The organism is Mycobacterium innocens (genome assembly GCF_900566055.1).
GTDB lineage: Bacteria > Actinomycetota > Actinomycetes > Mycobacteriales > Mycobacteriaceae > Mycobacterium > Mycobacterium innocens.
Map to the genome: position 1 here is coordinate 1 of NZ_UPHQ01000221.1, position 42,201 is coordinate 42,201.

The 42,201-nt window shown below is 66.9% G+C and carries 42 protein-coding genes and 4 pseudogenes; 17 read left to right on the plus strand and 29 right to left on the minus strand.

The annotated features are described in order from the left end of the window. Nucleotides 1–107 (plus strand): annotated as a pseudogene (locus tag EET03_RS20880) (IS982 family transposase); the annotation flags it as partial. A 362-nt stretch (nucleotides 108–469) separates the two neighbouring features. Here the strand turns inward: EET03_RS20880 and EET03_RS20890 are convergent. From EET03_RS20890 to ychF, 3 genes are all read right to left on the minus strand, one after another. Then, nucleotides 470–799, minus strand: a complete 330-nt coding sequence (locus tag EET03_RS20890; protein ID WP_425271546.1) for a type II toxin-antitoxin system Phd/YefM family antitoxin — start codon at nucleotides 797–799, stop codon at nucleotides 470–472. Nucleotides 800–863: 64 nt separating this feature from the next. Then, nucleotides 864–1,808 (minus strand): HNH endonuclease, encoded by a 945-nt coding sequence (locus EET03_RS20895; RefSeq protein ID WP_075545042.1) that lies wholly within the window; start codon nucleotides 1,806–1,808, stop codon nucleotides 864–866. A gap of 149 nt (nucleotides 1,809–1,957) precedes the next feature. Beyond that, on the minus strand, nucleotides 1,958–3,055 hold the full coding sequence (gene ychF, locus EET03_RS20900) for a redox-regulated ATPase YchF (RefSeq protein WP_075545041.1): 1,098 nt from the start codon (nucleotides 3,053–3,055) through the stop codon (nucleotides 1,958–1,960). Nucleotides 3,056–3,338: 283 nt separating this feature from the next. Between ychF and EET03_RS20905 the strand changes: the two genes are divergently transcribed. Beyond that, on the plus strand, nucleotides 3,339–4,541 hold the full coding sequence (locus tag EET03_RS20905) for a DUF6542 domain-containing protein (RefSeq protein WP_208649107.1): 1,203 nt from the start codon (nucleotides 3,339–3,341) through the stop codon (nucleotides 4,539–4,541). A 22-nt stretch (nucleotides 4,542–4,563) separates the two neighbouring features. Here EET03_RS20905 and EET03_RS20910 read toward each other — a convergent pair whose 3' ends face one another. Next, complete coding sequence (locus tag EET03_RS20910; protein WP_075545039.1) at nucleotides 4,564–5,571, minus strand: 4-hydroxy-3-methylbut-2-enyl diphosphate reductase; 1,008 nt, start codon at nucleotides 5,569–5,571, stop codon at nucleotides 4,564–4,566. Nucleotides 5,572–5,667: 96 nt separating this feature from the next. Here EET03_RS20910 and EET03_RS20915 point away from each other — a divergent pair, with 96 nt between their 5' ends. From EET03_RS20915 to EET03_RS20930, 4 genes are all read left to right on the plus strand, one after another. Then, on the plus strand, nucleotides 5,668–6,291 hold the full coding sequence (locus tag EET03_RS20915; protein ID WP_075545038.1) for a lipid droplet-associated protein: 624 nt from the start codon (nucleotides 5,668–5,670) through the stop codon (nucleotides 6,289–6,291). Then, nucleotides 6,288–7,535 carry an exodeoxyribonuclease VII large subunit gene (xseA, locus tag EET03_RS20920; protein WP_075545037.1) on the plus strand — a complete coding sequence of 416 codons (1,248 nt, stop codon included), beginning with the start codon at nucleotides 6,288–6,290 and terminating at the stop codon, nucleotides 7,533–7,535. Before EET03_RS20915 ends, xseA begins: the two co-directional genes overlap by 4 nt. Beyond that, nucleotides 7,525–7,791 (plus strand): exodeoxyribonuclease VII small subunit, encoded by a 267-nt coding sequence (locus tag EET03_RS20925; RefSeq protein ID WP_063472625.1) that lies wholly within the window; start codon nucleotides 7,525–7,527, stop codon nucleotides 7,789–7,791. Before xseA ends, EET03_RS20925 begins: the two co-directional genes overlap by 11 nt. Before the next feature lie 64 nt (nucleotides 7,792–7,855). Next, nucleotides 7,856–8,977, plus strand: a complete 1,122-nt coding sequence (locus EET03_RS20930; RefSeq protein ID WP_075545036.1) for a 3-beta-hydroxysteroid dehydrogenase — start codon at nucleotides 7,856–7,858, stop codon at nucleotides 8,975–8,977. An 84-nt stretch (nucleotides 8,978–9,061) separates the two neighbouring features. Here EET03_RS20930 and EET03_RS20935 read toward each other — a convergent pair whose 3' ends face one another. The 5 genes from EET03_RS20935 to EET03_RS32770 form a co-directional block, all read right to left on the minus strand. Further along, nucleotides 9,062–10,561, minus strand: coding sequence for a flavin-containing monooxygenase (locus EET03_RS20935; RefSeq protein WP_075545035.1), 1,500 nt, complete (start codon nucleotides 10,559–10,561; stop codon nucleotides 9,062–9,064). Next, a complete protein-coding gene (locus tag EET03_RS20940) occupies nucleotides 10,558–11,664 on the minus strand; it encodes a zinc-dependent alcohol dehydrogenase (protein ID WP_075545034.1) in 1,107 nt (368 codons plus the stop codon). Before EET03_RS20940 ends, EET03_RS20935 begins: the two co-directional genes overlap by 4 nt. 27 nt (nucleotides 11,665–11,691) lie before the next feature. Next, nucleotides 11,692–13,233 carry a carboxylesterase/lipase family protein gene (locus tag EET03_RS20945; RefSeq protein ID WP_075545033.1) on the minus strand — a complete coding sequence of 514 codons (1,542 nt, stop codon included), beginning with the start codon at nucleotides 13,231–13,233 and terminating at the stop codon, nucleotides 11,692–11,694. Nucleotides 13,234–13,268: 35 nt separating this feature from the next. Next, nucleotides 13,269–13,466 (minus strand): dihydrofolate reductase family protein, encoded by a 198-nt coding sequence (locus tag EET03_RS32765; protein ID WP_321182668.1) that lies wholly within the window; start codon nucleotides 13,464–13,466, stop codon nucleotides 13,269–13,271. Between the two features lie 180 nt (nucleotides 13,467–13,646). After that, nucleotides 13,647–13,862 carry a dihydrofolate reductase family protein gene (locus EET03_RS32770; RefSeq protein ID WP_321182667.1) on the minus strand — a complete coding sequence of 72 codons (216 nt, stop codon included), beginning with the start codon at nucleotides 13,860–13,862 and terminating at the stop codon, nucleotides 13,647–13,649. Between the two features lie 155 nt (nucleotides 13,863–14,017). Between EET03_RS32770 and EET03_RS20955 the strand changes: the two genes are divergently transcribed. The 3 genes and pseudogenes from EET03_RS20955 (at nucleotide 14,018) to EET03_RS20965 (ending at nucleotide 16,122) form a co-directional block, all read left to right on the plus strand. Then, the gene (locus EET03_RS20955; protein ID WP_075545032.1) at nucleotides 14,018–14,203 is read left to right on the plus strand and encodes a hypothetical protein; all 186 of its coding nucleotides are present in this window, start codon (nucleotides 14,018–14,020) and stop codon (nucleotides 14,201–14,203) included. 199 nt (nucleotides 14,204–14,402) lie between these two features. Continuing rightward, nucleotides 14,403–14,932, plus strand: a pseudogene (locus EET03_RS20960) (PE family protein); the annotation flags it as partial. A gap of 32 nt (nucleotides 14,933–14,964) precedes the next feature. Continuing rightward, a complete protein-coding gene (locus EET03_RS20965) occupies nucleotides 14,965–16,122 on the plus strand; it encodes an AI-2E family transporter (protein WP_075545029.1) in 1,158 nt (385 codons plus the stop codon). On the opposite strand, the gene EET03_RS20970 is transcribed toward EET03_RS20965, so the two are convergent. Together EET03_RS20970 and EET03_RS20975 are read right to left on the minus strand one after the other, a co-directional pair. Then, nucleotides 16,100–16,900, minus strand: a complete 801-nt coding sequence (locus tag EET03_RS20970; RefSeq protein WP_075545028.1) for a dienelactone hydrolase family protein — start codon at nucleotides 16,898–16,900, stop codon at nucleotides 16,100–16,102. The two genes, EET03_RS20965 and EET03_RS20970, sit on opposite strands and share 23 nt — an antisense overlap. Before the next feature lie 11 nt (nucleotides 16,901–16,911). Continuing rightward, nucleotides 16,912–17,559 (minus strand): DUF4245 domain-containing protein, encoded by a 648-nt coding sequence (locus EET03_RS20975; RefSeq protein WP_244232467.1) that lies wholly within the window; start codon nucleotides 17,557–17,559, stop codon nucleotides 16,912–16,914. A 55-nt stretch (nucleotides 17,560–17,614) separates the two neighbouring features. Here EET03_RS20975 and glpX point away from each other — a divergent pair, with 55 nt between their 5' ends. The 4 genes from glpX to EET03_RS20995 all read left to right on the plus strand — a co-directional run bounded on the left by glpX (nucleotide 17,615) and on the right by EET03_RS20995 (nucleotide 21,939). Then, a complete protein-coding gene (glpX, locus tag EET03_RS20980; RefSeq protein ID WP_122508819.1) occupies nucleotides 17,615–18,703 on the plus strand; it encodes a class II fructose-bisphosphatase in 1,089 nt (362 codons plus the stop codon). Between the two features lie 29 nt (nucleotides 18,704–18,732). Next, nucleotides 18,733–20,154, plus strand: a complete 1,422-nt coding sequence (locus EET03_RS20985) for a class II fumarate hydratase (protein ID WP_075545027.1) — start codon at nucleotides 18,733–18,735, stop codon at nucleotides 20,152–20,154. A 95-nt stretch (nucleotides 20,155–20,249) separates the two neighbouring features. After that, nucleotides 20,250–21,212, plus strand: coding sequence for a hypothetical protein (locus tag EET03_RS20990; protein WP_099193711.1), 963 nt, complete (start codon nucleotides 20,250–20,252; stop codon nucleotides 21,210–21,212). Between the two features lie 31 nt (nucleotides 21,213–21,243). Next, the gene (locus EET03_RS20995) at nucleotides 21,244–21,939 is read left to right on the plus strand and encodes a hypothetical protein (RefSeq protein ID WP_136625737.1); all 696 of its coding nucleotides are present in this window, start codon (nucleotides 21,244–21,246) and stop codon (nucleotides 21,937–21,939) included. Between the two features lie 172 nt (nucleotides 21,940–22,111). On the opposite strand, the gene EET03_RS21005 is transcribed toward EET03_RS20995, so the two are convergent. The 5 genes from EET03_RS21005 to glyA form a co-directional block, all read right to left on the minus strand. Next, nucleotides 22,112–23,563: an adenylate/guanylate cyclase domain-containing protein gene (locus EET03_RS21005; RefSeq protein WP_075545054.1), complete on the minus strand. Its 1,452-nt coding sequence runs from the start codon at nucleotides 23,561–23,563 to the stop codon at nucleotides 22,112–22,114. Nucleotides 23,564–23,612: 49 nt separating this feature from the next. After that, on the minus strand, nucleotides 23,613–24,488 hold the full coding sequence (locus tag EET03_RS21010; protein WP_075545024.1) for a polysaccharide deacetylase family protein: 876 nt from the start codon (nucleotides 24,486–24,488) through the stop codon (nucleotides 23,613–23,615). Between the two features lie 136 nt (nucleotides 24,489–24,624). Continuing rightward, entirely contained in the window at nucleotides 24,625–25,926 is a 1,302-nt protein-coding gene (gene phoH2 / locus EET03_RS21015) for an RNA 5'-3' helicase PhoH2 (protein ID WP_063470905.1), read from the minus strand. A 223-nt stretch (nucleotides 25,927–26,149) separates the two neighbouring features. After that, nucleotides 26,150–26,977: an acyl-ACP desaturase gene (locus EET03_RS21020; protein ID WP_075545023.1), complete on the minus strand. Its 828-nt coding sequence runs from the start codon at nucleotides 26,975–26,977 to the stop codon at nucleotides 26,150–26,152. A gap of 97 nt (nucleotides 26,978–27,074) precedes the next feature. Continuing rightward, nucleotides 27,075–28,355, minus strand: a complete 1,281-nt coding sequence (gene glyA / locus EET03_RS21025) for a serine hydroxymethyltransferase (RefSeq protein WP_075545022.1) — start codon at nucleotides 28,353–28,355, stop codon at nucleotides 27,075–27,077. 311 nt (nucleotides 28,356–28,666) lie between these two features. Here glyA and coaA point away from each other — a divergent pair, with 311 nt between their 5' ends. Beyond that, on the plus strand, nucleotides 28,667–29,605 hold the full coding sequence (coaA, locus tag EET03_RS21030) for a type I pantothenate kinase (protein ID WP_075545021.1): 939 nt from the start codon (nucleotides 28,667–28,669) through the stop codon (nucleotides 29,603–29,605). Nucleotides 29,606–29,645: 40 nt separating this feature from the next. On the opposite strand, the pseudogene EET03_RS32495 reads toward coaA, so the two are convergent. From EET03_RS32495 to EET03_RS21065, 7 genes and pseudogenes are all read right to left on the minus strand, one after another. After that, nucleotides 29,646–30,218: pseudogene (locus EET03_RS32495) on the minus strand (PE family protein); the annotation flags it as partial. A 172-nt stretch (nucleotides 30,219–30,390) separates the two neighbouring features. Next, nucleotides 30,391–30,804 carry a hypothetical protein gene (locus tag EET03_RS21045; protein WP_075545019.1) on the minus strand — a complete coding sequence of 138 codons (414 nt, stop codon included), beginning with the start codon at nucleotides 30,802–30,804 and terminating at the stop codon, nucleotides 30,391–30,393. Nucleotides 30,805–30,975: 171 nt separating this feature from the next. After that, a complete protein-coding gene (locus tag EET03_RS32500; RefSeq protein ID WP_279637728.1) occupies nucleotides 30,976–31,287 on the minus strand; it encodes a methyltransferase in 312 nt (103 codons plus the stop codon). A 28-nt stretch (nucleotides 31,288–31,315) separates the two neighbouring features. Next, a pseudogene (locus EET03_RS32505) lies at nucleotides 31,316–31,546 on the minus strand (methyltransferase); the annotation flags it as partial. 21 nt (nucleotides 31,547–31,567) lie between these two features. Continuing rightward, on the minus strand, nucleotides 31,568–31,864 hold the full coding sequence (locus EET03_RS31845; RefSeq protein ID WP_244232468.1) for a methyltransferase family protein: 297 nt from the start codon (nucleotides 31,862–31,864) through the stop codon (nucleotides 31,568–31,570). A 180-nt stretch (nucleotides 31,865–32,044) separates the two neighbouring features. Next, nucleotides 32,045–33,415: a hypothetical protein gene (locus EET03_RS21055; RefSeq protein WP_075545053.1), complete on the minus strand. Its 1,371-nt coding sequence runs from the start codon at nucleotides 33,413–33,415 to the stop codon at nucleotides 32,045–32,047. Nucleotides 33,416–33,662: 247 nt separating this feature from the next. Then, on the minus strand, nucleotides 33,663–34,451 hold the full coding sequence (locus EET03_RS21065) for a (2Z,6E)-farnesyl diphosphate synthase (RefSeq protein WP_063470907.1): 789 nt from the start codon (nucleotides 34,449–34,451) through the stop codon (nucleotides 33,663–33,665). Nucleotides 34,452–34,606: 155 nt separating this feature from the next. On the opposite strand from EET03_RS21065, the gene trhA reads away from it, so the two are divergent. Then, a complete protein-coding gene (gene trhA / locus EET03_RS21070) occupies nucleotides 34,607–35,347 on the plus strand; it encodes a PAQR family membrane homeostasis protein TrhA (protein WP_075545018.1) in 741 nt (246 codons plus the stop codon). An 11-nt stretch (nucleotides 35,348–35,358) separates the two neighbouring features. On the opposite strand, the gene EET03_RS21075 is transcribed toward trhA, so the two are convergent. The 4 genes from EET03_RS21075 to mca are packed head-to-tail and all read right to left on the minus strand — an operon-like array spanning nucleotide 35,359 to nucleotide 38,923. Further along, complete coding sequence (locus tag EET03_RS21075; protein WP_075545017.1) at nucleotides 35,359–35,742, minus strand: nuclear transport factor 2 family protein; 384 nt, start codon at nucleotides 35,740–35,742, stop codon at nucleotides 35,359–35,361. Nucleotides 35,743–35,755: 13 nt separating this feature from the next. Next, nucleotides 35,756–37,768, minus strand: a complete 2,013-nt coding sequence (locus EET03_RS21080; protein WP_075545016.1) for a thioredoxin domain-containing protein — start codon at nucleotides 37,766–37,768, stop codon at nucleotides 35,756–35,758. After that, nucleotides 37,755–38,054, minus strand: coding sequence for a hypothetical protein (locus EET03_RS21085; RefSeq protein WP_075545015.1), 300 nt, complete (start codon nucleotides 38,052–38,054; stop codon nucleotides 37,755–37,757). The genes EET03_RS21080 and EET03_RS21085 overlap by 14 nt, the downstream gene beginning before the upstream one ends. After that, nucleotides 38,051–38,923 (minus strand): mycothiol conjugate amidase Mca, encoded by an 873-nt coding sequence (gene mca / locus EET03_RS21090; protein WP_075545014.1) that lies wholly within the window; start codon nucleotides 38,921–38,923, stop codon nucleotides 38,051–38,053. Before mca ends, EET03_RS21085 begins: the two co-directional genes overlap by 4 nt. 117 nt (nucleotides 38,924–39,040) lie before the next feature. Between mca and EET03_RS21095 the strand changes: the two genes are divergently transcribed. Together EET03_RS21095 and greA are read left to right on the plus strand one after the other, a co-directional pair. Next, the gene (locus tag EET03_RS21095; RefSeq protein WP_075545013.1) at nucleotides 39,041–39,475 is read left to right on the plus strand and encodes a DUF4307 domain-containing protein; all 435 of its coding nucleotides are present in this window, start codon (nucleotides 39,041–39,043) and stop codon (nucleotides 39,473–39,475) included. A 227-nt stretch (nucleotides 39,476–39,702) separates the two neighbouring features. Further along, nucleotides 39,703–40,197: a transcription elongation factor GreA gene (gene greA / locus EET03_RS21100; protein ID WP_036392673.1), complete on the plus strand. Its 495-nt coding sequence runs from the start codon at nucleotides 39,703–39,705 to the stop codon at nucleotides 40,195–40,197. Between the two features lie 37 nt (nucleotides 40,198–40,234). Here greA and EET03_RS21105 read toward each other — a convergent pair whose 3' ends face one another. Further along, nucleotides 40,235–41,401: a cystathionine gamma-synthase gene (locus EET03_RS21105; RefSeq protein WP_075545012.1), complete on the minus strand. Its 1,167-nt coding sequence runs from the start codon at nucleotides 41,399–41,401 to the stop codon at nucleotides 40,235–40,237. An 82-nt stretch (nucleotides 41,402–41,483) separates the two neighbouring features. Continuing rightward, nucleotides 41,484–42,201 (minus strand): RDD family protein (locus tag EET03_RS21110; protein ID WP_136625738.1); only part of this gene is annotated, 718 nt, incomplete at its 5' end.

A 42,201-nucleotide genomic window follows, 5' to 3' on the forward strand; every position in this document is an offset into this window, starting at 1 on the left:
TCTACGCCCGCGTCGCCCAGCGCCTCCTCGCCCTTGCCGCTGTGATCTGGCACAACTGGAAGATCAACAGCCCAGTCAAGAGGTCACTGATCGCCTACGACCACTGACCAAGGTTGGGAATTACTCATCTAGGGTCGGTGGACTTTGACGTTGGCGCCGTTGACGAGCCGGCGGATGCTTCGGTATCGCTTCGTCAGCGACCACGTCGCCCCTACCGGTAAACGTCTCGCCGATGCGCGATATGCGCGATATGAATTGACTCGGACGACGACCCCGACCCGCACGTCGAAAATCTGATAGATCACCCGAAACTCTCCTCGGCGGGCCGAGTACCGGCCTTCCAACTGATCACGAAGTGGCTTTCCGACTCGGTGAGGGTTCTCGGCGAGCGGCCCTCGGATGAACTCCCAGCAAGCGATCGCTACCGCCTCCGATAGGAGATCGGTCAACGCATTCCTCGCCGCTCTGGTTAATTCGACCTGATAGGGCATCGCGGAAGCCGACCGGCGGCGCGCATCTCCTCGGTAACCTCGTCGAGTGAGTAAATCTCGCCGCTCTCAGCCTCGGCCTCGGCTGCCCGGACCTCACGCATCAACTCCTGATCGCTGAGGATCGCCAAGGTTTCCATGATCGAGTCATAGTCGTCGGCGCTGAGAATCACGGCCTCTCGGCGGCCTTGCCGAGTGATCTCGATCCGTTCGTGGGTGCGAACCGCCTCGTCAACCAACTTAGAGAGGTTGGCGCGGACCTCGGCCAACGGAAGCGTTGTCATGTACAGAACTAGCGCGATTTCAGACATTAAATCTGAACCCACCACGCCTTTGCACGCCCCTCTGCACTGATCTCGCGTAAGCGCGACGCCATCATGCGGACGCAAGCTTGTTCGCCTTCCTCCGGTTGCAACGCCAGCAAAGGGTCTGCAGATTTTCCGGCGTGGACAAGCCGCCCTTGGAGACTGGGACAATGTGGTCCACCTCGAGAAGGAGATGGGGTTCCGCTGCGAGCGACACCGTGCAGGACCGGCAGGTGTGATTGTCACGCGCCTTTATGGAGTTGCGCAGCTTTGAAGTCATCAGCGCGCGTTGACCGGCAGCACTTTTTATCCAGCGGATCTTCTGTGAAAGGGTCTCGATCAGCGCGTCGATCGTTGGGGTGTCTAACGTGACGGTTGTTCGCTGCGAGCTGTTCCCACCGGCATTGACGTACTCAAAGACGTACACGGGATACGGAGCGCTGATCGGCGACAGTTCGACTCCCACATGCTTCATGAACTCGTCTGCGTAGTGCTTCAGGATGAATGCAGGGGGATTGACCGACTGGGCGATGCTCGCCTCACGCTGTTTGAGGTTGTTGACTGTCTCTTCGAGTTGGGTGATGTTCTCGCCCAGGTTCTCCACGTCGGCAAGGTGCGCCTCGTCAGCCTTGATGCTGAAGTACTTCATCACGTACTTGAGGGGGTCGGCGCTGGCGTTACGGACGACCTGTAGCGAGCAGTCGTGCACGTTCGGAGCGTGGTAATTCGCTACGTTCCGATCCCGACGGTAGTTGTAACGGCTGGTGTTCTGGAACCACGCCAGATGCGCCTGCGTGCCGGTGAGCGACTCGCCCAGCCTGAACGATCCCCGGCTGCGAATCTCCGAGACGTACTCGGCGACCTCGTTGTGCTCGGCAACCACCGCTGCGACCTCGTCCTTGTGAGCCAAGAACTCTTCGCTGGCGAAGTACCGCTCCTTGAGGACATACCGAATCACCTGCGGCAGGATTACGGCCGCAAGGGCGATAACGACGATCGCTAGCAACACTTCCACGTCGTGGAATCCCCAGCCGATTCTCCATGTAGCGAATCGGACTGTAGCAAAGCAGCTACGTGCCGGGCGCCGGAATCGAACGAGCCCGCCGCCCGACTGATAGAGGACCTGCGGGATTCCAAGCCCTGAACGGGGATGACGCAGCCGACTTATGCCCTCTTCTGCTGACCGGACGCCGCTTGGAACCGGAATTCCACCACGTCGCCGTCGGCCATCACGTAATCCTTGCCTTCGAGCCGGACCTTGCCGGCCGCCTTGGCCGCCGCCATGGACCCGGCGGCAACCAGGTCGTCATAGGACACGATCTCGGCCTTGATAAAGCCCTTTTCGAAGTCGGAATGGATCACCCCCGCCGCCTTGGGCGCGGTGTCGCCCTGATGGATCACCCACGCCCGCGATTCCTTGGGGCCGGCGGTCAGAAAGGTCTGCAGCTTCAGGGTGTGGAACCCGGCCCGAGCCAGCGCGTCGAGACCGCGCTCGGTCTGCCCGATCGACTCCCGCAGCTCGGCGGCCGATTCGTCGTCGAGTTCGGCCAGCTCCGATTCGATGGCGGCGTCCAAGAAGACGGCGTCGGCGGGCGCGACCAGCGCACGAAGCTCGGCGACCCGGGTGGCATCGGTGAGGACCGCCTCGTCGGCATTGAACACGTACAGGAACGGTTTGGTGGTCAGCAGGTTCAGCTCGCGCAGCACCGAGGCGTCCACACCGGCGCCGAACAGCGTCTTGCCGCCGTTGAGCAGTTGCCGGGCGGCCAGTGCCGCGTCATACACCGGCTTGCGCTCTTTGGTGGTGCGAGCTTCCTTCTCCAGTCTCGGCAGGGCACGGTCGAGAGTCTGCAGGTCGGCCAGGATCAGCTCGGTTTCGACGACCTCGATATCGGATTGCGGGTCGACCCTGCCGGCCACGTGGGTCACGTCGTCATCGGTGAACACCCGCACCACCTGACAGATGGCGTCGCATTCGCGGATGTGCGCGAGGAACTTGTTGCCCAGGCCGGCCCCCTCCGATGCCCCTTTGACCAGGCCGGCGATATCGACGAAGGTCACCGGTGCGGGGACGATGCGCTCTGATCCGAAAAGCTCCGCCAGCTTGTCCAGTCGCGGATCCGGCAGCGAAACGACACCCTCGTTGGGCTCGATGGTCGCGAACGGATAATTGGCCGCGACCACGTTGTTGCGCGTCAGTGCGTTGAAAAGGGTCGACTTTCCGACGTTGGGCAAACCCACGATTCCCAGGCTCAGGCTCACAGGGACCCAAGTCTAGGACGGCGGGTGTCCCCGCACCCTGCTGGCCGTCCCGGCATCACCGCTTATGACGTCGGTCACAGCGGCATCCCCCGTTCGTTGTGCCCCCGGGTAAGCGGCGCGTCACGCAGCCACGGGCAAACTGTGGACCGACTCTGCCAAAGAGGCTCCTGTGGCAGATGTGACTGTTGCCCCGCGCGCGGCGCCATCGGCTGCGGATGGCACGCCGCCGGCCGCTGGCGAGGTGTTGACGAGCCTTCGGGCTCACAGCCGGTACGGTCTACATGTGTCAGCGCAGCGGGCGAGTTCAGCGGTGGAGCCAAGTCACCGCTCCATCGTCCCCAACATCCCCGGGGTGCCCTGGTGGGCGGCCGTGCTGATAGCCGTCACAGCCACCGCCGTGGGGTACGCGTTCGACGCCGGCCACAAGGAGTTGACGCACGTCTTCACCGGGTTCTACGTCGCCGGTTGCGTGGCGGCGGTGCTGGCCGTGCGCCAGTCGGGCTTGTTCACCGCGGTCATCCAGCCGCCGCTGATCCTTTTCTTCGCGGTGCCCGGCGCCTACTGGCTGTTCCACGGGGGCAAGATCGGCAAATTCAAAGATCTGCTGATCAATTGCGGTTATCCGCTTATCGAGCGCTTCCCGCACATGCTTGGTACCGCCGGTGGCGTGCTGCTGATCGGCCTGATCCGGTGGTACTTCGGCATGACCCAGCGCACCACCACAGCCGGGAAAGCCGACGACGCCACGACGACAACCACCCGGCGAAAGTCTGCGATCAGCGGTCTCGCCGCCAAACTCAGCGGATGGCTCTCCCCCGGCGACACCACCGAGGAAGATCCCGACCCGGGCTCACCGCCGGCCCACGCGATCGGCCGTACGTCCCGGAGCGGCCGGACCGCCCGGAGCAGTCGGACTACCGCCCGGCGCACCGATCGGACCCGTTCCCGGCATGCCCGATCCGCGGCGGGGGATGATCAGCCCGATCCGGCCGCCGAACGTCCGCGCCGCCGGCGTCCGGCGCCGGCACGCGATTACCGCGATTACGACGCCGCCGACCCGCCGCCTCGATCACGCCGCCGGCCCCGGCCGCAGCAGGACGACCCCGACCTGCGAGCCCAGCCGCCGCGGGAGACGCGGCGAGATCCGCACACCCGCCGCAATCCTTACGAACGGCCCGCCCCACGCAGCAGCCGCTTCGATCCCTACGGCGCCTACGAGCCGCCCGAGCCGGCCGAGCCGTCCAACCGGTACGAACGGCGGGGGACCCGGTACGAGCCCTACGAGCCGCCGCGCCGGCGCCCCGCCCCGGGCGGGCCAACCGGCGCCAACCCGACCCACCACCCGATCTCGCAGGTCCGTTACCGCGGCTCGGTCCCCTATGACGAGCTGCGCGACATGCCGCGCGACGAGCCGCCACCCGAGCGCCGGAATCGTTCCCGCACACCGCGCAGACCCCGGCCCGACTCCTGGGAATATGACGCCTGAGCCGGTTCTGAGCCGGTGGGCCTCACCGCGGCTGACGGATCTCCCGGGGCAGGGCAAACACCAGCGTCTCGTTGGCCGTGGTCACCGGCTGCACCATGTCGTAGCCCAACTCGGCCAGCCGTTCCAGCACGCCGCGCACCAGCACCTCGGGAACCGACGCGCCGGACGTGACACCGACCGTGGTGACGCCCTCCAGCCATGCCGGGTCGATATCGTCGGCCCAATCGACCAAGTGGGCGGTCTTGGCCCCTGCGCCCAGCGCCACCTCGACCAGCCGCACCGAGTTCGACGAATTGCGGGATCCGACGACGATCACCAGTTGGCACTCGGGCGCCATCGCCTTGACCGCCACCTGCCGGTTCTGGGTGGCGTAGCAGATGTCGTCGCTCGGCGGATCCTGCAGTTTGGGGAAGCGCTGCCGCAGTTTCTCGACGATCTCCATGGTCTCGTCGACCGACAGCGTGGTCTGCGACAGCCAGACCACCTTGTTCTCGTCACGCACCGTCACCTGGTCGACGGCTTGCACGCCGTCGACCAGCTGCACGTGGTCGGGCGCTTCGCCGGCGGTGCCGACAACCTCTTCATGACCCTCGTGACCGATCAGCAGGATGTCGTAATCGTCGCGGGCAAAGCGTCTGGCCTCGTTGTGCACCTTGGTGACCAGCGGGCAGGTGGCGTCGATGGTCTGCAGGTTGCGTTCGGCCGCGGCCGCGTAGACCGTGGGCGCCACCCCGTGCGCGGAGAACACCACAATGGCTCCCTCGGGAACCTGGTCGGTCTCCTCGACGAACACCGCACCGGCGTTGGCCAGGGTGTCGACCACGTGCCGGTTGTGCACGATCTCATGCCGCACGTAGACGGGCGCGCCGTGCTTTTCCAGTGCGCGTTCGACCGTCTCGACGGCTCGGTCCACACCTGCGCAGTAACCCCTGGGCTCGGCCAGCAGCACCCGCTTGCGGGTTGGGGCGTGGGTTACCGAACTCGCCGACCTCGACGCACCGGGAATCCCCATATCGACAGTCGGCACCATGCATCCAGGGTACTTTCCGCCCGCCGGCGGCGACACAACCCCGCCTCATCGCGGCCCCGCTTGGAGTTAGCCGCCGCTTGAGGCAGTCTTGGACCCATGGCTACTGCACCGTACGGGGTTCGGCTACTGGTCGGCGCGGCAACAGTCGCCGTCGAGGAGACGATCAAACTGCCGCGCACCATTCTCATGTACCCGATGACGCTGATCAGTCAGGCCGCGCACCTGGTCATGCGGTTCCAACAAAACCTTGCCGAGCTAGTCATCAAGGGCGACAGCACGTTGGAAACGCTGTTCCCGCCGAAGGACGAGCAGCCGGAATGGGCGACCTTCGACGAGGACCAGCTCGACGCCGCCGATGGCTGGGATGGCTCTTTCACGGCATTGCCGGGTCCCGACGCCGCCGGCGTCGACCGCCGGTCCGCGGGACGGTTCGCGCTGTATTCGGTATCCGACCGGGATGAGTCCAGGGCCGCCGATTCCCCGACTCAGCCGATGCCGGCCAGGCAACCGAACGCGTCGTCGAATTCGGCGGTCCCGGCACCTGCGATCGCGAGTGAACTCGACTATCCGTCGCTGACCCTGGCCCAGCTGCGGGCCCGGCTGCAAACGCTGGATGTCAACGATCTCGAAGCCCTGCTGGCCTACGAGCAGGCCACCAAGGCCCGCGCTCCGTTCCAGACGCTGCTGGCCAACAGGATCACCCGCGCGACCGCCAAGTGACCCGAGCCTCCGACGCGAACTCGGCCGAGAATCCGTTTCCGGTCCGCGCGGTAGCCATCCGGGTCGCGAGCTGGATCGATCGGCTAGGCACGGTCTGGGTTGAGGGGCAGCTGGCCCAGATCACGATGCGGCCCAATTCCAAGACGGTGTTCATGGTGCTGCGTGACCCCGCAGCCGACATGTCGCTGAACGTCACCTGCCCACGTGACCTGGTACTGGGCGCGCCGGTGAAATTGACCGAGGGCACCCAGGTGGTGGTCTGCGGCAAGCCGTCGTTCTACACCGGACGCGGCACGTTCTCGTTGCGGCTCAGTGAGATTCGTGCCGTCGGCGTCGGCGAGCTGCTGGCGCGCATCGAACGGCTACGCCGGCTGCTGGACGCCGAGGGCCTCTTCGATCCGCGGCTCAAGCGCCCAATCCCGTTCTTGCCCAACATGATTGGTCTTATCACCGGCCGGGCGAGCGCGGCCGAGCGGGACGTGACGACGGTGGCAGCCGCGCGCTGGCCCGCAGTGCGGTTCGCGGTGCGCAACACCGCCGTGCAGGGGCCCAATGCCGTGGTGCAGATCGTCGAGGCGCTGCGGGAGCTCGATCGCCACCGCGAGGTCGACGTGATCGTGCTGGCCCGCGGCGGCGGCAGCGTCGAGGACCTGCTGCCGTTTTCCGACGAGACGCTGTGCCGCGCCATCTCGGTCTGCCGCACGCCGGTGATCAGCGCGGTCGGTCACGAACCCGACAATCCGCTCTGCGACCTGGTCGCCGATCTGCGGGCCGCCACCCCCACCGACGCGGCCAAGAAAGTCGTTCCCGATACCGCCGCCGAGCAGCGGTTGATCGTCGACCTGCGCCGGCGCAGCGCCCAGGCGCTGCGCAACTGGGTGTCTCGTGAGGAGCGGGCACTGGCCCACCTGCGCAACCGCCCGGTGCTGGCCGACCCGCTGAAGGCGCTCACCGCGCGCCACGACGAAGTTCAGCGGGCCCGCTCCGCAGTTCGCCGCGACATCAACCGGTTGATCGCCGCCGAGACCGAACGGGTCGGCCACCTGTCGGCGCGATTGACCACGCTGGGGCCGGCGGCCACGCTCGCCCGCGGCTATGCGGTTGTGCAAAGCCTTTCGGCCGCCGGACAACCGACAGGGGTGCTGCGGTCGGTCCACGACGCGCCGGCGGGCACCAGGCTGCGGGTGCGGGTTGCCGACGGCGCCATCGCGGCGCTCAGTGAAGGACATACCGATGGCTGCTGACGAAAACGACGAAAACGACGAAAAGCACGATGGGAACGGCTCCATTACACCTATTAGTCAGCTCGGCTATGAAGCGTGCCGGGACGAACTGATCGAGGTCGTGCGGCTGCTGGAACAAGGCGGCCTGGACCTCGATACGTCGCTGAAGCTCTGGGAAAGAGGCGAGCAACTTGCGAAAAGATGTGAGGAGCACTTAGCTGGCGCCCGGCAACGGGTGACCGATGCACTGGCCGCCGGCGGCGCTTCCGAGAACTGACGCACCCCGACCCGCGCCGGTTTCACTGGGCAATCCTTATTCCAAACTGGAACACGTTTTAGTTATGCTTCGCCGCATGAGTGATGCATCGTTGACAACTGAACTCGGCCGCGTCCTGGTAACCGGCGGCTCAGGCTTCGTCGGAGCCAACCTGGTTACCACGCTGCTGGAGCGGGGATACCAGGTGCGTTCCTTCGACCGCGCGCCGTCGCCGCTGGCGCCGCACCCGAACCTCGAGGTGCTGCAGGGTGACATCACCGACGCGGCCACCTGCGCCACCGCAGTTGACGGTATCGACACGATTTTCCACACCGCGGCAATCATCGAACTAATGGGCGGCGCATCGGTGACCGACGAATACCGCAAGCGCAGCTTTGCGGTCAACGTCGGCGGCACCGAGAACCTGGTGTACGGCGGGCAGCGGGCGGGGGTGAAGCGGTTCGTCTACACCTCGTCCAACAGCGTGGTGATGGGCGGCCAGAACATCGCCGGCGGTGACGAGACGATGCCCTATACCAGCCGGTTCAACGACCTCTACACCGAGACGAAGGTAGCCGCCGAGCGATTCGTGTTGTCGCAGAACGGCGTTGACGGCATGCTCAGCTGCGCTATCCGGCCCAGCGGCATCTGGGGTCGCGGCGACCAGACGATGTTCCGCAAGCTGTTCGAAAGCGTGGTGAAGGGCCAGGTCAAGGTGTTGGTCGGTCGCAAATCGGCCCGGCTGGACAACTCCTACGTGGACAACCTGATTCACGGTTTCATTCTGGCCGCGCAGCACTTGGTGCCCGGTGGCACCGCTCCCGGGCAGGCGTACTTCATCAACGACGCCGAGCCGATCAACATGTTCGAGTTCGCCCGGCCGGTCGTCACCGCGTGTGGCGAAAGTTGGCCGCGGATAAGGGTATCCGGCCGCCTGGTGCGCGACCTGATGTCAGCGTGGCAGTGGCTGCACTTCCGGTTCGGGCTGCCGAAGCCGCCACTGGAACCCCTTGCGGTGGAGCGGCTTTACCTCGACAACTACTTTTCGATCGCCAAGGCCGAGCGTGATCTGGGCTACCGGCCGCTGTTCACCACCGAGCAGGCCGTAGCCGAATGCCTGCCGTACTACAAAGACCTTTTCGAGCAGGTCAAGGCGGCAGCCAAACCCCATCTGGTGTCCGTCGTCGACGCAGCACCGCCGGAATAGCGCGTGCCCCTGAGCTAGAACGGCGGAGATCAGCCGCTATCCGGGCTTGGTTGATGCCGCGCTCCCAGCCGATCCCGGCACGCGCTATCGGAGTTCGTAGTCGTCGAGGACCGGACGCGTCATGACATCGCGGAACCGGGTGAAAGTCCACGGCCACGCCACCGGAACGCCGCGGTCGTCGAGATACCAGCTGCGGCAGCCGGTCACCCACACCGTCTTTTTCGCCGCTTCGATGCGGTCGGCTTCGAATCGCGCCGTCGCCTCGCGACCGGCGCTGATCTGGCGGCACCGGCCGTCGGCCAGTAGCTCGAAAAGCTGTATCAGATAATCCATCTGGGCCTCGGCGACGTCGATCAGCGAGAAGTTGCCCACCGGCCCGTTGGGCCCGTTGAGCATGAACAGGTTGGGGAAATCGGGCACCGACACCGACAGGTAGGCGAATGGCCGCTGTGCCCACACATCGTCGAGACGCACACCGCTGCGGCCGACCACCTCCATGGGGCGCAGGAAACGATCCACTCGAAAACCGGTGGCCAGCACCAGCATGTCGAGGCGATGCAGCGTTCCGTCGACGGTGCGTACCCCGTCGGCCTCGACGCGGTCGATGCCCTCGGTGACCAGATGGGAGTTGGGCCGCTGGATCGCCCGGTAGAAGTTGCCGGAGATGATCAGCCGCTTGCATCCGGCCCGGTAGTCGGGCCGCAACTGGTCCCGCAGTCCGGGGTCGGCGACGCTGTCCTCGAGGTTGGCGTGGGCCACCCGCTGCAGCGTCTTCAGTGCCTGCGAGTCGGCGTCGACGACCGCGTTGGCGAAGCTTTGGATGAACTCCCGGTTCAGCTGGGCGCGCAGCCGGGTCAGCGCCGCCGGGTCGGACCGGTAGCGTGCGCGGTCGGCCTCGTCGACGGGCGGGTTGTCCACCGGCAGGATCCACTGCGGGGTGCGCTGGAACAGGTGCAGCTCGCGCACGACTTCGGTGATGGCGCCGGTGATCTGCACCGCCGACGAGCCGGTGCCGACCACCCCGACCCGTGTGCCTTCCAGCGGCACGCCGTGGTCCCAGCGCGCGCTGTGGAAGATGCCGCCACCAAACTCGTTGAGCCCGTCGATATCTGGGTAGCGCGGGTGATGCAACACGCCGGTGGCGGCGATGACGACGTCGGCTTCGTCGCGTTCGCCGGTGGATGTCATTATGCGCCAACGACTTCCGTCGTGTTCGAGGCGGCGCACCTCGCGGCCGTAGCGGATCAGTTCCTCGACGCCGTAGCGGCGGGCGACGCCTTCGAAATACGCCAGAATCTCCGGCCCGGGCGCGAACGCATGACTCCACTCCGGGTTCGGGGCGAAGCTGTAGGTGTACAGGTGTGCCGGCACATCGCAGGCGATGCCGGGGTAGGTGTTCTCCCGCCAGGTTCCGCCCAGCCGTTCGGCTTTCTCGTACACGCTGACGTCGGTGAAGCCGGCCGCGCGCAGCTTGATGGCGGCCAGCACCCCGGCCATTCCGGCGCCGATGATGACGAAACGCAGGTCAGCCCGCTGCAGGCCGATACGGCCGGGGATGGGTTGGGCCGACCCGCTCACGGTCATGGCGTGAGTACTCCGTGCACGGGCGGGACGCCATCGCGTTCGCCGGCCATGGTGGCGAGCAGATCCTCGGCATCGTCGAGGCGTACGCAGCGTCGCGGCAGGCGCTCGAACGGGTAGCGACCCGATGCCAGCAGCGCCAGCGCCGCCCGGTAGGCGGTGGCGTCCACCCCGAGCACGCCGAGGATACGCAGCTCCTTGAACACCACCAGGTCCGGCGAGAACCCGGGCGCGCCGGCGCCCAAGCCTCTGGTGCCGGCGACCACGACCGTCCCGGCCGGCCGCGCGAGCGCTATCGCCTGCGCGAACGCCACCGGCGCCTTGGCGGTGACGTCGACGACGACATCGGCCAACCCGCCGGTCTCCCTACTCAGCGCCACGACCGGGTCGTCCGTCGCGACATCGACAGCCAAGTCCACGCCAAACTGAGGGGCCAGCGCCAGCCGGTCGGCGTCACGGGGACCCAGCCCCGTCAGCATGACGAATCCCGCGCCGGCTTCCTTGGCCGCCGCGGCGGCGCACAGTCCACGCACACCCGGTCCGAGCACCGCGACCACGTCACCCGCACCGGTGCCCGGAAGCGTTGCACCCCAGCGTATTCCGGCTCCCAGCGGATTGAACAGGGTGGCCACCGCGGGATCCAAGCCGGGCGGGACCGGCAACACCATCGAGTCGGGTGCCAGGTATTGGTATTCGGCGTAACCGCCCCACAGGCGGGGTACGCGGTCGACCGGGATGAAGCCGTACATGTCGGCCAGACCGTGGCGTTCGCAGCGCCGGTACTCACCGGCGAGGCAGTTCGCGCACTGCCGGCACGACTGGAACACCTCGACCGCCACCCGGTCGCCGGCGGCCACGCCCCAGCGCCGGGCTGCGTGCGGCCCGATGGCCTCGATGATCCCGACGGTTTCGTGACCGGGAACGAACGCGAAGCCGCCGCTCAGCGCCCCGGTGTACTGCTCGTGGTCGGTGCCGCACAATCCGCAGGCTTCCACCCGCACCAGCGCGTCGTCAGCGCCGACCTCCGGCACCGCAAGCTCCCGGACGACGAGGCGGCGCGGCGCCTCCAGCACCAACGCCCGCGACGTCGTGGCCTCCGCGTTCATCGCACCCACCTCTCGATCCAGCCATGGCTAACGGAAGCCCACCACCTCGCCGCCCCAGGCAGCTCGGAGGTGGCCGTCGAGATCGCGCGCGACCGTGTCGGTTCGGTTGATGATCAGACAGGCCCGGTCAGCGTCGTCGTACGCCGGCCAGTCCGGCTCGCCCGCCGGGCCCGCGGGGTTGCCGTGCCTGGCGAAGTTGACCCACCGGGTACGCACTCTGCCGGAGACCGCCCTGGCGGTCTTGACCCCACCGAGCCTCAGCGTCGGGTCGTGGGGTCCTCCGAGATTGCCCCAGACATAAGGCAATTCGGTGGCGTGCGCGGCGTTGACCAGCAGCAGCTTGAGCAACGGCGTCGAGTAGTCGAACCGGTACAGATACACCGGCGCCACCCCGCGGTGTCCGTCGGCCAGCCACACCGAGGGCATCCGGAAGCCGACATCGGTGGCAATGCTCAGCGGCCGGGCCTTGCGCCGGATGCGCGAATAGGCCAGCCCGATCTGCTCCTCGGTGGGCAATTGCAGGTCGGGCTGTTCGGCGGCGATCTGGGTGAACATCGACGTGATCGCGTGCGGAGTGATCGGCATCAGCGGCGAACGCATCAACCGAAACAGCGCCGCCTCGTGCTTGTTGGTGCCGATGATCAACGGGACGGGATGGGAGCGGCCCTCCTGCGCCACTTTGACCGGGTAGTCGTCCAACAGGTCGCCGTCGACGATCGGGACGAACGCCAGGGTGCCGGGGTTGCGGACGGGCACTTCGTCGAACACTTCTTTCGACGCGGTGATGATCGCGGCGATGGGGACATCGACCAGCCGGTCCACCTCGGAGGTGCCGATTCCGAGCTTGCCGAGAACGCACATCGCCGCCCGCTGGGCCCGGTCGCGGTCGTATACCGAGGTGGCCGGGGAGCTTTGGGCGATCGCGCGGTCGAACAACCCCGCCGCTGCCGGGACGGCCAGCAGCGTCGTGACGATCCCGGCTCCCGCGGATTCGCCGAACAGCGTGACGTTGCCGGGATCGCCGCCGAAGCCCGCGACGTTGTCACGTACCCAGCGCAGGGCGGCCAGCACGTCCCGCAGCCCGACGTTGGAGTCGAATCGTCTTGACGTGCGCAACGTTGACAGGTCGAGAAAGCCCAGCGCGCCGAGCCGGTAGTTGACCGTCACCACGACCACGTCGCCGCTGGCGGCCAGCCGCCGGCCGTCGTAGAGGGGCTGGCTACCCGACCCGAGCAGGTAGGCGCCGCCGTGCAGCCACACCATCACCGGCTTGCCGGCGCCGGGCCCGGCGCCCGCTGGGGCCCAGATGTTCAGCTGCAGACAGTCCTCGCTCTGGGGCGCCCCCAAATCGAGTGGCATGTTCGGAATGACCGGTTGCGGGCAGGCTGGCCCGAAGCTGACGGTGTCGGCCACCTCGGTCCATCGCTTCGGCGGCTCCGGCGCCCGAAAGCGCAGGTCGCGCAGCGGCGGCGCGGCATACCGCACGCCTTTCCAGGTCGTCGTGGTGCCGTCGTCGGTGCCCCGGACCGGGCCATAGCTGGTTTCGACCACGCAGTCGTCGATCGCCATACCCTGAAACTCCCATTCCCATGCCTGACGTCAGGTTAACCACTGTCGGGCGCAGGCCCTCTCGAGGACCGCCGAGCCAGGCCGTAATGCAGACGAACCACGCCGCTGCGAAACCGGTGCTCGGACAGCAGCTCGAGCCCGACACGCACGTCGCCGGGAAGACCCCGCTTGCCGCCACCGACGAGGATCGGGCAGCAGAACAGGTGCCACTCGTCGACCAGACCCGCGGCCATCGCCTGGCCGGCCAGCCCGGCACCACCAATGCCGATGTCGGTCCGAGGATTCCTTGAGCCGTTTGATCGCCGCGGGATCGAAATCGTGCTCGATGTGGGTTCGCCCGCTCGATGGCGCGCGCAGCGTCATGGAGTACACGATCTTGTCGGCGGCTCACCAGATGTCGGCGAAATCCCGGGTCACCGCGGGTTGATCGGTGCCGGTAGGCGCGGTCTCCCAGAACACCATCGTCTCGTACATCCGCCGCGCCCGTAGAGGTAGGTGCCGATCGGCCACTCGAGGTCGTTGACGAACGCATGAAGCTCGTCGTCGGGTGCGGCCCAATCGAAATTGCCCTGCGCGTCCTCGATGTATCCGTCGAGCGATCCGATTGCCGAGTAGATCAGTTTGGCCACATCAGCCTCCAGTCGTGGTCTACAGGTAAGACCGCCAGTACGCGCCGTTCTCATCGGCCCGCGCCCCGGCGTGGAGGTGACCACGCCCGACGGTGACCCGGTAGCCGTCGTCGGACCACTGAAAGCTGTTGCGGGGACCGCGATTCCGACGGCGTGTGGTCAATTCGCTGTCGGTCTACGCGTTCGATGGCGCGGGCAAGCCCACCCACATCGACTTCTCCCTGCAGATGGCGCCGCCCAACACCGCCGTGCTGAAAAGCTTTGAGCAGTGGTGTGGCGGCCCGTGGTCCAGCATGCCCGCACAGCCTGGAAGACCACCCAACACGGGGTCGGGTTTGTGACGACCCGCAACCAACAGGGTCGTGCTGACCGGCCAGGTCTGGGGACCAGAATACGAACGGAATCAAGCGGTTTCGGTCGGTGGGCGCCCGACGGCCAAGCCTCCTTTTTTGCAAAGCGTCTATGCCGCGTCCCAGGTCGCGATACCGTCAAGTGGCGATTGGCCGGTCAACGGCCAGGTGACGGCACGGAGAGACGGCAATGTCATTTGTGGTGGCGGCGCCGCAGGCGCTGATGGTTGCGGCGACGGATTTGGCCGGTATCGGTTCGGCATTGACAGCGGCCAATGCGGCGGCGGTGGCGCCGACCACGGGGGTGCTGGCCGCGGGTGCCGACGAGGTATCGGCGGCGATCGCGGCGTTGTTTTCCAGTCACGCCCGGCCTATCAGATGCTGAGCACGCAGACGGCGAGTTTGCATGAGCAGTTCGTGCAGGCCCTCAATGCCGCCGGGGCAGCGTACGCCGCCGCCGAGGCCGCCAACGCCTCGCCGCTGCAAACCGTGGAGCAGGACCTGCTGAATCTGGTCAACGCGCTGCTGGGACGCCCACTGATTGGCGACGGCGCCGACGCGCCCGCGGGAAGCGGCCTGCCCGGCGGGCCCGGCGGGATATTGCTCGGCAACGGTGGCAACGGCGGGTCCGGCGGCACCGGCCAGCCCGGCGGCAGCACGGGCCTGATCGGCAACGGCGGCCGAGGCGGCGACGGCGGGACCGGTGAGTCCGGCGGCTCAACACCGACGCGGAGGGCTGACCCGGTCCGAAGATGAACACCGAATTCACGCTCTCCCAGAAGCGCGCGCTGGCGGTCCTCACGCTGGTCGCCCTGCTGTTCGGCGCCTACTTCCTGCGTGACTATTTCGTGCTCATCGTGGTGGCGGCGGTGGGCGCCTATCTGTTCACACCACTGTTCAATTGGTTCAACAAGCGGCTGAGCACGGGCTTGTCCGCCACGTGCACGGTGTTGACGGCATTGGCCAGCGTTTTCATTCCGATCGCGCTGTTGGTGGTGCTGGCCGTCGTCCAGGTCGCCCGGATGGTCGACAACGTCGCCGAGTGGTTCAAGACCACCGATCCCAGCGAGCTCGGCGACAAGGTGTTGCACCTGGTCAACGACTTGCTGGCCCGGGTGCCGTTCCTGCATGTGACCGTGACTCCCGAGATGTTGCGCAACACGATGATTTCGGCGGCTCGCACCGTTGGCACCTGGCTGCTGCATGTCTTGCAGGGCGCGGCCGGAAGCCTCGCCGGAGCGGTCGCGTCGGCCATCATCTTTCTGTATGTCTTCGTGGCGCTGCTGCTGAACCGGGACGGGTTACGGACGCTGATCGGCCAGCTCAACCCGCTGGGCGAGGAAGTCACCGATTTGTACCTGCGCAAGATGGGCTCGATGGTGCGCGGCACCGTCAACGGCCAGTTCGTCATCGCCCTGTGTCAAGGCGTGGCCGGCGCCGCGTCCATCTACCTCGCCGGATTTCACCACGGGTTCTTCATCGTCGCGATCGTGTTGACCGCGCTGTCGATCATTCCGCTGGGCGGCGGGATCGTGACGATCCCGTTCGGCATCGGGATGATCTTCTACGGCAACATCGCCGGCGGCGCGTTCGTGGTGCTGTGGCACCTGCTGGTGGTCACCAACATCGACAACTTCTTGCGACCGATCCTGGTTCCGCGCGACGCCCGGCTGAACTCCGCGCTCATGTTGCTCTCGGTATTTGCCGGCATCGGCATGTTCGGCCCGTGGGGCATCATCATCGGTCCGGTGCTGATGATCCTCATCGTCACCACCATCGACGTCTACCTGGCGGTGTACAAGGGTGTCGAACTCAAGCAGCACCATGACCCACCAACGCGTCGCAAGCGGCTTTCGCGCCGAACCGGGAACACCCCGGCCGGCGCGGCTACCGACTCAGCCGCTCAGTGAGGAACTCGACCACGCGCTTGCGGGCTTCGTAAGCCGCCTGACCGTCCACCTCGCGGACCTCGTCGGTGAGCACCGAATGCGCCATCCGGCTGAAGCCGTCCGCGTTGCCCGGGCCGGAGTCGATCTCGATCACCTCGAACGCGTCGCCGAGTCGCTGCTTGAGCGTGGCGAACCGTTCCCGTGGCGCCATCTTGTCCTCGCTGAACCGCAACCCCATGGCGCACAAGCCGTCGTTGGCGCAGCGGTCGGCGACGACTCGAAGCTCGGATTCGCTCAGCCCGGGGTCGCGACGCTGCGCGGGCGTCAGCGGCAGTGGCACCGAGGGCTGGCTGAGCACCGGGGCGAGCACGCTGTCGTCGACGGCGGCGGCCAGCGCGAAGCCGCCGGTGAAACACTGGCCGATCACACCGACACCCTTGCCGGGAGTCGACGCGTTGAGGTCGCGCGCCAGCGCGACCAGAAACTGCGACACCGGGCGCAGCTTGTTGGTGGCCATCGCCGCGAATTCCCGGGCCACACACGCCCGGCTGATCGTGGCCGCCATGTAGCCGGCCGACACCGCCTTGCCCGGCTCACCGAACAGCGACGGTATGGCCACGGTGAACCCGTTGTCCACCAGGTGAACACCCAGGCCCAGCACCCCGGGATGAATGCCCGGGATCTCGGGGATCAGCACCACTCCGGGGCCGGAGCCCTTGCGATAGACCTGGTGCGTGTAGCCGCCGCCGGTGAACGGCGACGCCGACCACCCGGACAGATCTGCTTCGGGTCCGCTCACCTATGTCCCTTCTATCGGCTCGCCGGCAGGGGCGGCTGCGATTGCGTCGCCGTCGCCAGCGTACGGAACTCCTCGGCGCTGCCGGCGCCGGTGATCGCGACCTGGGTGGGACCGGCCGGGCTGGCCAGCCTGGTGGTCCACACCGGCTCGAGGGCGCCGTTCTTGTCGGCACCTTGATACACGACCCAGTTGGTTCCGCCCACGTCAACCGTTCCGGTGGGGTGCATGCCCGGATGGATGGAACCGACCAGCTTGTCCTCGTCGGCGTTACTCTGGGTCAGGCTCAGGTACATCCCCGTCGGGCTGATGTATCCCACGGTCGAGGTGGCCGCGTTGAGCCGCTGACCGGCCGACGTATCGGTGCGCCCGTTCTCGATGCCGCCACGACCACCGGAGTTTGGTTGCCATCCCGGTGGCAATACCGGCAGCCTGATCGGGAACCCCAGCGTCGCAGCGTCCGCCCGTAGTGCCGTCGCCGCGTCGTAGGACGGGATCCGTCCCCGGGTCGTTCCGCCCGGCTGCAACGAACACATCCCGACCATGCCGGCCAGCAGGATGCAGCCGATCACCAGCGGCATCAGCGACCAGAACATGTCGCGACCGTCCTGCAGCAACCGTGGTTTGGCCGGCTTCGGGGCCGGCTGCGGCTCAACAGTCACCTGGCCAGTATCCCAGCTCGTGTCGCGTGATTCGCTTCTGGGACAATCAGCAACCATGACTGCACAGGGATCCGGTTCGTCGCCGGCGACCGTTGCCAAAATCGACCCGTCGGCCAGCCGGCCGGCGCGCGGGGAAGCTCCGGACCGCAACCTGGCCCTGGAGTTGGTGCGGGTCACCGAGGCCGGCGCCATGGCCGCCGGGCGCTGGGTGGGCCGCGGCGACAAGGAGGGCGGCGACGGCGCGGCGGTCGACGCGATCCGCGAGCTGGTGAACTCGGTCTCGATGCGCGGCGTCGTGGTGATCGGCGAAGGCGAAAAGGACCATGCGCCGATGTTGTACAACGGCGAAGAAGTCGGCAACGGCGACGGCCCGGAATGCGACTTCGCCGTCGACCCGATCGACGGCACCACGCTGATGAGCAAAGGCATGCCCAACGCCATCTCGGTGCTGGCGGTGGCCGATCGTGGTGCGATGTTCGACCCGTCGGCGGTGTTCTACATGAACAAGATCGCCGTCGGCCCCGACGCCGCACACGTGCTGGACATCACCGCCCCGATTTCGGAAAACATCCGGGCCGTGGCCAAGGTCAAGGAATTGTCGGTACGGGACATGACGGTGTGCATCCTGGACCGGCCACGGCACGCGCAGCTGATCCACGACGTGCGGGCCACCGGGGCGCGGATCCGGCTGATCACCGACGGCGACGTCGCCGGCGCGATTTCAGCGTGCCGGCCCGAGTCGGGCACCGACATGCTGGCCGGTATCGGCGGCACTCCCGAGGGCATCATCGCCGCCGCGGCGATCCGGTGCATGGGCGGGGCGATCCAGGCCCAGCTGGCGCCCAAGGACACGGCCGAGCGGCGTAAGGCGCTCGACGCCGGCTACGACCTCGACCAGGTACTGACCACAGAGGATCTGGTGTCGGGCGAGAACGTCTTCTTCTGCGCCACCGGGGTCACCGACGGCGACCTGCTCAAGGGTGTGCGCTACTACCCCGGCGGCTGCACCACCCAGTCGATCGTGATGCGGTCGAAGTCGGGCACCGTGCGGATGATCGAGGCCTACCACCGGCTTTCGAAGCTCAACGAATACTCGGCCATCGACTTCACCGGCGACACCAACGCCGCCTACCCTCTGCCGTAAACCGTTCCCCACAACCAAGGATCCGATCAATGGCCGACAGTGCCTCTGATAACGACACCGACTACCGCATCGAGCACGACACCATGGGCGAGGTCCGGGTGCCGGCGAAAGCGTTGTGGCGCGCGCAAACCCAGCGTGCGGTGGAGAACTTTCCGATCTCCGGGAGGGGCCTGGAGCGCGCCCAGATCCGTGCCCTGGGGCTGTTGAAAGGCGCGTGCGCGCAAGTGAACAAGGACCTCGGGCTGCTGGCGCCGGAAAAGGCCGACGCCATCATCGCCGCGGCAGCCGAGATCGCCGACGGTCAACACGACGACCAGTTCCCCATCGACGTCTTCCAAACGGGTTCGGGCACCAGCTCCAACATGAACACCAACGAGGTGATCGCGAGCATCGCCGCCGCCAACGGGGTCACGGTGCACCCCAACGACGACGTCAACATGTCGCAGTCGTCCAACGACACCTTCCCAACCGCAACCCATATCGCGGCGACCGAGGCCGCGGTCTCTCATCTCATCCCGGCCCTGCAGGTGTTGCACGATGCGCTGGCGGCCAAAGCTCTGGAGTGGCAGACGGTGGTGAAGTCGGGCCGGACCCACCTGATGGATGCCGTCCCGATCACCCTCGGCCAGGAGTTCAGCGGATATGCCCGCCAGATCGAGGCCGGCATCGAAAGAGTGCGCGCTACCCTGCCGCGGCTGGGCGAACTGGCGATCGGCGGCACCGCCGTCGGCACCGGCCTCAACGCGCCCGAGGGCTTTGGCGTCAAGGTGGTCTCAGTACTGGTGGCTGAGACCGGCTTGTCCGAATTGCGTACGGCGGCAAACTCGTTCGAAGCCCAGGCCGCCCGGGACGGATTGGTCGAGGCATCCGGCGCGCTGCGCACCATCGCGGTGTCGCTGACCAAAATCGCCAACGACATTCGCTGGATGGGATCCGGCCCGTTGACCGGGCTGGCCGAAATCCGGCTGCCGGATCTGCAGCCGGGCAGCTCCATCATGCCGGGCAAGGTGAATCCGGTTATCCCCGAGGCGGTTACCCAGGTCGCCGCGCAGGTGATCGGCAACGACGCCGCGGTGGTCTGGGGTGGCGCGAACGGCGCCTTCGAACTCAACGTCTACATCCCGATGATGGCCCGCAACATCCTCGAGTCGTTCAAGCTGCTGACCAACGTGTCAAAGCTGTTCGCGCAGCGGTGCATCACCGGGCTGACCGCCAACGTCGAGCACCTGCGTGAGCTGGCCGAGTCGTCACCGTCGATCGTGACACCGCTGAACTCGGCCATCGGCTACGAGGAGGCGGCCGCCGTCGCCAAGCAGGCGCTCAAGGAGCGAAAGACGATCCGTCAGACCGTCATCGATCGTGGCCTGGTGGATGACAAACTCTCGATCGAGGAGCTCGACCGCCGCCTCGACGTGTTGGCGATGGCCAAGGTCGAAGCGGCCGACGACTAGCCCGGTCGATTCCGGCGTCACGCGGATCTGCGGTGACGCGAATGCACGGCTACCTTGGTTGGGGTAGTCCCTGAAAGCGAGGGTGGTTCAGCAAGATGACGGCTCCTCCGGGCGGCCCATACGGACAAGATCCGAATCAGTATGGGCAGCAGCCCTATTGGGGTGGCCAGCCGCAGGGCGGCCCGTACCCGTACTCACCGGGTGGCCCGTACCCCAACCCTCAGGGGACGGATCCCTACGGCGCGGCCCCCTACCCGCCCCAGCAATATCCGCAACCCGGCCAGCAATATCCGCCCGGCTGGCCCCCGGGCCAGTACCCGCCCGGACCACCGCCGAAGCCGCCCGGCTCGAAGGTGCCGTGGCTGATCCTCGCCGGCGTCGCGCTGGTGGGCGTGATCGCTCTGGTAGTCGTCCTGGTAGTGGTGCTCAACCACCGCGACAGCTCGACCACGGCCGGCTCCCCGGGCCCCTCGGCGACGACGAGCGCCCCGACCTCCCAGCCCAACGGTTCTCAGCAGACCGCGACCGACTGCACGCCCAACGTGTCCGGCGGCGACAAACCCGACGACGGCACGATCAGCGCCGGCAAACTGTCGTTCCCGGCCAGCGTGGCACCGGGCTGGGCGCCGTTCTCCGACGACCAGAGCCCTAACCTGATCGAGGCGGTGGGCGTCGGCCAAGAGGTGCCCGGCGCCAACCAGTGGATGATGCAGGCCGAAGTCGCGATAACCAACTTCGTCTCCAGCATGGACGTCGGCAAGCAAGCATCGAAGCTGATGCAATGTGTGGCCAGCGGCCCGGGCTATTCGCAGTCCCAGCCCAGCCTGGGGCCGACGAAGACGTCGTCGGTCACGGTCGACGGAGTCAAGGCCGCCCGGGTGGACGCCGACATCACGATCGCCGACACCTCACGCCACGTGAAGGGTGACACCGTCACCATCGTCGCGGTGGACACCAAACCGGTCACCATCTTCATGGGCGCCACACCCATCGGCGACGCGGGCTCGGCGGCAACGATCAGCAAGGTCATCGCCGCGCTGAAGGTGTCGAAATCGTGACGAATCGGGCCCGCGCGTCCATACTTCCGATATGGCTCGACCAAGAAGCAAGTGCTGCCTCGCGTTGGCGGCGGTCTTGACGGTATTGACCTCGGCGTGGGCGGTCATCTCGGTGCCCGCGGCCGCGGTGCCGGCGACACCCAGCGGCGAGATATGGCAATGGGCACTGGGAAAAAACATGCTCACCGACCCGACGTTGCGGGACTACCTCAACTCGGCGCCGGGCGGACCCGGACGGGTTTGCTACGGCGACCCAAAACTCTGTCAACAGTCAACCCCCGACCCGCAGGATATCCGCGCCCTGACCGATATCGTCCGAGTCCCCAACGAAGGGTTCGGGCTGGTTCCTGACGAACACGCAACCGTGGTGGGCGTCGTGTTGTACAACGACATCCGCGAACAGAAATACCTTTACCGGGGCAAACTCCCCGAAGGATGGACCTGGGACAGTACCGCCACCGACGTCGGAGCCGTCTTCGGCGCACCCAACATGGTGGCCGGCTTCGAGCAGCAACCCTACATTCCGATCGCTTTCAAATACCAGACAGCCGATCGTCTCTACGATCTGCGGGTCGAATTCGCCGCCACCACAGCCGATGAGCTGCCCGGCGCACACATGCGCACCATCGCGGTCAGCCAGGCTCCGGGCGCCCCCGCCAGCCAGGCCCCGGTATCGACGAGTTCGCCCGCACCGGCGTCGACGACGACTCGTCCCCCGAACGCCTAGCTACCGGTCGCACTCGCACATTCGTTGGCGGTCGGTCTGTCATGAGCCCAGCGTTCACCCGACAAGCGTCGAGATCTACGTCCGCGCGGAAAATCACGAGAACGTGGGACGCTAACGTCGATCTCGGCGCAAGGACCGCGATCCCCACCCCCGACGAACTTAGGGGTGACCACTAAGCATCGCCGACGGGCGCCGAGATGTGCGTGGCTTCGGAGCGGCCACGCAGCACCGCGGAATAGCACTCGGCCCAGCGTCCACGCTCGTCCTCGTCCGCGCGCTCGACGGCCGCCGCCGAGCACAGGATCCGCCGGTCCGATGTTTTGGCGAGATCGGCCAGCCGCGCGGCTTCATTGACGGCGTCGCCGATAACGGTGTACTCGTGCCGGTTTTCGGCGCCGACATTGCCGGCAAACACCCGTCCTGCCGACACGCCGATCCCGAAGTCGACCACGGGCAGCTCATGTAATCGGCTCGCCAGCGCACGTGCCGTCGCCAGCGCCGCCGACGCCGGTTTGCTCGTGCGCAGCGGCGCTCCGAAGATCGCCAGCGCCGCATCACCCTCGAATTTGTTGACCAGGCCCTGATATTCGTCCACGGCGTCCACGACTATCCGGAAGAAGTCGTTGAGCACGTGAGCCACCTCTTGCGGCGGACGATTTTCGGCCAGCTGCGTCGAACCCACCAGGTCGATGTAGAGGACTGCGGCCTCCACCACGTCGCCCGACAGCGACGAGCCCTCTTCGATGGCCCGGCGGGCGACGTCCGTTCCGACGTACCGGCCGAAGAGGTCACGCAGCCGCTCCCGTTCCTCAAGCCCGGCGACCATCCGGTTGAATCCGGTTTGCAGTCGCCCTATTTGGGAACGTTCGTAGGCGCCGACGTAGGTCGCGATGTTGCCGTGCTCGACCTGCGCCATCGCATCGACGATCTCGTCGAGCGGATCGGAAATGGATCGCGACGTCAGGATCATCGTCGGCAGCCCAAGCAGCAGCGCCGCCAGCGACACCACCAAGATGGGCACATCCATCGATGCCGACTCCTGAATCAGCCAGCCATAGGACCGCAGCACGACAAAGGCGGCGATCACCCCGATCGGGATCGCGCTGCACAAAAACCACAACAGGACCAGTCGCGCCAACACGCCGGGGACCGCCAGGCGCGGCTGACATCCTCGGGTGGCCACTCCCATGATCGGCCGCAGGGTGCGTTGTGCGAGCAGCAAGCCGGTGCCCGCGGCGGCGGGTCCACCTAGCAGCACACCGAGCAGAATGGGCAGCAATATCTTGGCGCCGTCAGCATGATTGATCAGCATCAGCACCGAGCCAGACGCTGACCAGGCACCTACCAAGATGGCCGACTGGCGGCCGCCGAGCTTTATCGCGGCCTCTCGCTGCCGCGGGGTGGGCTCGTCGCCGGGGACGAACCACCGCAGCGTGGGAGCCAGGAGGAGAACACCACCCACCGCGACGCCGACCGTCCCCAATACGACCAACGCTGATACCAACGCCATGTTTTTCTCGGCGAAGTCGACGTAGGTGTGGCCTCTCAGCGGAATCAAGACGGCCGAGGCGTCGAGAACTGCGAGGACGTAGGCGATGGCGAGGCCGAGCGCATAGTGAGCCAACAACCTGCGGGCGCTTGGTGGATGCGCTTCGGCTGCGGAGGCGCGAGCCCTACGCACCGTTGTTCGGCCCGCCCGAGTTTTGGCCGGGAATGTCGGTGATCGGGAAGTTGGGCATCGGCTTGGGCGAGGGGGTATTGGGCAACGACGGGATGTCGGCGGCCGGGATGTCGTGCAGTTCGTTGACGGGTGGCCCGTTCTCCCTGCTGCCGTAGCTGCTTCCGGGCGCGCGCGGCCCGAGCAGCTCACTGACCGTCACCAGCCGGTAGCCGTTGGCCTTGAGCACCGGGATGAACTGGTACACCAGGTCGACGGTGCTGGAGTAAGTGTCGTGGAACAGCACCACCGAGCCCGGCTTGATCTGGGTCATCAGCAGGAGCCGCGTTGCCGCCGTGTTGGAGTCGTTGGCCCAGTCGAAAGGAATGACGTCCCAAAGGATTTCGGCTTGGCCGAAGGTGGCGGCGGTGCGCCGCACCGCGTCATTGGACAGGCCGCCGGCCGGACGGTACAGCGTGGGCGTGCGGCCGGTGGCCGCGGTGATCGCGTCGTTGGCCCTGGCGAACTGGCCGGCGATGTCCTCGGGTGGGATCGTCGTCATGTTCGGGTGTTCCCAGGTGTGGCTGCCTATCTCCATGCCGGCGTCGGCGATGCGCTTGGCGCCCGCCGGGTTGGCCGCCACCTTGTTGCCGATCAGGAAGAACGTCGCCTTGGCGTCGTTGTCCTTCAGGATTTGCAGCAGCCGGTCGGTGTAGGGTCCCGGCCCGTCGTCGAAGGTCAGCGCCACACACTTGGCCACCGAACAATTGAGGTTGTCCGCGCGGGTGACGTGACCGGTCAGCCCGCCGATCACCAGCACCGCGACGGCCGCCACGACACCTATGACCGTGCGCCAGTAGCGCCAGGCCTGGTTGTCGGGTCGTTTGGGCACCTAGGAAGTTTACCGGGCGTCGAGTGTGCGCTCGCGGCGTCGAGCGGGTACTCAGGGCGAAATCCGCCGGATTTCGCCACCCTGGGCGCACAACCGAAGCCCAGGCCGCACACTCACTACCCGGACATGAGACCCGTCAGCGCGGCCCGGTGATTTCTTCCAGCATCTCGGTGACCAGCGCGGCGATCGGGGACCGTTCACTGCGCAGCAGCGTGATGTGGGCGAACAGCGGATGACCCTTGAGCTTCTCGATCACCGCGACGATCCCGTCGTGGCGCCCGACCCGCAGGTTGTCGCGCTGGGCGATGTCGTGGGTCAGCACCACCCGCGACCCGGTGCCCAGCCGGGACAGCACGGTCAGCAGCACGTTGCGTTCCAGCGATTGGGCTTCGTCGACGATCACGAACGAGTCGTGCAATGAGCGGCCCCGAATGTGAGTCAGCGGCAGCACCTCGAGCATGCCCCGGGACAGGACCTCGTCCAGCACGGCCGGGCTGGCCAGCCCCTCGAGCGTGTCGAAGACGGCCTGAGCCCAGGGGCCCATCTTGTCGCTCTCGCTGCCGGGCAGGTAGCCCAGCTCCTGGCCGCCGACGGCATACAGCGGGCGGAAGACGACCACCTTGCGGTGCGTCCGGCGCTCCAACACGGCCTCCAGACCCGCACACAACGCCAGCGCCGACTTTCCAGTGCCGGCCTTACCGCCCAACGAGACGATGCCCACCGACTCGTCGAGCAACAGGTCGAGCGCTACCCGCTGCTCGGCGGACCGGCCGCGCAGCCCGAACACTTCACGGTCACCGCGAACCAGCTGGACGCGTTTGGCCGGGTTCACCCGGCCCAGCGCATGCGAACTCCCGCCCAGCAGCCGAATCCCGGTGTGGCAGGGCAGGTCCCGGGCTTCGGCCAGGTCGATTTCGCCGTCGGCGAACAGAGTGGCGATCTCCTCGGCAGCAGTTTCGATCTCGCGCATCCCCGACCATCCGGAGGCGACGACGTCCTGCGCGTGGTACTCGTCGGCGGGCAGGCCCACCGCGGCAGCCTTGACCCGCAAGGGGATGTCCTTGCTGACCAACGTGACTCGCCTGCCCTCGGCGGCGAGATTGGCGGCACAGCTCAAGATCCGGGAGTCGTTGCTGTCGGTCCGGAAGCCGGCGGGCAGCACCGCCGGGTCGCTGTGGTTGAGTTCGACATGCAGCGTACCGCCTTGGGTACCAACCGGAATGGGTTGATCCAGGCGTCCGTGCTCCAGCCGGAGATCGTCGAACAGCCGCAGCGCCTGGCGAGCGAACCAGCCCAACTCGTGGTGGTGACGCTTGGCCTCCAGTTCGCTGATCACCACCAGCGGAACCACCACCTCGTGTTCGGCGAACCGACTGCACGCCCAGGGATCGGACAGCAGCACAGAAGTGTCGAGCACATACGTCCGGATATCGGTCACGAAACGCTCCTCGAGCGAATGACGCTCGCGCGAACCCACACGAGCGTGTCGGCGCGGGCCGCGGCACCAGGACCGGGGCCGGTCCTGCCGTTGTAGTGACGGAAGGTGCCGCCCTGGCAGCAGAGCATGTCGCTGACCATCGACTGCGACGCTACTCCGGTGACGACACTCCCGCAGGACAGGCGCGCCGACGCACTCCGTAGAGGTCGGGGCTAGCCGTGGGCTAGCCGGTGACGAACTGTTTGAGCGCGGGCTCGTCGGCCAGACCCCAGGCGGTGATGCGATCGGAAATCACCTGCCGCCGCTGCTGCGGACCGAAGATCCCGGCGTCGGCCACCTTCTGCACCTTGTCCTGGTAGGCGTCAATGTCGCCGCCGACGACCTCGAGGTCGGCAGCGCGGGCCGCGATCGCGGCGATCGTCTCGTCCCGGGAGTAGTCGAGGCAGTGTGTGACCAGGTTGGCGAAGAACAGCTCGTGGCGCGCCTCGTCCCGGGCGATCCGGTCGATCAACCCGGCCAGGATCGGCTCTTCGATCTGTGCGGCCAGATTTTGGCAGAACACGGCAAGGGAGCGCTCGTAGAACGCCATGTAGACCAGGGTCTCCACTTGCGTGTACTTGTCGGCGCGGTAGCCCTTCATGACGTGCTGGACGCGGACTTCTTCATTGGCGACCGGGTCCACCTCGCGGGTCACCACGAGGTATTCGCGCAGCGCGATGGCGTGCAAATGCTCTTCCGCGGTCCACCTGCCAAGCCAGCGGCCCCACCACTCCTCGAGGATGAAGTGCTCGACCAGCTCGCGGTGATGGCCGGCCAGGTTGTCCTTGAGGGTCAGCAGGATCTCGCAGGCGTCGGTGATAACCCGCGGCAACGTCGCCTGGGACGGATCCCAATCCCGTCCGCCGAGAAAGGCGAAGTTCTCGCCCCGGTCGAACGGAACGTAGTCGTGGGCGAACCAGATGTCCTCGGTCTCAAGATGTCGAGCCATGTTCTCTTCCACCACAGGCTCGAGTTCCAGGGTCAGCGCATTAGCGACAGGTTTCTGTGCCATGCAGTAACTGTAACCCGACGACACAGGTTTCGTGAAATTGGGCTGCGCGTGTCGTGGCTTACCCGCGCGATCACGCTGACAACTGTTTCGCCGCAGGCTAGCGACCTGCCAGGCTCCAGTCCTCAAGGCCCTCGTAGAGCGGAAATTCCCTGGCCAGACGGGTCACCCGGGCGCGCAGCGCCGGGACATCGGCAGCGCTGCCGTCGGCCAGGGCGGTAGCGATCACGTCGGCGACTTCGTTGAATTCGGCATCGCCGAACCCGCGGGTCGCCAGCGCGGGCGTTCCGATCCGCAGGCCCGAGGTCACCATGGGCGGGCGGGGGTCGTTGGGCACGGCGTTGCGGTTGACCGTAATTCCCACCTCGTGCAACAGATCCTCGGCGGCCTGGCCGTCCAGTGGAGAGTTGCGCAGGTCGACCAGCACCAGGTGGACGTCGGTTCCACCGCTGACGACCGAGACACCGGCCTTGGCGACATCGTCACCGAGCAGTCGTTCGGCGAGGATCCGGGCACCGGACAGGGTGCGCCGCTGGCGGTCGGCGAACTCGGGGGTGGCAGCGATCTTGAGGGCGACCGCCTTGCCCGCAATCACATGCATCAACGGTCCGCCCTGCTGGCCGGGGAACACCGCCGAGTTGATCGCCTTGGCGTACTCCTGCTTGCCCAGGATCATGCCGGAACGGCCTCCGCCGAGCGTCTTGTGCACCGTGGTGGAAACCACGTCGGCGTGCGGCACCGGCGACGGATGCAATCCGGCGGCAACCAAACCGGCGAAATGCGCCATGTCCACCCACAACTTCGCGTCGACCTCGTCGGCGATGGCGCGAAACGCCGCGAAGTCGAGAATCCGGGGATAGGCCGACCAGCCGGCGATGATCACCTTCGGGCGGAATTCCAGCGCCTTGGCGCGCACCACGTCCATGTCGATCAGGTGCGTCGTGGGATCCACACCGTAGAACCCGTTCTCGTACAACTTGCCGGAGAAGTTCAACCGCATGCCATGGGTCAGGTGGCCGCCGTTGGCGAGGTCCAGACCCAGCAGCCGCTCCCCCGGCGACATCAGCGCGGCCAGGACCGCGGCGTTGGCCTGGGCGCCCGAATGCGGCTGCACGTTGGCGAAATCGGCGCCGAACAGCGCCTTGGCCCGGTCCCGGGCGATGTTTTCCACCACGTCGACGTGCTCACAACCGCCGTAGTACCGCCGGCCCGGCAGCCCCTCCGCATACTTGTTGGTCAACACGCTGCCCTGGGCCTGCAACACCGATCGCGGCACGAAATTCTCCGAGGCGATCATCTCTAAGGTGTCTCGTTGCCGGCCGAGTTCCTTGCCCAGCAGCTCTGCGATATCGGGGTCGACGTCGGCCAGCGGGGCGGACATGACCGAGCTGGTCTCAGGGGCCCTTACGTGGGCAGAAATACGGGCGTCAGGTGCGGCAGTCACGGGCGCCAGTCTATCGAGGGCGCCGCTTCGCGGCTGATCGTGTTCGGCGCACCCGATCCCCTGATCTCCGTGGCTACCGGAGGTCTCACCTGTCAGGCGGGTAACCGGGTAACGACCTGCCCACCCGTCGGCGACCTTGTCCGCCGGGTCCGGTCGTCGCTGATAGCCGGGCACTTCGCCTCAGCCTTGCCGCACGCGTTACCCGGCCCAGCCGTCAGACCCGCGTCGATCCCTGCAAGACTGACACCATGCCACGGCTTAGCGAGCCGAGCCCGTATGTCGAGTTCGACCGAAAGCAATGGCGCGCGCTCCGTATGTCGACCCCACTGGCCCTCACCGAAGAGGAATTGGTCGGCCTGCGTGGTCTGGGTGAGCAGATCGACCTGTTGGAAGTCGAAGAGGTGTATCTGCCTCTGGCCCGGCTCATTCACCTTCAGGTCGCCGCCCGTCAGCGGTTGTTCGCCGCCACCGCCGAATTCCTCGGCGAGCCGCAACAGAACCCGGACCGGCCGGTGCCGTTCATCATCGGTGTGGCCGGCAGCGTGGCGGTCGGCAAGTCCACCACCGCACGTGTGCTACAGGCGCTGCTTGCCCGCTGGGACCACCATCCGCGGGTGGACCTGGTGACCACCGACGGCTTTCTCTACCCCAACGCCGAGCTGGAGCGGCGAAGCCTCATGCACCGCAAGGGCTTTCCGGAGAGCTATAACCGCCGGGCGCTGATGCGGTTCGTGACCTCGGTGAAATCGGGCTCGGAATATGCGTGTGCGCCCGTGTATTCACATCTGCACTACGACATCATTCCCGGGGCCAAACACGTGGTCCGCCATCCGGACATCCTGATCTTGGAGGGGCTCAACGTCTTGCAGACCGGACCCACCCTGATGGTCTCGGACCTGTTCGACTTCTCCCTCTACGTCGACGCGCGCATCGAGGACATCGAGCAGTGGTACGTGTCGCGGTTCTTGGCCATGCGCAGCACGGCGTTCGCCAACCCGGAGTCACACTTTCACCACTATTCGGCGTTGTCCGACCCGCAGGCCGTGGTCGCGGCCCGCGAGATCTGGCGGTCGATCAACCGGCCCAATCTCGTCGAGAACATCCTGCCGACCCGGCCGCGTGCCACCCTGGTGCTGCGCAAAGACGCCGACCACTCGATCAACCGGCTGCGGCTGCGCAAGCTGTAGCACGGCCCCGTGTCGAGCCGGTGCCGAATCAGACCGGCGATGCGCCGCGGATTCCGTGCTTGCCGAACAGCAGCCCGCCCGTGCCGCCCTCGCCCCCGATGCCACCATTGGAGCCGTTGCCGCCGTTACCGCCGTCGCCGATCAGGATGGCGTCGACGCCGGCGCCACCAGGCTGGTCGGGCCCGCGGTTTCCGCCGTTACCGCCGTTGCCGAACAGCGGCCCACCAGGGCCCCCGGGCTGCCCGGGTCCACCGTTGCCGATCAGCGGCCGCCCCAGCAACGCCTGGGTGGACGCGTTGATCGCATTGAGGAGGTTCGCTCGACATTGGCGGCCTCGGTGCTGGCGTACGCGCCCACGCCGGCCGTCAAGGCCTGCACGAGCTGTGCATGAAAACCGGCCACTTGCGTACCGAGGTTCTGATAGGCCTGCGCATAGCGCATAGGCGGAAAACAGTGCGGCGACGCCGGCCGGCACCTCGTCGGCGGCAGCCGCCACCAGGCCGGCCGTGGGGGCCGCCGCAGCCGCGTTGGCCGCGCTGATGCTCGAACCGATACCGGCCAAATAGGTGGCCGCCGCGGCGATCATTTCCGGACTCGCGATCGCGAAAGACATGGCTGCCTCCAAGCTCCGCACCTGAATCGCGTCGGCTACCGGCAAATGACCGGAAATTGGAGCGTATCGCCGCCGGAAACGGGGTCTTCCGCTGTTGCCGAAGGCGCCGCCAGAATGGCTGACGCGGGGCGTCCACGGCATACAGCGGCGCCCCGCGGCAGCAACACGGCGATTAGGCCGCCAGCCGGCGCACCCCCAGGTACTGCAGACCGGCGAACAACGCCGTGTACCCGCCGCTGGCCAGGGTCGCGGCCACGCCAACGGCGGTCATGGGCACCAGCTCGGCGGCCACAACGGCGGCCAGGGTGTAGACGATGTTGCCCACGACGACGCCGATACCTGCCCGGCGCAGGTTCGGCAGCGCGGCAAGGCCGAACACCACCAGCCCGTAGAGCACGAAGAAAGCGCCCATGCTGTATTCCTGGCCGGACGTCAGGCCGGTCATCTTCGAAATCGGGTCGGCGGCGACGGCGACGGCCAAACCCAGCAGTCCCGTCAACGTGGCGTCGGCACGCATCGCGAACCGCAGCAGTGAGTCCGTCGAGTCGTACAGGGGCCGGATTGTCGGATCGGAAAGAGCGGTCATGCCATTACTCCTTGGCTGTGTGGAAGGCGGTTTGTCGAACAGGTTTCACGGTGTCGCCCAAGCACTGCCAGATCGACGCATGGCACTGCCAGCCACTGCCATCGACGGGCCAAGTTCACACGGCGATGCCCTCGATCAGGCTGTATGGCGAGGCGGTTGCCACCACCCGGGTCATGCGAAAGCTCGCGCGCCCCAGGAGTCGGCCGTACTCGTCGGGCGTTCGCGCGCGTCCGCGAGCAGCAACATCTCCAGGTCGATCCATTTACCCTGCTCGATGAGCAAGACCTTTGTGCCCGGACCCGCCGCCGAACGGACGTTGCGAAGGACTCGCACCGCGTCGTCGTAGGGCCAGTCGTGGATGATGTCCTTGAGGACGTAGGCGTCGCCGCCGGTCGGTATCTCGTCGAAGAACGAACCAGCTTCGATCCGAACCCGGTCCGCTACCCGGTGTTCGGAAAGCAGGTCGGGCTCCGGCAACCACATGGCCAAGGTCGAACAGGATGCCACGTGCCTGCGGCGCCGACGTCAGGATCGCGGTCAACAGCCGACCATGTCCGCCACCGACGTCGACGACGGTGCCGCAGTCGCTGAAGTCGTAGGCGGCGACCACCGGCGCGATCGACGGTTCCGACGGACTTGTCATGGCCTGGTTGAACATTTCGGTGAGCGCCGGTTCGCTGGCGAGATAGTCGAAGCACGGTTTGCCACGCAATGCCGCGACGATGGTGTGGCCGCTGCGCACCGCATCTGTGAGCCGGCTCCACTACTCTCGATGAGCAGGAGCGCCGACAAATCGAGCCATCCCGGCCAACGACACGTCAGCATCGCTGCGAAGAACATCCGCCAGCGGAGTCAAGGCATAGCGGCCGTCACGGCAGCGGCGCAAGATGCCGCGTCCGATCAAGGCCCGCAGTAGCCGGCTGACGGCGTCGGCGTCGGTGCCGACGGCTGCCGCGAGTTCCTCGGCGGTCAGCGGCCCCTTGGCGAGCGTGTCGGCGATACCGAGGTCCGCGGCGACGGTGATCCCCTGAGCCGCCCACGCCTGCAGGATCATTTTCATCAGCGCGACGGTCCGGAACCAGGCCGCGATGCAGTCGACCGAGGTGATGCCGCACCGTCTCGACGATCCGCACGACCCTGGCCGGCGGAAGCTTTGCTACCGTGACTAACCCTTTTCGGCCCTACCCAACCGCGTTCGAAGCTCAGGACGCTGAGGATGGTACGCCGGCCAGCGCCCGGGCTAATCGCTGGGAACGGTGACCCGCCCGCGCAGATCGGCGGCGATAAGCCGAGCCGCAGCGTTCTGCCAGTTGTGCAATGAGCGCTGCGGCACCTCGGTGACCAGCCACTGCCAGGCTTGGCGGGCGGTCGCATCCAAACCGGCAGCGGTGGCGTTTTGCGCGTAGGCGCGCACGCCCACGACGTAGGGGAAATACAGCGAGTTGTAGTAACGCCAGTGTTCGGTGGTTCCGAAATCGCCGGCGTCGCGCGGCTTGAGCCGGGCAATGCCGTCGGCCAGCACGGCCTTGAGTTCGTTGGCCCGCTCCAAAGGATGGTCGGGTGCCCCGCGTGCGGCCAACCGCTCATCGATCACCGGCAACGCGGTCAGCGGGCTGGCGACGAGCTTGGTCAGATCGCCGTAGTGGCCCAGCGCCCGGCGGGTGAGCCGGACGAAGGTGTCGTCGTCCATGTCGGCGAGGGGGTTCACCGACCGCAGCGGCAAACCCGCCCCGGTATGCCGCAGCGCGGCCCGGTCGGCGCGCAGCGTGGGCGACTGGGAAAACGCCAGCCGATCCAGCAGCCCGGCCAGCGGATCGGCGAGCACCTGCACGATGATCGCGATCGCCAGGCTGGTGAAAAGCAGCACCGTCAGCGCGGTCTGCGCCGTCGGCTCTGTGCGGGTCACCGCCAAACCGATCAGCGCCTGGCCGCCGAACAACACCGCCACCGCCAGCGTGCCGAAAAACGAGCGCAGCATGTCTGCCCGCAACGCCTGGCCCTCGTCGAAGGCGTCCCACAGGGCAACCGCCACCCCGAGCGCCAAGACGTCGAAACCCGTCGACGCCAGAGCCAGCCAGCTGGGCACCAGGCCCAGCGGTATGACCAGGATGGCGTTGGCCAGTGCGAAGAACAGGGTTGCCACGATCACCACGCCAATGACGGGGGTCGGCTGCGCGGGCCGCAGCACCGCGACGACCATCGCCCCGAGAGTGGACGCGGATATCACCGCCAACATCAACAGGTGACCGGCCCGCAACGGGCCGGTGACGCCGCCCGCCATCGTCGCGCCGAACAGGGTCAGCGCCGCGACACCGCCGATTAGCACGAGCTCCCGCGTGCAGGCCCGCCAGCTGTCGCACGGCCGGGCCAGCTCAAGGAGCACCGCCAACCACGCGACGCCGGGGACGGCGACGAGGTAGATCTCCAGTCGGCTCAGCAGCTGGGCGTGCACGACGCTGGTCGCGCGCACCGCATCCAAGGCCACCACCAGCGCGAAACCGCACAGTCCGGTCGCCGCCAACACCAGCACCGGCTTGCGCGGATCACGGGCGAGCAGGTATAGCCCCAGCCACAGGCTCAGCGTGAACACCGCCGCCGACAGCGCAGCCATGCATCCAGTTTGGCACGGGTCCGATTCGTGCCGACCCGCTGCGCCCGCCTCCGCCGCGCTTGCGATCGGCACGGGTCCGATTCGTGCCGACCCGCTGCGCCCGCCTCCGCCGCGCTTGCGATCGGCACGGGTCCGATTCGTGCCGACCCGCTGCGCCCGGTCCTCCGCCGCGCTTGCGATCGGCACGGGTCCGATTCGTGCCGACCCGCTGCGCCCGGTCCTCCGCCGCGCTTGCGATCGGCACGGGTTACTTGCCGTACCGCCGATGGCGCTGGCTGTAATCGCGCAGGGCGCGGAGAAAATCGACCCGGCGGAACGCGGGCCAGTGCGCTTCGGTGAACCACATCTCCGAATAGGCGCTTTGCCACAGCAGGAAACCGGACAGGCGTTGCTCGCCCGAGGTGCGAATCACCAAATCCGGGTCGGGTTGGCCAGAGGTGTAGAGATTTTCGGAAATGCCGTCTTCGGTCACCGCGTCGACCAGCTCCTCGGCGCTGGCGCCGTTGGCCAATTCTTTGCTCAACAACGCCCGAACCGCGTCGACGATCTCCCGGCGCCCGCCGTAGCCCACCGCGACGTTGACATGGAACGACGCCGTCGCAGGGGTCGACTCCACCGCGTCGCGCACCCGGCGGGCCGGCTCCTCGCCGATCAGTCCCAGATCGCCGACGGTACGCACACTCCAGCGGTTGGCCGGGGCGCAGATCTCCTCGACGACGTCGGTGATGATCTCGATCAGTCCGGCGAGCTCGTCGGGATCACGCTGCAGGTTCTCGGTGGAAAGCAGGTAGACGGTGGTCATCTCGATGCCGGCGTCCTGACACCACCGCAGCATCTCGGCAATCTTGGCGGCACCCATCCGGTAGCCATAGCTGACGTCCTCGTAACCCGCGCTGCGCGCCCACCGGCGGTTGCCGTCGCACAGCACCGCGATGTGTCTCGGCAATTCGGACCGGGTGGCGGCCAGACCCTGCCGCAGCCGAAGCTCGTAGATCCGATACAACGGCTCTTTGAGCCGCGGCGGGATGATCTCCACGAGAATCCAGACTACTGTGACGGACATAAGATTCCGGCTTTGATCCGGGCCAAAATCACCGCTTGCCCGCCCACGTCGTAACCGTCTTCGAAGACCAACCCGACTAGGGTGATTGTGACGGTTACCGGCAATAACACAACGGGGAGATGGGAGACATGAGCAGCCAGGCCAGCACGGCTACCGCCGCAGCACCTGAATCACACGGGTTTACGCCGTCCAATGCTGCCCACCACATCGTTGAGGGCGTTACTCGGGCCCTGACCAAACCCCGCTTCCGGGGCTGGATCCACGTCTACTCGGCCGGTACCGCGGTTTTGGCCGGGGCGTCGCTGGTCGCGGTCTCGTGGGCCGTCAGTTCCACCAAGGCCGGGCTGGCTACGTTGGCCTACATCATGGCCACCGTGGTGATGTTCACCGTCAGCGCCACCTATCACCGAGTCAACTGGGAATCCGCGTCAGCTCGCGCCTGGATGAAGCGGGCCGATCATTCGATGATCTTCGTGTTCATCGCGGGCAGCTATACGCCGTTTGCGCTGTTGGCCCTGCCGGGCCATGCCGGGCGGGTGGTGTTGTCGATTGTGTGGGGTGGCGCGATCGCCGGGGTGCTCCTGAAGATGTGCTGGCCGACGGCGCCGCGCTGGGTGGGCGTGCCCCTCTATCTCCTGCTGGGCTGGGTGGCCGTCTGGTACACCGCGACGATCCTGCACAACGCGGGGGTGACGGCGCTAGTCTTGCTGTTCGTCGGCGGCGTGTTGTACAGCATCGGCGGCATTCTCTACGCGGTACGGTGGCCAGACCCGTGGCCGTCGACGTTCGGCTATCACGAGTTCTTCCACGCCTGCACCGCGGTCGCGGCGATCTGCCACTATATCGCGATGTGGTTTGTGGTGTTCTAGTCAGCAGCGCGCTAGAGCCGGGTGACGTCGTCGGCCGACCAGTACGCCTTCATCGTGGTGACCTTGCCGCGGTCGTCGAAAACCATCACCTCGATGGGCTCCACCCGCATTGCGTTGTCGTGCGCCGTCACGGTCAGCCGAAACTGGAACGCCGCCTCGTTGCCGGAGACCCTCAGAGACACCAACTCACATACCCGCTCGAGCCCGGCGATCGCCGAGTAGAAGCCGCGGATTGCCTTCGTGCCGATGTGCACCACCCCACCGACGGGATCCTCGAGAGTGGCGTCGGCGGCGTAGAAGCTGACCAAGTCCTCGACGCCGCCGTTGTTGAGCACCGCGATGTAACGGTGGACGGTGTCAGCGATCGCCTGGGCTCTGTCGGTGCGGTCCGGCATGGGGGGCACGCTACTATCCCGGCGGTCGCAGCGCGGCGCCGAGTTCGTCTGAGCTGGTCACCGGCAGGTCACAGACTCGTCCCCGGCACACGTAGGCCGCGTCGGCGCCACCCACCCGGTCCCGGTCGATCAGCAGCGCCGACGAGCCCACCCGGCCACCGATGACGATCGCCCCTCCGGGCGCGAGTCGGCGAGCGGCGGCCAACAATGGTGACTGCGGATCGGCACACGCGACCGCGATCTGCAGCGGCCCGCGCACCGCCGCCTCGGCGACCGACAGCCAGTGACCCGCCGACCGGGGCGCCCGGGCCAGCAATACCGAATGTTCGCGCAGCGTGTCCGTGGCCGCCTGCAAATACCGCTGGGCGCGGCCCGGCTCGACCAAGTGCGCGGCGGTCAGCAACGCCTCGGCGATCGACGACGCGCCGGACGGTGTCGCCCCGTCCAACGGGTCGGCGGGCCGCAGCATCAGTTGCTCGGCATCGTCGGCGGTGTCGAACCAGCGGCCCGGATGCTGCAGGTCGGCAAAGTGCTGCAACGCGGTGTCGAGCAGGCCGCTAGCCGCCGTTAGCCAGGCCGCATCGGAGGTCAGTTGGTACAGCGCCAGCAGACCGGTGGCCAGCATTGCGTGGTCCTCCAAGATGGCGGCGCTGTCGCCGACCACCCCGCCCAGGCTGGCACGCCGCAACCGGCCATCAACCACGTGCAAGTCCAGCAGCGCGGCCGCGCAGCGCTGCGCGGCTTGCACCAGTTGTGGCTCCGGCAATGCCGCGCCGGCCTCGGCCAGCGCGGTGACGGCCAGCCCGTTCCAGGAGGTGACGACCTTGTCGTCGCGCCCCGGCTGGGCACGGCTGAGCCGGGCCGCCAACAACGCGCCCTTGATCCGCTCGAAACGCTGCCGGTCGTCGGGGTCCCTGGGTAGCTGCAGCACCGAGGCCCCATGTTCGAAGGTGCCGGATCGGGTGACCGCGAAAACCTCTGCCGCCCAACGCCCGTCATCGGCGCCGAGCACCTCGGTCAGCTCCGGGGGGGTCCACACGTAGGTGGAGCCCTCGCGGCCGTTGGCGTCGGCATCCAGCGACGACGTGAACATGTCACCGTCGGCCAGCTCGTCGAGCAGGAACCGCGCGGTCTCGGCGGTGATTCGGCGGGCCAGCGGATCCCCGGCGCGGCGGGCCCAGTGTGCGTAGGCGCGCAGCAGCAGCGCGTTGTCGTACAGCATCTTCTCGAAATGCGGTACCACCCAAGCGTTGTCGACGCTGTATCGGGCGAAGCCGCCGGCGAGTTGGTCGTAGATGCCGCCCCGGGCCATCGCGGTGCCGGTGCGCGACACCGCCTGAAGCGCCGCCAAGGAACCGGTGCGCTCGTAGTGTCGTAGCAGCCCCTCGAGCAACGCCGACGGCGGGAATTTTGGTGCCCTGCCCCAGCCGCCGTAAGCCGTGTCCTGGTCACCTAGCACCACCGCGACGGCGTGATCGCACAACTGCGGCGCAACGTCCGGCCCGCCGCCGGGCAGGCCGGAGGCCATCGAGCGCAGCTCGCCGGCGATATGGTCCGAGGCCTGCTCGACCTCGTCGCGGCGCTGCTCCCAGGTCTCGGATATGGCCGAAAGCAGTTGCAAAAAAGCATCTTTCGGGTAGTAGGTGCCGCAGAAGAAGGGCCGGCCGTCGGGGGTGAGGAAACAGGTCATCGGCCAGCCGCCCTGCCCGGTCAGCGCGACGGTGGCGTTCATGTAGACCGCGTCGATGTCCGGCCGTTCCTCGCGATCGACCTTGATGCAGACGAATCCGGCGTTCATCGCGGCGGCCACCTCGTCGTCCGCGAAGGATTCGTGGGCCATCACGTGACACCAGTGGCAGGCGGCGTAGCCCACCGACAGCAGGATCGGCACGTCGCGCGCGGCCGCCTCGGCCAGTGCCTGCGGCGTCCACTGCTGCCAGTGCACCGGGTTGTCGGCGTGCTGACGCAAGTAAGGGCTGGTGGCTGCCGCCAGGGTATTGGTTCCGGACGGATCAGCCGGGGTCATCGGCGGGTCCCGGTGGTCGCGCGGATCCCTTACCGTCGGTACCGGGCGGCTCGTCGGGAGTGACCGGGTCGGTGCCCTCGTCGGCAGCCTGGTCGGGCTCGGGGTGCTGGCGGTCGAACGATTCGGGAACCTTTTTCAGTTGCCGGTTCATCGATCGCACCAGGAACAGCGTGGCGACCACCAGTAGCACGATGACCAGCAGCCCCACCGGACTGGCCTTGCCGAAATCGGGGCCGTGGTTGCGGGGCGCATCGTCTGCAATCACGCTGAGCAAAAGCCGGTTCACTGCTCCGGCTCGATCCCGGCGAACAACTCCGTCTCCGGCAGGCGGACGGGAACACGCGAGCGCGCCAATTCGAATTCCTCGGTCGGCCATAGCTCCTGCTGCCAGGACAGCGGAGCGGCGAAGAACTCGGCGTTCGGGTCGATCTGGGTGGCGTGTGCGCGCAGCGCGTCGTCACGCTGAGCGAAGTACTTCGAGCATTCCACCCGCGTCGTTACCCGGCAGGCAAAGGGATCGTGGTCGGGATGCCAGTGCTCGAGCCACTTCGCAAACGGACCCTCCTGGCCGCGCTTGATGAACTCCTCCTGCAAAATCCGCACCCGCTCCCGCAGAAAGCCGTGGATGTAGTACAGCTTGGACACCGTCCACGGCTCACCGGCATCCGGGAATCGACGATAGTCGCCGGCCGCCTCGTACGCGCCGATCGAGATCTGGTGGCAACGGATGTGATCGGGATGCGGGTACCCGCCGTTCTCGTCGTAGGTGGTGATGACGTGCGGCCGGAATTCACGGACCACCCGGACCAGCGCCTCGATCGACTCCTCCAGCGGGACCAGCGCAAAGCAGCCTTCGGGCAGTGGTGGTGGGGGGTCACCCTTGGGCAGTCCGGAGTCGACGAAGCCTAACCAGGTGTGCTCCACGCCGAGGATCTCGGCAGCCTTGGCCATCTCGTCGCGGCGGATCTCCGAGATGTGGCCATGCACGTCGGGCAGGTCCATCGCCGGGTTGAGAATTTCGCCGCGCTCGCCGCCGGTCAAGGTCACCACCAACACCCGATGGCCCTCGTCGGCGTAGCGGGCAAGGGTGGCCGCACCCTTACTGGACTCGTCGTCAGGGTGGGCGTGCACCGCCATCAACCGCAGTTCGCTCACGTGCTCCCTTGTTCCGGTGCCGGCCGGCCGGTCTGCTGCTCGCCCGGTTGCGACCCTATAATTTCAGTCTCGATCGTTCCATCCTGCGCAGCCAGGCCTCCCGCCAACCATCCAGGTATGAAACCAGTACCCGTTTCCAGTCCCGAAGCCCGCTACGGGCGCGCACGGCTGTCCAGCCGGTCTCGGCGCCGCCTGGCCATCACCTTGTCGGTGGTGGTCGTGGCGGCCGGATTGGCCGTGGCCTTCATCGCCTACCAACGGATCGGCACCAGTGCCGTCACGGGCTCGCTGGCCGCCTATCGGGTGATCGACAACGAAACGGCATCGGTGACGATCAGCGTGACCCGCAAAGACCCGTCGCGACCCGTGGACTGCATTGTGCGGGTTCGCGCCCACGACGGCAGCGAGACGGGACGGCGCGAAGTGCTGGTGGCACCGTCGGATCAGAACACCGTGCAGGTGACGACGACGCTGAAATCGAGCAAGCCGCCGGTGATGGCGGACATATATGGTTGCGGCACAGACGTGCCCGCATACCTGCGCTCGTCTTGAGACGCATCTTCCGGCTCATCGTGAGCCGAACTGCGCAGATGCCGTCATCGAGTGTTTGCGCAGTGGTAACATTGGTGGATGCACGGTCCTGCTTTGGACCGTGTATTGCTGCATTAACGGCCGTGAGCAAAACGGCGTGACAGCAACCGGGGCGGGAACCCGCACACCGGCAGCGGGATTAGCACCTTATGCGAATACGCATAAGAGAACGCAAGGAGCGCGACGAGATGACGGATACTCAGGTGACCTGGTTGACCCAGGAGTCACATGACCGACTCAAGGCCGAGCTCGATCAGTTGATCGCGAATCGTCCGATCATCGCCGCTGAAATCAACGACCGCCGCGAGGAAGGTGACCTGCGCGAAAACGGCGGGTACCACGCCGCTCGCGAAGAGCAGGGCCAGCAGGAAGCTCGCATCCGTCAGCTACAGGACCTGCTCAGCAATGCCAAGGTCGGCGAAGCGCCCACGCAGTCGGGGGTGGCCCTGCCCGGTTCGGTCGTCAAGGTCTACTACAACGGCGACGAGTCCGACACCGAAACGTTCCTGATCGCCACCCGCCAGGAGGGCGTCAACGACGGCAAGCTCGAGGTCTACTCGCCGAATTCACCGCTGGGCGGCGCGCTGATCGACGCCAAGGTCGGTGAGACCCGCAGCTACAAGGTGCCCAACGGCAACACCGTCGAGGTCACCCTGGTCAGCGCGGAGCCGTATCACTCGTAATCCTGGCGCCCCAGCGTCCGGTAAGCCGTCGGCATGCCTAGCCGAGCGCCTGCTCTAGATCGCCGAGCAGGTCGGTGATGTCCTCGATGCCGACCGAAAGTCGCACCAGATCGTCGGGAACCTCGAGCTGCGAACCAGCCGTCGACGCATGGGTCATGGCGGCGGGGTGTTCGATCAGCGACTCCACCCCGCCCAGCGATTCGGCCAGGATGAAGACCTCGGTGTTGGCGCACAGATCCCGGGCGGCTTCCCGCCCCGCTTTCATGCGCACCGAGACCATGCCGCCGAAGCCCCGCATTTGCCGCGCGGCGACGTCATGCCCAGGGTGGTCCGGAAGTCCCGGATACAGCACAGTGCCGACCGCGGGATGCTCGGCGAGGAATTGAGCTACGGCACCAGCATTTTCGCTGTGCCGTTGCATCCGCAGTACCAAGGTCTTCAGCCCACGCATGGTCAGGTAGGCGTCGAATGGACCCGGCACGGCACCCGCCCCGTTCTGCAGGAAGCCGAACGCCTGGTCCAGCTCCTCGTCGTTGGTGACCAGGGCACCGCCCACGACGTCGGAGTGCCCGCCGATGTACTTGGTGGTCGAGTGCAACACCACGTCGGCGCCCAGCGTCAACGGCTGCTGCAGGGCGGGCGACGCGAACGTGTTGTCCACCAACACTTTTGCGGAGCTGTCCGCGCCCAGCTGGACGATCGCGCCGATATCGGCGATCGACAGCAACGGGTTGGTCGGTGTTTCCACCCAGATCAGCCGGGTGCGCGGAGTGATCGCACCGCGCACCGCATCCAGATCGGAAAGCGCCACCGGTGTGTACTCGACGTTCCACCGGGTGAACACCTTGTCGATCAGCCGGAAGGTGCCGCCGTAGGCGTCGTCGGGGATGACCACGTGGTCCCCGGGTGACAGCATGGCCCGCAGCGCACAGTCGGCGGCGGCCATCCCGGAGCTGAACGCCCGGCAGTGCCCGCCCTCCTCGACGGCGGCCAGCGACGCCTCCAAGGCGGCCCGCGTCGGGTTGCCGGTGCGAGCGTATTCGTAGCCGCCCCGCAGTCCGCCGACACCGTCCTGGGCGAACGTACTGCTGGCATAGATCGGAGCGTTGACGGCTCCGGTTGCCGAGTCGGGCCGGTAGCCGGCGTGGATGGCTTTGGTGGCTAGCCCACTGAACTGGTGATGCCCCCGGCGGTCGTCATTCATCGGTGGCCAGCCTAATAGCAAGGCGCTACCCCGGGCCGTCGCGTCACGACCGGGATAGCGCCTTGCCGAGTCGCTGCCAGGGTCAGACCGGCAGGCAGACCGTGGTCATGATCTTGTCGGCCAGCGTCTGTCGCTTGGCGTCCCACAACGGGAACAGGAAGCCGACGTAGCAGATGATCGCGTCGACAAAGTGTGCGAGTTGGCGTACTAGCGACATCCCGAAGCCCAACGGCTGACCGGTGGTTTCGCTGACCACCTTGAACTTCAGCACCGACTTGCCGATGCTCGATCCGGTGGTGCCTTGGCGGTAGCCGTAGTTCCACACCCAGTAGGCCAGTATTGCCAGCGACGCCAGCCCCTGCGCCAGCACACCGATGATCGAGTCCTGCACGTAGCAGTACTGGCTCACGTCGTACTGATTGACGCTGGTGACGCACGACGACTGCTGGGTGACCAATGCGATCACCCAACCGATGCCGTAGACGACGACGACTGGAGCGGTGTCGATGAGGAAGGCCAGTACCCGGGTGATCCACGGGGTGTAGGACTCCGTCGGCTCAGAGCGGATCGCCGGCCCGGGCGGCGGCGGCGCGTAGCCGGCGGCCGACGGAGGCGGCGGTGGCGGATAGCCGCCCTCTGGCGGGGGCGGCGGTGGCGGATAAGACCCGCCAGGCGGCGGAGGCGGCGGGTAGGAACCGCCGCTCGGCTGCGAAGGCTGGGACGGTGGCTCAAACCCACCGGAGGAGCCGGGAGGCGGTGGCGGTGGGGGGTAAGACCCGCCGGGGGGCGGCTGATCGGTC

Excerpts from the sequence above, each read along its gene's own strand:
- EET03_RS20890 (WP_425271546.1), bottom strand. The coding sequence starts at position 799 with ATGTCTGAAATCGCGCTAGTTCTGTACATGACAACGCTTCCGTTGGCC.
- EET03_RS20910 (WP_075545039.1), bottom strand. The coding sequence starts at position 5,571 with ATGGTGCCGACTGTCGATATGGGGATTCCCGGTGCGTCGAGGTCGGCG.
- EET03_RS20915 (WP_075545038.1), top strand. The coding sequence starts at position 5,668 with ATGGCTACTGCACCGTACGGGGTTCGGCTACTGGTCGGCGCGGCAACA.
- EET03_RS20925 (WP_063472625.1), top strand. The coding sequence starts at position 7,525 with ATGGCTGCTGACGAAAACGACGAAAACGACGAAAAGCACGATGGGAAC.
- EET03_RS20930 (WP_075545036.1), top strand. The coding sequence starts at position 7,856 with ATGCTTCGCCGCATGAGTGATGCATCGTTGACAACTGAACTCGGCCGC.
- EET03_RS20935 (WP_075545035.1), bottom strand. The coding sequence starts at position 10,561 with ATGACCGTGAGCGGGTCGGCCCAACCCATCCCCGGCCGTATCGGCCTG.
- EET03_RS20940 (WP_075545034.1), bottom strand. The coding sequence starts at position 11,664 with ATGAACGCGGAGGCCACGACGTCGCGGGCGTTGGTGCTGGAGGCGCCG.
- EET03_RS20945 (WP_075545033.1), bottom strand. The coding sequence starts at position 13,233 with ATGGCGATCGACGACTGCGTGGTCGAAACCAGCTATGGCCCGGTCCGG.
- EET03_RS32765 (WP_321182668.1), bottom strand. The coding sequence starts at position 13,466 with ATGGCCGCGGGTCTGGTCGACGAGTGGCACCTGTTCTGCTGCCCGATC.
- EET03_RS20965 (WP_075545029.1), top strand. The coding sequence starts at position 14,965 with ATGAACACCGAATTCACGCTCTCCCAGAAGCGCGCGCTGGCGGTCCTC.
- glpX (WP_122508819.1), top strand. The coding sequence starts at position 17,615 with ATGACTGCACAGGGATCCGGTTCGTCGCCGGCGACCGTTGCCAAAATC.
- EET03_RS20985 (WP_075545027.1), top strand. The coding sequence starts at position 18,733 with ATGGCCGACAGTGCCTCTGATAACGACACCGACTACCGCATCGAGCAC.
- EET03_RS20990 (WP_099193711.1), top strand. The coding sequence starts at position 20,250 with ATGACGGCTCCTCCGGGCGGCCCATACGGACAAGATCCGAATCAGTAT.
- EET03_RS20995 (WP_136625737.1), top strand. The coding sequence starts at position 21,244 with ATGGCTCGACCAAGAAGCAAGTGCTGCCTCGCGTTGGCGGCGGTCTTG.
- EET03_RS21020 (WP_075545023.1), bottom strand. The coding sequence starts at position 26,977 with ATGGCACAGAAACCTGTCGCTAATGCGCTGACCCTGGAACTCGAGCCT.
- glyA (WP_075545022.1), bottom strand. The coding sequence starts at position 28,355 with ATGTCCGCCCCGCTGGCCGACGTCGACCCCGATATCGCAGAGCTGCTG.
- coaA (WP_075545021.1), top strand. The coding sequence starts at position 28,667 with ATGCCACGGCTTAGCGAGCCGAGCCCGTATGTCGAGTTCGACCGAAAG.
- EET03_RS21045 (WP_075545019.1), bottom strand. The coding sequence starts at position 30,804 with ATGACCGCTCTTTCCGATCCGACAATCCGGCCCCTGTACGACTCGACG.
- EET03_RS32500 (WP_279637728.1), bottom strand. The coding sequence starts at position 31,287 with ATGTGGTTGCCGGAGCCCGACCTGCTTTCCGAACACCGGGTAGCGGAC.
- EET03_RS31845 (WP_244232468.1), bottom strand. The coding sequence starts at position 31,864 with ATGAAAATGATCCTGCAGGCGTGGGCGGCTCAGGGGATCACCGTCGCC.
- EET03_RS21055 (WP_075545053.1), bottom strand. The coding sequence starts at position 33,415 with ATGGCTGCGCTGTCGGCGGCGGTGTTCACGCTGAGCCTGTGGCTGGGG.
- trhA (WP_075545018.1), top strand. The coding sequence starts at position 34,607 with ATGAGCAGCCAGGCCAGCACGGCTACCGCCGCAGCACCTGAATCACAC.
- EET03_RS21075 (WP_075545017.1), bottom strand. The coding sequence starts at position 35,742 with ATGCCGGACCGCACCGACAGAGCCCAGGCGATCGCTGACACCGTCCAC.
- EET03_RS21080 (WP_075545016.1), bottom strand. The coding sequence starts at position 37,768 with ATGACCCCGGCTGATCCGTCCGGAACCAATACCCTGGCGGCAGCCACC.
- EET03_RS21095 (WP_075545013.1), top strand. The coding sequence starts at position 39,041 with ATGAAACCAGTACCCGTTTCCAGTCCCGAAGCCCGCTACGGGCGCGCA.
- greA (WP_036392673.1), top strand. The coding sequence starts at position 39,703 with ATGACGGATACTCAGGTGACCTGGTTGACCCAGGAGTCACATGACCGA.
- EET03_RS21105 (WP_075545012.1), bottom strand. The coding sequence starts at position 41,401 with ATGAATGACGACCGCCGGGGGCATCACCAGTTCAGTGGGCTAGCCACC.